Annotated in this window: 58 protein-coding genes, 1 tRNA gene and 1 rRNA gene (2 of these 60 only partly in view); 30 read left to right on the plus strand and 30 right to left on the minus strand. The window is 66.1% G+C overall.

What is annotated here, in order from left to right; genetic code table 11:
- Positions 1-399 (minus strand): 16S ribosomal RNA (locus tag AC2ITM_RS16620) (it extends 1,065 nt beyond the left edge of the window).
- A gap of 724 nt (positions 400-1,123) precedes the next feature.
- Between AC2ITM_RS16620 and AC2ITM_RS16625 the strand changes: the two genes are divergently transcribed.
- A complete protein-coding gene (locus AC2ITM_RS16625; RefSeq protein ID WP_486467727.1) occupies positions 1,124-1,633 on the plus strand; it encodes a GNAT family N-acetyltransferase in 510 nt (169 codons plus the stop codon).
- A 45-nt stretch (positions 1,634-1,678) separates the two neighbouring features.
- Here the strand turns inward: AC2ITM_RS16625 and AC2ITM_RS16630 are convergent.
- Positions 1,679-1,754, minus strand: a tRNA-Lys gene (locus AC2ITM_RS16630).
- A gap of 193 nt (positions 1,755-1,947) precedes the next feature.
- On the opposite strand from AC2ITM_RS16630, the gene dapF reads away from it, so the two are divergent.
- The 3 genes from dapF to AC2ITM_RS16645 all read left to right on the plus strand — a co-directional run bounded on the left by dapF (position 1,948) and on the right by AC2ITM_RS16645 (position 4,859).
- Entirely contained in the window at positions 1,948-2,778 is an 831-nt protein-coding gene (gene dapF / locus AC2ITM_RS16635; protein ID WP_486467728.1) for a diaminopimelate epimerase, read from the plus strand.
- A gap of 2 nt (positions 2,779-2,780) precedes the next feature.
- Entirely contained in the window at positions 2,781-4,034 is a 1,254-nt protein-coding gene (gene mtaB, locus AC2ITM_RS16640; RefSeq protein WP_486467729.1) for a tRNA (N(6)-L-threonylcarbamoyladenosine(37)-C(2))-methylthiotransferase MtaB, read from the plus strand.
- 213 nt (positions 4,035-4,247) lie between these two features.
- Positions 4,248-4,859: a glutathione S-transferase gene (locus AC2ITM_RS16645; protein ID WP_486467730.1), complete on the plus strand. Its 612-nt coding sequence runs from the start codon at positions 4,248-4,250 to the stop codon at positions 4,857-4,859.
- A 19-nt stretch (positions 4,860-4,878) separates the two neighbouring features.
- On the opposite strand, the gene AC2ITM_RS16650 is transcribed toward AC2ITM_RS16645, so the two are convergent.
- Complete coding sequence (locus AC2ITM_RS16650; RefSeq protein WP_486467731.1) at positions 4,879-5,565, minus strand: outer membrane protein; 687 nt, start codon at positions 5,563-5,565, stop codon at positions 4,879-4,881.
- A gap of 252 nt (positions 5,566-5,817) precedes the next feature.
- Here AC2ITM_RS16650 and petA point away from each other — a divergent pair, with 252 nt between their 5' ends.
- The 4 genes from petA (at position 5,818) to AC2ITM_RS16670 (ending at position 10,925) form a co-directional block, all read left to right on the plus strand.
- Positions 5,818-6,399, plus strand: a complete 582-nt coding sequence (petA, locus tag AC2ITM_RS16655) for a ubiquinol-cytochrome c reductase iron-sulfur subunit (protein ID WP_486467732.1) — start codon at positions 5,818-5,820, stop codon at positions 6,397-6,399.
- A 12-nt stretch (positions 6,400-6,411) separates the two neighbouring features.
- Positions 6,412-7,737 carry a cytochrome b gene (petB, locus tag AC2ITM_RS16660; protein WP_486467733.1) on the plus strand — a complete coding sequence of 442 codons (1,326 nt, stop codon included), beginning with the start codon at positions 6,412-6,414 and terminating at the stop codon, positions 7,735-7,737.
- Between the two features lie 17 nt (positions 7,738-7,754).
- Positions 7,755-8,543 carry a cytochrome c1 gene (locus AC2ITM_RS16665; RefSeq protein WP_486467734.1) on the plus strand — a complete coding sequence of 263 codons (789 nt, stop codon included), beginning with the start codon at positions 7,755-7,757 and terminating at the stop codon, positions 8,541-8,543.
- Between the two features lie 132 nt (positions 8,544-8,675).
- Positions 8,676-10,925, plus strand: a complete 2,250-nt coding sequence (locus tag AC2ITM_RS16670) for a response regulator (RefSeq protein ID WP_486467735.1) — start codon at positions 8,676-8,678, stop codon at positions 10,923-10,925.
- A 9-nt stretch (positions 10,926-10,934) separates the two neighbouring features.
- Here AC2ITM_RS16670 and yaaA read toward each other — a convergent pair whose 3' ends face one another.
- The 3 genes from yaaA to AC2ITM_RS16685 all read right to left on the minus strand — a co-directional run bounded on the left by yaaA (position 10,935) and on the right by AC2ITM_RS16685 (position 14,320).
- Positions 10,935-11,699 (minus strand): peroxide stress protein YaaA, encoded by a 765-nt coding sequence (yaaA, locus tag AC2ITM_RS16675; RefSeq protein WP_486467736.1) that lies wholly within the window; start codon positions 11,697-11,699, stop codon positions 10,935-10,937.
- A 62-nt stretch (positions 11,700-11,761) separates the two neighbouring features.
- Positions 11,762-13,804, minus strand: coding sequence for a DNA helicase RecQ (recQ, locus tag AC2ITM_RS16680; RefSeq protein ID WP_486467737.1), 2,043 nt, complete (start codon positions 13,802-13,804; stop codon positions 11,762-11,764).
- A gap of 228 nt (positions 13,805-14,032) precedes the next feature.
- Complete coding sequence (locus AC2ITM_RS16685; RefSeq protein WP_486467738.1) at positions 14,033-14,320, minus strand: YggT family protein; 288 nt, start codon at positions 14,318-14,320, stop codon at positions 14,033-14,035.
- Positions 14,321-14,447: 127 nt separating this feature from the next.
- Here AC2ITM_RS16685 and AC2ITM_RS16690 point away from each other — a divergent pair, with 127 nt between their 5' ends.
- From AC2ITM_RS16690 to arfB, 5 genes are all read left to right on the plus strand, one after another.
- Entirely contained in the window at positions 14,448-14,981 is a 534-nt protein-coding gene (locus tag AC2ITM_RS16690; protein ID WP_486467739.1) for an acyl-CoA thioesterase, read from the plus strand.
- Between the two features lie 5 nt (positions 14,982-14,986).
- On the plus strand, positions 14,987-16,384 hold the full coding sequence (locus AC2ITM_RS16695; protein WP_486469454.1) for an MFS transporter: 1,398 nt from the start codon (positions 14,987-14,989) through the stop codon (positions 16,382-16,384).
- Positions 16,384-17,331, plus strand: a complete 948-nt coding sequence (gene mepA, locus AC2ITM_RS16700; RefSeq protein ID WP_486467740.1) for a penicillin-insensitive murein endopeptidase — start codon at positions 16,384-16,386, stop codon at positions 17,329-17,331. The genes AC2ITM_RS16695 and mepA overlap by 1 nt, the downstream gene beginning before the upstream one ends.
- On the plus strand, positions 17,295-18,158 hold the full coding sequence (locus AC2ITM_RS16705; RefSeq protein ID WP_486467741.1) for an esterase-like activity of phytase family protein: 864 nt from the start codon (positions 17,295-17,297) through the stop codon (positions 18,156-18,158). The genes mepA and AC2ITM_RS16705 overlap by 37 nt, the downstream gene beginning before the upstream one ends.
- A 518-nt stretch (positions 18,159-18,676) precedes the next feature.
- Positions 18,677-19,090: an alternative ribosome rescue aminoacyl-tRNA hydrolase ArfB gene (gene arfB / locus AC2ITM_RS16710; protein WP_486467742.1), complete on the plus strand. Its 414-nt coding sequence runs from the start codon at positions 18,677-18,679 to the stop codon at positions 19,088-19,090.
- Between the two features lie 3 nt (positions 19,091-19,093).
- Here the strand turns inward: arfB and pncB are convergent, their stop codons facing one another.
- Positions 19,094-20,386 (minus strand): nicotinate phosphoribosyltransferase, encoded by a 1,293-nt coding sequence (pncB, locus tag AC2ITM_RS16715; RefSeq protein WP_486467743.1) that lies wholly within the window; start codon positions 20,384-20,386, stop codon positions 19,094-19,096.
- 135 nt (positions 20,387-20,521) lie between these two features.
- Between pncB and AC2ITM_RS16720 the strand changes: the two genes are divergently transcribed.
- Positions 20,522-21,673 (plus strand): sialidase family protein, encoded by a 1,152-nt coding sequence (locus AC2ITM_RS16720; RefSeq protein ID WP_486467744.1) that lies wholly within the window; start codon positions 20,522-20,524, stop codon positions 21,671-21,673.
- On the opposite strand, the gene AC2ITM_RS16725 is transcribed toward AC2ITM_RS16720, so the two are convergent.
- Positions 21,670-22,425 (minus strand): SDR family NAD(P)-dependent oxidoreductase, encoded by a 756-nt coding sequence (locus AC2ITM_RS16725; RefSeq protein ID WP_486467745.1) that lies wholly within the window; start codon positions 22,423-22,425, stop codon positions 21,670-21,672. The two genes, AC2ITM_RS16720 and AC2ITM_RS16725, sit on opposite strands and share 4 nt — an antisense overlap.
- Before the next feature lie 146 nt (positions 22,426-22,571).
- On the opposite strand from AC2ITM_RS16725, the gene AC2ITM_RS16730 reads away from it, so the two are divergent.
- Positions 22,572-23,459: an AraC family transcriptional regulator gene (locus tag AC2ITM_RS16730; RefSeq protein WP_486467746.1), complete on the plus strand. Its 888-nt coding sequence runs from the start codon at positions 22,572-22,574 to the stop codon at positions 23,457-23,459.
- 3 nt (positions 23,460-23,462) lie between these two features.
- On the opposite strand, the gene pncA is transcribed toward AC2ITM_RS16730, so the two are convergent.
- Entirely contained in the window at positions 23,463-24,059 is a 597-nt protein-coding gene (gene pncA, locus AC2ITM_RS16735) for a bifunctional nicotinamidase/pyrazinamidase (RefSeq protein WP_486467747.1), read from the minus strand.
- A 215-nt stretch (positions 24,060-24,274) separates the two neighbouring features.
- Between pncA and AC2ITM_RS16740 the strand changes: the two genes are divergently transcribed.
- Together AC2ITM_RS16740 and trhO are read left to right on the plus strand one after the other, a co-directional pair.
- Positions 24,275-24,829, plus strand: coding sequence for an NADPH-dependent FMN reductase (locus AC2ITM_RS16740; RefSeq protein WP_486467748.1), 555 nt, complete (start codon positions 24,275-24,277; stop codon positions 24,827-24,829).
- Between the two features lie 80 nt (positions 24,830-24,909).
- A complete protein-coding gene (trhO, locus tag AC2ITM_RS16745) occupies positions 24,910-25,821 on the plus strand; it encodes an oxygen-dependent tRNA uridine(34) hydroxylase TrhO (protein ID WP_486467749.1) in 912 nt (303 codons plus the stop codon).
- Positions 25,822-26,021: 200 nt separating this feature from the next.
- Here the strand turns inward: trhO and fliP are convergent, their stop codons facing one another.
- The 4 genes from fliP to fliF are packed head-to-tail and all read right to left on the minus strand — an operon-like array spanning position 26,022 to position 29,273.
- Complete coding sequence (gene fliP, locus AC2ITM_RS16750) at positions 26,022-26,744, minus strand: flagellar type III secretion system pore protein FliP (protein WP_486467750.1); 723 nt, start codon at positions 26,742-26,744, stop codon at positions 26,022-26,024.
- The gene (locus AC2ITM_RS16755; protein ID WP_486467751.1) at positions 26,744-27,028 is read right to left on the minus strand and encodes a FliM/FliN family flagellar motor switch protein; all 285 of its coding nucleotides are present in this window, start codon (positions 27,026-27,028) and stop codon (positions 26,744-26,746) included. Before AC2ITM_RS16755 ends, fliP begins: the two co-directional genes overlap by 1 nt.
- 5 nt (positions 27,029-27,033) lie before the next feature.
- Positions 27,034-27,633, minus strand: coding sequence for a FliH/SctL family protein (locus AC2ITM_RS16760; protein WP_486467752.1), 600 nt, complete (start codon positions 27,631-27,633; stop codon positions 27,034-27,036).
- On the minus strand, positions 27,630-29,273 hold the full coding sequence (fliF, locus tag AC2ITM_RS16765; protein ID WP_486467753.1) for a flagellar basal-body MS-ring/collar protein FliF: 1,644 nt from the start codon (positions 29,271-29,273) through the stop codon (positions 27,630-27,632). The genes AC2ITM_RS16760 and fliF overlap by 4 nt, the downstream gene beginning before the upstream one ends.
- A gap of 121 nt (positions 29,274-29,394) precedes the next feature.
- Here fliF and AC2ITM_RS16770 point away from each other — a divergent pair, with 121 nt between their 5' ends.
- The 9 genes from AC2ITM_RS16770 to AC2ITM_RS16810 all read left to right on the plus strand — a co-directional run bounded on the left by AC2ITM_RS16770 (position 29,395) and on the right by AC2ITM_RS16810 (position 38,639).
- Positions 29,395-29,901, plus strand: coding sequence for a flagellar basal body-associated FliL family protein (locus tag AC2ITM_RS16770; protein ID WP_486467754.1), 507 nt, complete (start codon positions 29,395-29,397; stop codon positions 29,899-29,901).
- Positions 29,902-29,911: 10 nt separating this feature from the next.
- Positions 29,912-30,310, plus strand: coding sequence for a hypothetical protein (locus AC2ITM_RS16775; RefSeq protein WP_486467755.1), 399 nt, complete (start codon positions 29,912-29,914; stop codon positions 30,308-30,310).
- Between the two features lie 9 nt (positions 30,311-30,319).
- A complete protein-coding gene (locus AC2ITM_RS16780; protein WP_486467756.1) occupies positions 30,320-30,961 on the plus strand; it encodes a MotE family protein in 642 nt (213 codons plus the stop codon).
- Positions 30,962-31,004: 43 nt separating this feature from the next.
- Entirely contained in the window at positions 31,005-31,877 is an 873-nt protein-coding gene (gene motA / locus AC2ITM_RS16785; protein ID WP_486467757.1) for a flagellar motor stator protein MotA, read from the plus strand.
- Entirely contained in the window at positions 31,874-34,153 is a 2,280-nt protein-coding gene (locus AC2ITM_RS16790) for a hypothetical protein (RefSeq protein ID WP_486467758.1), read from the plus strand. The genes motA and AC2ITM_RS16790 overlap by 4 nt, the downstream gene beginning before the upstream one ends.
- A 106-nt stretch (positions 34,154-34,259) precedes the next feature.
- A complete protein-coding gene (gene flhA, locus AC2ITM_RS16795) occupies positions 34,260-36,350 on the plus strand; it encodes a flagellar biosynthesis protein FlhA (RefSeq protein WP_486467759.1) in 2,091 nt (696 codons plus the stop codon).
- The gene (locus AC2ITM_RS16800) at positions 36,343-37,110 is read left to right on the plus strand and encodes a flagellar biosynthetic protein FliR (protein ID WP_486467760.1); all 768 of its coding nucleotides are present in this window, start codon (positions 36,343-36,345) and stop codon (positions 37,108-37,110) included. The genes flhA and AC2ITM_RS16800 overlap by 8 nt, the downstream gene beginning before the upstream one ends.
- A gap of 6 nt (positions 37,111-37,116) precedes the next feature.
- Entirely contained in the window at positions 37,117-38,196 is a 1,080-nt protein-coding gene (locus AC2ITM_RS16805) for an EscU/YscU/HrcU family type III secretion system export apparatus switch protein (protein WP_486467761.1), read from the plus strand.
- On the plus strand, positions 38,196-38,639 hold the full coding sequence (locus AC2ITM_RS16810) for a hypothetical protein (protein WP_486467762.1): 444 nt from the start codon (positions 38,196-38,198) through the stop codon (positions 38,637-38,639). The genes AC2ITM_RS16805 and AC2ITM_RS16810 overlap by 1 nt, the downstream gene beginning before the upstream one ends.
- A gap of 54 nt (positions 38,640-38,693) precedes the next feature.
- Here AC2ITM_RS16810 and AC2ITM_RS16815 read toward each other — a convergent pair whose 3' ends face one another.
- Genes AC2ITM_RS16815 through AC2ITM_RS16855 form a run of 9 tightly spaced genes read right to left on the minus strand, consistent with a single transcriptional unit; the run spans position 38,694 to position 43,233 of the window.
- Entirely contained in the window at positions 38,694-39,194 is a 501-nt protein-coding gene (locus AC2ITM_RS16815) for a flagellar basal body-associated FliL family protein (protein WP_486467763.1), read from the minus strand.
- A gap of 9 nt (positions 39,195-39,203) precedes the next feature.
- Entirely contained in the window at positions 39,204-39,917 is a 714-nt protein-coding gene (gene flgH / locus AC2ITM_RS16820; RefSeq protein WP_486467764.1) for a flagellar basal body L-ring protein FlgH, read from the minus strand.
- A gap of 2 nt (positions 39,918-39,919) precedes the next feature.
- Entirely contained in the window at positions 39,920-40,330 is a 411-nt protein-coding gene (flgA, locus tag AC2ITM_RS16825) for a flagellar basal body P-ring formation chaperone FlgA (protein ID WP_486467765.1), read from the minus strand.
- The gene (flgG, locus tag AC2ITM_RS16830; protein WP_486467766.1) at positions 40,330-41,115 is read right to left on the minus strand and encodes a flagellar basal-body rod protein FlgG; all 786 of its coding nucleotides are present in this window, start codon (positions 41,113-41,115) and stop codon (positions 40,330-40,332) included. The genes flgA and flgG overlap by 1 nt, the downstream gene beginning before the upstream one ends.
- Positions 41,116-41,118: 3 nt before the next feature.
- Positions 41,119-41,835 carry a flagellar hook-basal body complex protein gene (locus AC2ITM_RS16835; protein ID WP_486467767.1) on the minus strand — a complete coding sequence of 239 codons (717 nt, stop codon included), beginning with the start codon at positions 41,833-41,835 and terminating at the stop codon, positions 41,119-41,121.
- Positions 41,836-41,838: 3 nt separating this feature from the next.
- Complete coding sequence (locus tag AC2ITM_RS16840) at positions 41,839-42,105, minus strand: flagellar biosynthetic protein FliQ (RefSeq protein WP_486467768.1); 267 nt, start codon at positions 42,103-42,105, stop codon at positions 41,839-41,841.
- Between the two features lie 18 nt (positions 42,106-42,123).
- Positions 42,124-42,417 carry a flagellar hook-basal body complex protein FliE gene (gene fliE, locus AC2ITM_RS16845; RefSeq protein ID WP_486467769.1) on the minus strand — a complete coding sequence of 98 codons (294 nt, stop codon included), beginning with the start codon at positions 42,415-42,417 and terminating at the stop codon, positions 42,124-42,126.
- A 22-nt stretch (positions 42,418-42,439) separates the two neighbouring features.
- On the minus strand, positions 42,440-42,832 hold the full coding sequence (flgC, locus tag AC2ITM_RS16850; protein WP_486467770.1) for a flagellar basal body rod protein FlgC: 393 nt from the start codon (positions 42,830-42,832) through the stop codon (positions 42,440-42,442).
- A gap of 11 nt (positions 42,833-42,843) precedes the next feature.
- A complete protein-coding gene (locus AC2ITM_RS16855) occupies positions 42,844-43,233 on the minus strand; it encodes a FlgB family protein (RefSeq protein WP_486467771.1) in 390 nt (129 codons plus the stop codon).
- 85 nt (positions 43,234-43,318) lie between these two features.
- On the opposite strand from AC2ITM_RS16855, the gene AC2ITM_RS16860 reads away from it, so the two are divergent.
- Positions 43,319-44,731: a FliI/YscN family ATPase gene (locus tag AC2ITM_RS16860; RefSeq protein ID WP_486467772.1), complete on the plus strand. Its 1,413-nt coding sequence runs from the start codon at positions 43,319-43,321 to the stop codon at positions 44,729-44,731.
- A 16-nt stretch (positions 44,732-44,747) separates the two neighbouring features.
- Here the strand turns inward: AC2ITM_RS16860 and AC2ITM_RS16865 are convergent, their stop codons facing one another.
- The 6 genes from AC2ITM_RS16865 to AC2ITM_RS16890 all read right to left on the minus strand — a co-directional run bounded on the left by AC2ITM_RS16865 (position 44,748) and on the right by AC2ITM_RS16890 (position 48,507).
- Positions 44,748-45,566: a DUF1217 domain-containing protein gene (locus AC2ITM_RS16865; protein ID WP_486467773.1), complete on the minus strand. Its 819-nt coding sequence runs from the start codon at positions 45,564-45,566 to the stop codon at positions 44,748-44,750.
- Positions 45,563-45,967, minus strand: a complete 405-nt coding sequence (flbT, locus tag AC2ITM_RS16870; RefSeq protein ID WP_486467774.1) for a flagellar biosynthesis repressor FlbT — start codon at positions 45,965-45,967, stop codon at positions 45,563-45,565. The genes AC2ITM_RS16865 and flbT overlap by 4 nt, the downstream gene beginning before the upstream one ends.
- Complete coding sequence (gene flaF / locus AC2ITM_RS16875; RefSeq protein ID WP_486467775.1) at positions 45,964-46,371, minus strand: flagellar biosynthesis regulator FlaF; 408 nt, start codon at positions 46,369-46,371, stop codon at positions 45,964-45,966. Before flaF ends, flbT begins: the two co-directional genes overlap by 4 nt.
- A gap of 83 nt (positions 46,372-46,454) precedes the next feature.
- Positions 46,455-47,666 carry a flagellin N-terminal helical domain-containing protein gene (locus AC2ITM_RS16880; protein WP_486467776.1) on the minus strand — a complete coding sequence of 404 codons (1,212 nt, stop codon included), beginning with the start codon at positions 47,664-47,666 and terminating at the stop codon, positions 46,455-46,457.
- A 215-nt stretch (positions 47,667-47,881) separates the two neighbouring features.
- Positions 47,882-48,241, minus strand: a complete 360-nt coding sequence (locus AC2ITM_RS16885; protein ID WP_486467777.1) for a flagellar biosynthesis protein FlgN — start codon at positions 48,239-48,241, stop codon at positions 47,882-47,884.
- Positions 48,238-48,507: a rod-binding protein gene (locus AC2ITM_RS16890; protein WP_486467778.1), complete on the minus strand. Its 270-nt coding sequence runs from the start codon at positions 48,505-48,507 to the stop codon at positions 48,238-48,240. Before AC2ITM_RS16890 ends, AC2ITM_RS16885 begins: the two co-directional genes overlap by 4 nt.
- Positions 48,508-50,325: 1,818 nt before the next feature.
- On the opposite strand from AC2ITM_RS16890, the gene AC2ITM_RS16895 reads away from it, so the two are divergent.
- From AC2ITM_RS16895 to AC2ITM_RS16905, 3 genes are read left to right on the plus strand one after another with little or no spacing between them, the layout of a single operon-like run.
- Positions 50,326-50,907 (plus strand): flagellar hook-length control protein FliK, encoded by a 582-nt coding sequence (locus tag AC2ITM_RS16895; RefSeq protein ID WP_486467779.1) that lies wholly within the window; start codon positions 50,326-50,328, stop codon positions 50,905-50,907.
- 15 nt (positions 50,908-50,922) lie between these two features.
- Positions 50,923-51,603, plus strand: coding sequence for a flagellar hook capping FlgD N-terminal domain-containing protein (locus AC2ITM_RS16900; RefSeq protein ID WP_486467780.1), 681 nt, complete (start codon positions 50,923-50,925; stop codon positions 51,601-51,603).
- Between the two features lie 59 nt (positions 51,604-51,662).
- Positions 51,663-52,562: a phosphotransferase family protein gene (locus AC2ITM_RS16905; protein ID WP_486467781.1), complete on the plus strand. Its 900-nt coding sequence runs from the start codon at positions 51,663-51,665 to the stop codon at positions 52,560-52,562.
- Here the strand turns inward: AC2ITM_RS16905 and ubiB are convergent.
- Positions 52,559-54,091: a 2-polyprenylphenol 6-hydroxylase gene (ubiB, locus tag AC2ITM_RS16910; RefSeq protein WP_486467782.1), complete on the minus strand. Its 1,533-nt coding sequence runs from the start codon at positions 54,089-54,091 to the stop codon at positions 52,559-52,561. The two genes, AC2ITM_RS16905 and ubiB, sit on opposite strands and share 4 nt — an antisense overlap.
- A gap of 3 nt (positions 54,092-54,094) precedes the next feature.
- Positions 54,095-54,605, minus strand: partial view of a bifunctional demethylmenaquinone methyltransferase/2-methoxy-6-polyprenyl-1,4-benzoquinol methylase UbiE gene (gene ubiE / locus AC2ITM_RS16915; protein WP_486467783.1) — the 3' portion only. 233 nt of this gene lie beyond the right edge of the window; 511 of the gene's 744 nt are visible here — the last part of the coding sequence; the start codon falls outside the window, past its right edge; it ends in the stop codon at positions 54,095-54,097.

Below are 54,605 nucleotides of genomic sequence, written 5' to 3' on the forward strand. Positions count from 1 at the left end.
TTACGACCCTAAGGCCTTCATCACTCACGCGGCATGGCTAGATCAGGCTTGCGCCCATTGTCTAAGATTCCCCACTGCTGCCTCCCGTAGGAGTCTGGGCCGTGTCTCAGTCCCAGTGTGGCTGATCATCCTCTAAAACCAGCTACTGATCGTCGACTTGGTAGGCCATTACCCCACCAACTATCTAATCAGACGCGGGCCGATCCTTCTCCGATAAATCTTTCCCCCGAAGGGCGTATGCGGTATTACTCTCAGTTTCCCGAGGCTATTCCGCAGAGAAGGGTACGTTCCCACGTGTTACTCACCCGTCCGCCGCTCCCTCCGAAGAGAGCGCTCGACTTGCATGTGTTAGGCCTGCCGCCAGCGTTCGTTCTGAGCCAGGATCAAACTCTCAAGTTGAAACGCGTTACCGCGTATCCTTGACGTCCGAACCTCTGCACATCTTTGACCGGGAGGCTAATCCCGGTCGTCTCTGTTTGTTGTGCTCAAGGTACCAAAGGTACCGAAAGCCGTCCAAACAGTGAAGCTGACACCACATCATCGGCTCAAGGCCTAGTGGCGCGATATACAGACGTCGGTCATCGATAGATCCAAACCGCCCGCATATCTCTTCAGATACTCGCGATGTCAAAGAGCGTAGAGACAAAACAAGACCAGTGCGCCCTTACTTAACGGCGCGCCCGCCCAAATCTGTCTCTGAATTCAACCAACAAACGCCTCAGCGCCGCCGGTGAGGGGTCTTCTACGGATTGACCCACAAACCCGCAAGCGAAAAAATCCAAAGATTGGAAAAAATCACACAATCAAACCTCAAATACCTGAAATTATATAGATATTTGGCGTCCTGCCGGCCCGGTGCCCGCCTCTCTCAGAAACCTGGCAAAATCCCGATTCCCCAAAACCCACAGGCTTATCCACAGACTCGCGTAGAATCGGACCCTTGCGGCGTTGAAAAAACGACTCGCCGCCGAATCCCGGGGGAATTTCATCCCCAGGTGAGGGATTCTCCCTTTGACGGCGGCCCGGATGTGGGCACCCTCGCATAGATCGGAAGACCAGTCGCAGGCCCGCCCTACCCGGCAGCGACGGCCGCACCGGCGCAGGCACCCGACCAGAGCCAGACATGACAGAGGCACACCACATGCAGATCCGCCCTGCCAGCCCCGGGGACACCGCAGCGTTGCTCGGGATGGTCCAGGCCCTGGCTGCGCATCACGGCGACACGCCGCAGCTGACCGCCGACACCCTGATCCGGGATGCCTTCACCCCTCCACCCTGGATCCGCATCCTGGTGGCCGAGAAGACCGGAGCCCTGGTCGGCTATGCCGCGCTCTGCGGGCTGGCACAGCTGCACCTGGGGCTGCGCGGCATGGACCTTCACCATCTCTATATAGAAGAAGGGCACCGACACGCGGGCCTGGGGCGCGCCCTGGTCGCCGCCTGCCTGGCCGAAGCCGGCGCTGCAGCCTGCCAGTACCTGTCCGTCACGACGCATCCACAGAACCAGGCCGCCCAGGCCTTCTATCCGGCCCTTGGCTTTGCCCGACGCGGCGATCACCCACCCCGCTTCGTGATCCGCCTGAGCCCACAAGCCAGGCCGGACGGCGAAACACCGAAAATCGAAAAGACCTGAAACGAGAAAACCCCGCCGTTTGGCGGGGTTCTCATTGAGAGAAAGTGGTGAGCCGTGTAGGATTCGAACCTACGACCCACTGATTAAAAGTCAGTTGCTCTACCAACTGAGCTAACGGCCCACTTTCTTGTCTGCCGTCCGGCGCTGCGTTGCGGTGTGTTGCGTTGCTGCGTCGTCCGTGAGGGGCTCTCTAAGGATATCCGCCGAGGGGGTCAAGCGGAAACGACGAAAAAAGTTTGGGCAAAATGCGGGACCTAGCGTCAACCTCCGGCGGGCTCCTTTTCAACAAGGGGCGGCAGGGATATATGGCCGGAATGCAGACACAGGATCTCTCTCAGGGCCTGCCCTTCATGAAGATGCATGGGCTGGGCAACGACTTCGTGGTCATCGACTCGCGCGGGCGCGAAGCGGTGACGACCCCTGCCCTCGCGCGTGCGGTGGGCGACAGGCATCGCGGCGTGGGCTTTGACCAGCTGGCCGAGATCCGCGATGGCGAGGACAGCGACATCTGCCTCGACTTCTGGAACAGCGACGGCACCCGGGCAGGCGCCTGCGGCAATGCCACCCGCTGTGTCTCGGCCTATGTGATGGGGCAGACCGGCACCGACACCCTCTCGATCCGCACCGCACGCGGGCTGCTGCACGCGCGCCTGGCAGAAGGAGAGGTCTCGGTGAACATGGGGCCGCCGCAACTGGACTGGCAGGAGGTCCCGCTGGCCCGCGACGTCCCCGTGACCGATGTGCCGCTGGCCGGCGCCCCGGTGGCCGTCGGCATGGGCAACCCGCATTGCGTCTTCTTCGTCGATGACGTGATGGCGATCGATCTGCCCGCCACCGGCCCCGGCATCGAGCACGACCCACTGTTCCCCGAACGCACCAACGTCGAATTCGCCGAGGTCCGCAGCCCGGACGAGATCCGCATGCGCGTCTGGGAACGCGGCGCGGGCATCACGCTGGCCTGCGGCTCGGGCGCCTGCGCGACGGCCGTGGCAGCGCATCTTCGCGGCCTGACGGGCAAGCGCGTGCGGATGGAACTGGACGGCGGCTGGCTGGTGCTCGACTGGCGCGAGGACGGCGTCTGGATGACCGGCGCCACCGCACATGTCTTCGACGGCCTTCTGTCCCCCGCCCTGATCGGAGCCTGACCATGGACGCGCCCAAGTTCACCACCCTCGGCTGCCGCCTGAACGCCTACGAGACGGAAGCGATGAAATCGCTGGCCGAAGAGGCAGGCGTTGCCAATGCCCATGTGGTGAACACCTGCGCCGTCACCGCCGAGGCCGTCCGCAAGGCCCGCCAGGAGATCCGCCGCATCCGCCGCGAGGACCCTCAGGCGAAGATCATCGTCACCGGCTGCGCTGCCCAGACCGAACCCGAGACCTTCGCCACCATGGCCGAGGTCGACCTGGTGATCGGCAATTCGGAAAAGATGAAGCCGGAAACCTGGTCGAAACTGGGCCCCGACTTCATCGGCCAGACCGAGCGCGTCCAGGTCGATGACATCATGTCGGTGACCGAAACCGCCGGCCACCTGATCGACGGCTTCGGCACGCGCTCGCGCGCCTATGTCCAGGTGCAGAACGGCTGCGATCACCGCTGCACCTTCTGCATCATCCCCTATGGGCGCGGCAATTCCCGCTCGGTCCCCGCGGGGGTCGTGGTGGACCAGATCAAGCGCCTCGTGCAGCAGGGCTACAACGAGATCGTGCTGACCGGCGTCGACCTGACCTCCTGGGGGGCGGATCTGCCGGCCACACCGCGGTTGGGCGACCTGGTGCTGCGGATCCTGCGCCTGACGGATGTGCCGCGGCTGCGCATCTCCTCGATCGACTCGATCGAGGCGGACGAGGCGCTGATGCAGGCCATCGCCACAGAACCGCGCCTGATGCCGCACCTGCACCTGTCGCTGCAGGCCGGGGACGACCTGATCCTGAAACGGATGAAACGCCGCCACCTGCGCGACGATGCCATCCGCTTCTGCGAAGAGGCCCGCCGCCTGCGCCCCGACATGACCTTCGGCGCCGACATCATCGCGGGCTTCCCCACCGAAACCGAGGCGATGTTCCAGAATTCGCTCAAGCTGGTGACCGACTGCGACCTGACCTGGCTGCACGTCTTCCCATACTCGAAACGCGAAGGCACCCCGGCCGCCAAGATCCCCTCGCAGGTCAACGGCAATGCCATCAAGGACCGCGCCGCGCGCCTGAGGGCAGCGGGCGATGCCCAGGTTCAGCGCCACCTCGCAGCACAAACCGGGATCGCCCACAAGGTGTTGATGGAAAGCCCCCGCATGGGCCGGACCGAACAGTTCGCCGAGGTGCATTTCACCCGCGACCAGCCCGAAGGCCAGATCATCCCCGCGACGATTCTCGGCCACGAAAGTGGACACCTGCTCGCCTGACCTCATTGGGCATCGCCCCTGGAAAGCAGGGGTGCCTCCGGCGGGAGTATTTATGGTCAGATGATGAAGAACCCCGGTTCCCTGTCATCTGACCGGAAATACTCCGGGGGAGTCTCCGAAGGAGACGGGGGCAGAGCCCCCCGCCCCGGCCTCCAATGGACAGTCCCCTGCCCTCCCCCTAGGCTCGGCCGCGAACCTTCCACGGGAGCCCCCATGTCCAGCCATACCGCCTTCGTCTCTCCGGCCTCGCCCTTTGCCCGCAAGGTGCGGGTCACGATCCTTGAAACCGGTCTGGCCGACCGGGTTGCCACGCAGAATGTCTCGACCACCGCGCTGAAATCGGACCCGGTCCTGGTGGCGGCGAATCCCCTGGGCAAGATCCCGGCGCTGCTGCGCGAGGACGGCCCGACGCTCTGCGACAGCCCGGTGATCTGCCGGTATCTCGATGACCTGGCCGGCACCGACCTTTATCCCGAAGCCCGGATCTGGGAGATCCTGACCCTAGAGGCCCTGGCAGACGGCATCATGGATGCCGCCGTCCTGATGGCCTACGAACATCGCCTTCGGCCTGCCGACAAGGTGTTCCACGACTGGGTCGAAGCGCAGTGGGCCAAGGTGCAGCGCACCGTCTCGGTGCTGAACGACCGCTGGACCAGCCACCTGACGGGCCCGCTCGACGGTGGGCAGATCGCCCTGGCCTGCGCCCTGTCGTACCTGGATTTCCGCCATGATGCGCGCAGCTGGCGCACCGGCAATGAAGCACTGGCCGAATGGCACGCGACCTTTGCCGCGCGCCCCTCGATGCAGGCCACCCTGCCGGCCTGATCCCGGTCCGGGCTTCCGTTCAGAAGCGGAAGCCCACGCCGACGTTCAGCGCATTGGTCAGGATCTTCGTTTCCAGCGTACCGCCATCGTCCAGGTCGGCATGGTTGTCGGATGCCGTGAACTGATATTCCCCGAAGACCGACCAGCGATCCCCCAGAGGATAGCTGAGGCCCGCCGTCAGACGCATCGCAGGGCCCGTCAGCTCGTATTTCTCGGTGGCGGTGCCGCCAGTGGGCGTGACCTCGACATGGGGAATGGCGATGCCGACGCCCGCGCTCAGGTAGGGCGTCATGCCGTGCCAGCCATTCTTCCAGCGCCGCGACACGTTCGCCGTGACGATGTTCAGCCCATCGGTGAATTCCAAGTGCGTGAACTCGGGCGACATGTCGCCCTTGGGCGCATAGACCTTGTCATGGGTGTATTCCAGCCCCAGGCCCCAGGTCTCGCCCAGCCATTGGGTGACGCGGGCGCCGTAATAGGGCGGCATGGCAAAGCTCTTGCCCTCCCAGCCGATTTCCTTGGAATAGCTGCCGGTCTGCGGCGTCCAGCCCTTGATCCGGCTTTGCGCGGCGGTCTGTGCGCCACTGAAGAAACTCAACTCCGTCTCAGCGGCGGCAGGCGCCGCAAGCCCTGCGCAAACCGTCAGGACAAGGGCAGAGGCGGCGGCGATCCGGCGACCGCTCACGACAGTATGTTGGCTTTTCATGATTCGAAGGCTCACCTTCCACGACGTCGTAACGTATTCCTGCCCTAGATAGCGCGTCCTGGCCTGCAGGACGAGTCCCCAGGTCAACCTTTGGACAAGCGCGACACTTCCGCACCCCCGTTGCGTGATCACGATTGCGTGCTGGACCGAAATTCGACGGGGCGATAAAAAAGCAACGGTACGGTTGCGCGAACAGGGCGCCCTACAACCCAAACGCGGCTGGCCCGCCGCTCAGGAAATGGAGCTAAATTCGTGTCCCACGCAGAAGATCACGAGGGCACCCGGAGGGATTTCCTCTATTATGCCACAGCAGGGGCGGGTGTCGTTGCCGCGGGAGCGGCCGTCTGGCCGCTCATCAACCAGATGAACCCTTCGGCCGATGTGCAGGCGCTGTCCTCGATCCGGGTCGATGTCTCGGGGGTCGAGCAGGGCACCCAGCTGACGGTGAAGTGGCGCGGCAAGCCCGTCTTCATCCGCCGCCGCACCCAGGACGAGATCGACATGGCCAACGCCGTCGAGGTCTCTTCGCTGCGCGATCCCGTGGCCCGCAATGAAAACCTGGCCGCCGATGCGCCCGCCACCGATGCGAACCGCGCCCTGGTGCCGGAGGGCGCCACCGGTGCCGCCGCCGAGGAATGGCTGGTGATGATGGGCGTATGCACCCATCTGGGTTGCGTGCCGCTGGGGGAATCAGGCGATTTCGGCGGCTGGTTCTGCCCATGCCACGGGTCGCACTACGACACGGCAGGACGGATCCGCAAGGGACCGGCGCCGCAGAACCTGCATATCCCGGTTGCCGCCTTCGACGGCGCGACCGAGATCGTCCTGGGCTGAGGGGAGGAGCGCATGTCCGGCATTCCGCACGACCACTACGAACCGAAGACCAAGGCAGAGAAATGGGTGGAAACCCGGCTGCCCGTCATCAGCCTGATCTACAACACGCTGATGATCCCCACCCCCAAGAACCTGAACTGGATGTGGATCTGGGGGATCATCCTGGCCTTCTGCCTGGGGCTGCAGATCGTCACCGGCATCGTGCTGGTGATGCATTACACGCCCCATGTCAGCCTGGCCTTCGCCAGCGTCGAGCACATCATGCGCGACGTCAACGGCGGCTACATGCTGCGCTATCTGCATGCCAACGGCGCCTCGCTGTTCTTCTTTGCCGTCTACCTGCACATCTTCCGCGGCCTCTACTACGGCAGCTACAAGGCCCCCCGAGAGATCACCTGGATCATCGGCATGATCATCTATCTGCTGATGATGGCCACCGGCTTCATGGGCTACGTTTTGCCCTGGGGGCAGATGTCGTTCTGGGGGGCCACCGTGATCACCGGCCTGTTCGGCGCCATCCCCTTCGTGGGCGAGGCGCTGCAGACCTGGCTGCTGGGCGGGCCTGCGGTGGACAATGCCACGCTGAACCGCTTCTTCAGCCTGCACTACCTGCTGCCCTTCGTCATCGCGGGGCTGGTCATCGTGCATATCTGGGCCTTCCATTCGACCGGCAACAACAACCCCACCGGGGTCGAGGTGCGCCGCGACAGCAAGGCCAATGCCGAGAAGGACACCCTGCCCTTCTGGCCCTACTTCGTGATCAAGGACCTGTTCGCCCTGGCGGTGATCCTGGTGGTGTTCTTCGCCATCGTCGGCTTCATGCCGAACTTCCTGGGCCATCCCGACAACTACACCGAGGCCAACCCCCTGGCGACGCCCGCGCATATCGTGCCGGAATGGTACTTCCTGCCGTTCTACGCGATCCTTCGGGCCTTCACGGCGGATGTCTGGGTGGTGATGTTCTGCGACTGGATCACCGGCGGCATCGTCGATGCCAAGTTCTTTGGCGTGCTGGCGATGTTCGGCGCGATCATCGCGATGGCGCTGGTGCCGTGGCTCGATACCAGCCGGGTGCGTTCGGGGCGGTATCGTCCCAGCTTCAAGTACTGGTTCTGGCTTCTGGCCGTCGATTTCGTCGTGCTGATGTGGGCCGGGGCGATGCCCGCGGAGCCGCCCTATTCGATCATCTCGCTGATCGGGGCGACCTACTGGTTCGCGTATTTCTTCGTGATCCTGCCGCTGCTGGGCCTGCTTGAGACCCCCGACACGCCCCCCGCCACGATCGAGGATGACTTCAACGCCCACTACGGCACCAAGCCCGCGAAGCCGGCCGAGTGAGGAAAGGACAAGGGACCATGATCCGCAAACTGACCCTTCCCGCACTGGCAGCCCTGGGCCTGATGGCCGGGGCCGCACAGGCCGCCGAAGGCGGGCACGTCCACAACGTGCATTTCTCGTTCGACGGGCCGTTCGGCTCGTATGACCAGCAGCAGCTGCAGCGCGGCCTGAAGATCTATACCCAGGTCTGCTCGGCCTGCCACGGGCTGAAATTCGTGCCGATCCGGACGCTGGGCGATCCCGGCGGACCCGAACTGCCCGCCGACCAGGTCCGCGCCTATGCCGCCAACATCGAGGTCTACGACCCCGAGCTGGACGACATGCGCGCCGCCACCCCGAACGACAAGTTCCCGAAAAGCACGCTGCCCAATGCCCCCGACCTCAGCCTGATGGCGAAGGCGCGGGCGGGCTTCCACGGGCCGCTCGGGACCGGCATCAACCAGCTGCTGTTCGGCATCGGGGGGCCGGAATACATCACCGCGATCCTGACCTCCTACACCGGTCAGACCAAGGAACAGGCCGGCGTCACCTATTACGAGAACACCGCCTTCGCCGGCGGCTGGATCGCCATGCCGCCGCCGCTGTCGGGCGATGACGTGGAATTCGACGACGGCCATTCCAGCGAACTCCACCACGAGGCCGAGGATGTCTCGGCCTTCCTGATGTGGGCCGCGGAACCCAAGATGATGGCCCGCAAGCGCGCGGGCTTCGTTGCCGTGACCTTCCTGATCCTGCTGTCGGCGCTGCTGTACCTGACCAACAAGCGGATCTGGAAACCGGTGAAGAAGGCCGCGAAACAGGCCTGACGACCCCAGATCCCCGCAAGGCCCCGGGTTCCGTCCCGGGGCCTTCTGCTTTGGCGCCCCGACAGACCTAACCGCATCTTTACCGATTCCACGCGACAGTCCCGCGACTGACCGTGACGGAGAAAAGACCGGATGAGCCTGGCCAGCAAACTCGCGGAGGAGCGCCGCGCGCGGCTCGCCGCAGAGCGTTTGCTTGAACAGAAGCAGGCGGAACTTCATGCCGCGAACCGCAAGCTCAGCCGTCATGCCCGCGCCCTCTCGCAGCAGATCCACGAGAAACGCGCCGAGGTCGAAACCGCCCTGTCCGAGAACGAGCGCGTGCGCTCTGACCTGTCGATGGCGAACGAACGCATCGCCGTGGCCGAACGGCGGCTGTGGCTGTCAATCGAAACGATCCGCGATGGTTTCGCCTTCTGGGATGCCGAAGGGGTGATGATCGCGGCCAACGACGCCTGGCTTTCGGTTTTCGACGGGCTGCAGGAGGTCGCGCCGGGCATCACCTATATCCGCCTGCTGCAACTGGCCACCGAAGAGGGGATGATCGACACCGGCGCCCTGACGCCCGCCGCCTGGCGGCAGGAGATGCTGGCGCGCTGGCAAAGCCCCCGCCCCGATCCCCGGGTGATCCGGCTGTGGAACGGCCAGTACATCCGCATGATGGACCAGCGCGGCCATGGCGGCGACGTGGTCAGCCTGGCGCTGAACATCACCGGCACGATCCGCTACCAGACCCGCCTGCGCGAGGCGCGATCACGCGCCGAGGCCGCAAACCGCGCCAAATCCACCTTCCTCGCCAACATGAGCCACGAGATCCGCACCCCGATGAACGGCGTGGTCGGCATGGCGGATCTGCTGGCCGACACCGCGCTGTCCGAGGAACAGCGGCTTTACGTCGACACCATCCGATCCTCGGGCGAGGCGCTTCTGGTGATCATCAACGACGTGCTGGACTATTCCAAGATCGAGGCCGAAAAGCTGGTCCTGCATCCCCGCCCCTTCGATCTGGAACGCTGCATCCACGAGGTCATGCTGCTGCTGCAGCCCACCGCCAAGGAAAAGGGCCTGAGCCTGCTGGTCGATTACGACCTGTTCACCCCCACCGGGTTCACCGGCGATCCGGGGCGGATCCGGCAGGTGCTGACCAACCTTGTGGGCAATGCGGTCAAGTTCACCAGCCACGGCCATGTGCTGATCCGGGTGCTGGGCCTGCCGCGCCCCGACAGCGGCGACATCGACGTGACCGTCACGGTCGAGGACACCGGCATCGGCATCGCCCATGACAAGGTGGATCTGGTCTTTGGCGAATTCAGCCAGATCGAATCCGAGGCCAGCCGCCATTTCCAGGGCACCGGGCTGGGCCTTGCGATCTCGCGCAAGCTGGTCGAGCTGATGGGTGGCCGGATCTGGGTCGACAGCGAACTGGGCGAGGGATCGTCCTTCGGCTTCCGCATCGCCATGCCCGTGGCCGAGGGCATCGGCCAGCCGGCCGAACCCGCCCCGGTGCCCGATCCCGGCCGGGTCCTGATCGTCGATGATGACGCGCTGCAGGTCTCGATCCTGGAAAAACAGCTGGAACTGCTGGGGATTTCCACCGCCGCCTGCACCAGTGGCCCGGCTGCGCTCGCGCGGCTGGACGAAGGCTGGGGGCTGGTTCTGACCGATCACAACATGGCCGGGATGGACGGGCTGGAACTGGCCGAGGCGATCCGCGACCGTGGCAACCCGGTGCCGATCATCCTGTTTTCCCCCGCCGTGCATTTTGCCGAGATGGACCCCGCGCGGCGTCACCTGCACGCCATCCTGCAACGCCCGATGCTGCGCCGGGACCTGTTCGACACGCTGCGCACCCTGGGCGGCCCCGCGCCCGCCACGGCCCCTTCCCCCGAAACCGCCGCGCCGCCGACCCGGCTGCCCGACGCCGGCCGACCCGCCCGGGTCCTGGCGGCCGAGGACAACAAGACCAACCGCCTGGTCTTCGGCAAGATGCTCTCGGGCGCGGATATCGAGCTGCGCTTTGCCGAAAACGGCGCCGAGGCAGTGCAGCTGCACCACGATTTCGCGCCCGACCTGATCTTCATGGACATTTCCATGCCCGGCATGGACGGGATGGAGGCCACGCGGCTGATCCGCGCCGCCGAGGCGGGCACCGGCCGACACGTGCCCATCGTGGCGATGACCGCCCATGCCCTGCAAGGCGACGAGGAACGCGCCCTGGCCGCGGGCCTTGACCACTACCTGGCCAAGCCGCTGCGCAAGGCCGACGTGCTGGACAAGCTGGCCGAACTGACGCCCCCCGGTCTGCGCCCGCCCTTCCACGCCCCCCTGCCCGAAGGCAGCTGGACGCCCGAGGACGACGACGACATGCGCGCCCGCCCGGCCTGAGCTGAGGGCTCAGCCCTGGTTCAGGAAGACGAACTGATCCTCCGAGGACCGCTCGGGCTGGAAGACATAGCCACCCAGATCGAAATCCTTCAGCCCCTCGGGATCGGTCAGCCGCCGTGTGATCACATAGCGCGCCATGGTGCCACGCGCCCGCTTGGCATTGAAGGACACCACCTTTTCCTTGCCCTTCACCACGTCCAGGAAGACCGGGGTGATCACCCGCAGCTTTAGCGCCTTCAGGTCGACCGCGCCGAAATATTCCTGGCTGGCGCAATTCACCAGAACCCCGGACCCGATGCTTTCCCCTTGTGCATTCAAGGCCTTGGCGGGCGTGTCCTTCCAGTACTGATAAAGGTTGGTGCCCCGGCGCGTCTTCAGCCGCGTGCCCATTTCCAGCCGGTAGGGCTGGATCCCGTCCAGCGGCCGCAGCACCCCGTAAAGCCCCGACAGGATGCGCAAGTGCTGCTGCGCCCAGGCCATTTCCTCGGGCTCCAGCGAGGGGGCATCAAGGCCCTGGTAGGTGTCGCCCGCAAAGGCCAGCGCCGCCGGCCGCAGCACCTCCGCCCCCGGCGCATCCAAGAATTCGCGGTAGCGGTCGCGGTTCAGCCGGGCCAGATCATCGGACAGATGCATCATCGTCTTGATCTCGTCCAGGGTCCGGGCCCGCATGGTCCGGGCCAGGGAATTGGCCTCGTCCAGGAAATCGGGGGTGGTCAGGGCCTGGTCCCGCTCGGCCCAGTCGAGCCGCTTTGCCGGGGAAACGACGATCAGCATGGTCTGTCCTTCTCTTGCGCGAGGCGGAACATAGGCCGAACGACGCGGCGCGGCCAGCCCCTTCAGCCGTCTTCGCGCAGGGCCTCCAGGAAGGCATCACCAAAGCGTTCGACGCGGCGCGCGTCCATCAGGCGGGACAGCCCATCGGTGTCGCGGGGGCGGGTTTCTGCGATGCGGGCAATCAGCGAGGCCGAGCACGACAGCGGCTTGTCGATCCCCTCGGGACCGCGGGACAGGTCGGCCTGGATCGCCATCAGCCGATCATAGAGGGACCCCGCCTGCCGCCCCGCCAACCGGCGGCGCTGCGGATGGGTGTCCTCGGCCGCCCCGGTGATCACCTCCAGGAACAGCGCGCCGTAGGTATCGAGCTTCTTCGCCCCCACCCCCGAAATCCCCGCCATCTGGTCGAGCGTCCCGGGCTTGCGTTCGGCCATCTCGATCAGGGTCTTGTCGTTGAAGACCATGTAGGCCGGGATGCCGCCATCCTTCGCCAGCGCACTGCGCCGCGCCTTCAGCGCCGACAGCAGCGGCTCGTCCTCCTCGCTGACCAGGGTCTTGGCGGCGGGACGGGCGTTTTTCGCGGCCTTCAGGCTGTCGCGGCGCAACAGGATCGTATCCTCGCCCTTCAGGATCGGCAGCGCGGCCTCGGTCATGAACAGGGCGCCGTGGCGGTCGGGGTTCGGACGCACCAGGTCGCGGCCCATCATCTGCCGGAAGATCGCCTGCCATTCGGCGCGCTTGAATTCGCCGCCCACGCCGAAGGTCGGCAGCCTGTCATGGCCGCGCTCGCGCACCTTGTCGGTTTCGTGCCCGGTCAGGATGTCGATCAGGTGGCCGGCGCCGAACCATTCCTCGGTCCGCAGCATGGCCGACAGCGCCTTGCGCACCGCCAGCGTCGCATCGAAGGTCTCGGGCGGGCGATCACACAGGTCGCAGTTGCCGCATTGGGTGCAGGTCTCGCCGAAATAGCGCAGCAGGGTGGCGCGGCGGCATTCCAGCGCTTCGGCCAGCCCCAGAAGGGAATTGAGCCGCCCGTGATCGGCGGCACGCCGTTCCGGCGGCGCCTGGCCTTCGTCGATCTGGCTGCGGCGCAGGCGGATGTCATCGGGGCCGAACAGGGTCAGGGTCTCGGCCGGGGCGCCATCGCGCCCGGCACGGCCGATTTCCTGGTAATAGGCCTCGATGCTCTTGGGCAGGTCGGCATGGGCGACCCAGCGGATGTCGGGCTTGTCGATGCCCATGCCGAAGGCGACGGTGGCGACGACGATCAGCCCGTCCTCCTGCTGGAAACGCAGCTCGGCCGCGCGGCGGGCGTCGGGGTCCATGCCGCCGTGGTAATGGATCGCCTCCATGCCGGCCTCGCGCAGGCCCTGAGCCAGGCTTTCGGTCCGGGCGCGGGTGCCACAGTAGACGATGCCCGACTGGCCGCGCCGGGCGCTGGCAAAGGTCAGGATCTGCTTGCGCGGGCTGTCCTTGGCGGCAAAGGCCAGGTGGATGTTCGGCCGGTCGAACCCCCTCAGGAAGATCCTCGGCTGCCGGTCAGCGAACAGGCGGCGGACGATCTCCTGCCGGGTTTCCTCGTCCGCAGTGGCGGTGAAGGCCGCCAGCGGCACGTCGAGCGCCTCTCTCAGTTCTCCGATCCGCAGGTAATCGGGACGGAAGTCATGGCCCCACTGGCTGACGCAATGCGCCTCATCGACGGCAATCAGCGAGACATCGAGTCGCCGCAGCATCTCCATCGCCGCGGCCGACCCCAACCGTTCCGGCGCCACATACAGCAGCTTCAGCCGGCCGGCATGGATCGCATCCCAGACGGCCTCGGTCTCGGCCTCGGTATTGCCCGAGGTCAGCGCGCCCGCCTCGACCCCGCTTTCGCGCAACGCCCGCACCTGGTCGCGCATCAGCGCGATCAGCGGAGAAACAACCAGCGTCAGACCATGACGCACCAGCGCAGGCAGTTGATAGCAAAGGGACTTGCCGCCACCGGTGGGCATGATGGCCAGGGTATCCTGCCCCGAGGCCACCGCCTCGACGATCTCCTGCTGGCCCGGCCGGAAGGCATCGAATCCGAATACCTCGCGCAGAAGCGTCTCTGCCCTGTCCATGTCCTGTCCCCTTGCCGAAATCCGGCCGCAATCTTTCACAGACCGCCCAATGGCACAAGGCGCAGCGGGGAGACGCCTGCCCCGGAAAAAATGCGCCTGCCGGCGCAGGCCTCCGGCGGGAGTATTTATGGCCAGATGATAAAGAACCCCGTTCCCCGTCATCTGGCCATAAATACTCCGGGGGAGTCCCCGCAGGGGACGGGGGCAGAGCCCCCCGCCCCGTCCGGGTCAGTAGAACATCCCGATGTTGTTCTGGATGACGATCCGGATCGCCATGATCGCAACCAGCACGATCAGCGGCGCCAGGTCGAGGCCGCCCATCGGCGGCAGGATGCGGCGGATCGGGGAATAGATCGGCTCTAGCACGCGGTTCAGCCCGTACCAGATCTGCGCCACGAACTGCTGACGGGTGTTCAGCACCTGGAAGGAGATCAGCCAGGACATGATCACATGGGCGATCACGAAGAACCAGACGACGTTCAGGACGAGGTTGATGATCATCAACAGGGACTGCATGCGGCGCTTCTCCTTTTCACGGCCGGCATCAGGTAAGCAGTCCGGCCCCTGCGCGCAAGTCGGACGGGACGTTCCGGTTGACGCCGTGGTTAAGGCGCCTCAGCACCAGAGGGGAAGGAGAGTGCCCATGTACCCCTATCTTCGCTTCACCCACGAGATCCGAAAGGCGCGCCGGGCGCCGCCGCTGGCGTTGTCGGACACCCATGTCTCGCTGCACCGGATCTGGCCCGGCGACATCGATCCCTGGGCCGAGCTGAACAATGGCCGCACCCTGACGCTCTATGACCTGGGGCGGCTGCCGCTGGCGATCCGCGCGGGGTTTACCGGGGTGCTGAAGGCGCGGGGCTGGGGGCTGACCGTCGCCGGCAGCGTCGTGCGGTATCGCCGGCGACTGACGCTGTTGCAGCGGGTCGAGATGCGCTCTCGGCTGATGGGGGCAGATGCGCGGTTCCTCTACATGGAGCAGAGCCTCTGGAGCGACCCGGAGACCTGCGCCAACCATGCCGTGCTGCGCACCGCGGTGATCGCCCGGCGCCGGATGGTTCCCGTGGCCGAGGTCCTGGCCGCCATGGGCGATCCCGCGATGCCCGTGCTGCCGGACTGGGCCGGTGCCCTCTTTGCCGCCGAGGACGCCCGCCCCTGGCCCCCCGACAGGATCTGATCCGCCTGTCCGGGTCTCTTGTCCGGGACGCCCCTTCACCGCATAACCGCCCCGACACTTCCGCAACGAAAGGCCGGGGCATGAACAGGCGCATCTGGGGTTGGTTCTTTTTCGACTGGGCCAGCCAGCCTTACAGCACCCTGCTGCTGACCTTCATCTTCGGCCCCTACGTGAAGGAGCTGATGGGATCGGGCTCTGCCGCCCAGAGCGCCTGGGGCCTTGGCATCGGCGCGGCGGGGCTGTGCATCGCGGTGCTGGCGCCGGTGCTGGGGGCGATCTCGGACCAGTCGGGACACCGGATGCGGTGGATCTGGGTGTTCTCGGGGCTTTATGTCGTGGGGTCCTGGATGCTGTGGCAGGCCGCGCCCGGGGATTTCCATCTGGGCAGGACGCTGGTCTTCTTTGCCCTGGGGCTGATCGGCATGGAATTCGCCACGATCTTCACCAATGCCATGCTGCCCGATCTGGGCCCGAAAGAGCAGATCGGCCGGATCTCGGGAAACGGCTGGGCCTTCGGCTATGTCGGCGGGCTGGTGTCTCTGGTGATCATGCTGACGCTGCTGGCCGAGAATCCTGCCACCGGGCGCACGCTGATCGGCATTCCGCCGATCCTGGGCCTGGATCCGGCGCTGCGCGAGGGAACGCGCGCGGTGGGTCCGCTGACCGCGCTCTGGTATGCGGTCTTCATGATCCCCTTCTTCCTGTGGGTGCGTGAACCGCGCGGACGCAGGGCGTCGAAGGGGGCTGTCGGGCGGGCGCTGCGCCAGCTGGCGGGGACGCTGCGGGACCTGCCCAGGACGCCCTCGCTGCTGGCCTATCTGGGGGCCTCGATGCTGTACCGGGACGCGCTGAACGGGCTTTACGTCTTTGGCGGCATCTATGCCGCCGGGGTGCTGGGCTGGACCGTCACCCAGATCGGCATCTTCGGCATCCTGGCGATCGTCACCGGGGCGATCTTTACCGCGCTTGGCGGGCGGGCCGACACGCGCTTTGGTCCAAAGCCCGTGATCGCCGTCTGCGTGCTGCTGCTGCTGGCGGTCAGCCTGCTGACCGTGACCATCGGGCGCGGCCATGTGCTGGGGATCGCGCTGCCCGAGGGCTCGCGCCTGCCGGACCTGATGTTCATGGGCGTGGGCGCGGTGATCGGTGCCGCCGGGGGGGCGCTGCAATCGGCAAGCCGGTCGATGATGGTGCGCCAGGCGCGCCCCGGGCGGATGACCGAAGCCTTTGGCCTCTATGCGTTGTCCGGCAAGGCCACGTCCTTCCTGGCGCCGCTGCTGATCAGCGGCGCAACCTGGATGAGCGGGTCTCAGCAGACCGGCATCCTGCCGCTGGTTTTCCTCTTTCTCGGCGGGCTGGTCATGCTACCCTTGGTGAAGACCGATGGAGATCCCACCCCCTGATGCCCCTGCCCTTCCGCCTGCCCCTGCTTCTTGCCGCCGTCGTCGCACTTGCCAGCTGCCAGGGGTCCTCGGGGGGGACGAACACGGCGCCCCAGGTGACCAAGGCGCGTGCCTTTGCCGAAACCGTGCCCTCGGCCTGGATGACGGAACCCGCCAAGGCGCTGTTCGGGCAGGTGTCGCGGCCCTCGGCGCAGATGAACGAATCGCTGGGGTCCTACGCCAGGGGCTGTCTTGCGGGCGCCGTGCAGCTGCCGGAAAGCGGCCCCACCTGGCAGGCCATGCGGCTGTCGCGCAACCGCACCTGGGGCACGCCGCAACTGGTCGACTACCTTGAGGATTTCTCGCACAAGGCGGCGAAGATCCCGGGCTGGGACGGCATCTATGTCGGCGACATGAGCCAACCGCGCGGCGGCCCGATGAGCTCGGGGCATGCGTCGCACCAGATCGGGCTGGATGCCGACATCTGGATGCTGCCGGCCACCAACATGCACCTGACGCCGCAGCAGCGCGAAACCGTGTCGTCGATCTCGGTCCGCAAGGGGGCTTTCGTCAACGACCGCTGGAACCCGTCCTATACCGCGCTGCTGAAGGCAGCGGCCGAGGATCCCCGGGTGGCGCGGATCTTCCTGTTCCCGGGCGGCAAGGTCGAGATGTGCAAGGAGGCCACCGGTGATCGCAGCTGGCTGCGCAAGATCCGGCCCTGGTACGGCCATGACGACCACTTCCACATCCGCCTGCATTGCCCCGCCGGCATGGCCGGCTGCGAGGAACAGGCCCCGCCGCCCCCCGGTGACGGCTGCGACGAGGCCCAGAGCTGGGTCGACAGCATCCTGCACCCTGCACCGCCCAAGCCCGGCGCCAAGCCCAAGCCGCCCGCGCCGCCCCTGACCCTTGCCGGCATGCCTGCCCAATGCGTTTCCGTCCTGCAATCGCAGCCCTTGCACTAGGGCTGCTGGGCGGCCCGCTGGCCGCCGCTACCCCGCCCGCCGAGGTGCTGGTCGATCTGCCCGCAGCCGAACCGGGCTTTGGCGGCTTCTCGGGGATCGAGGTGTCGGCCGACGGGCGCCAGTTCACCCTGCTCAGCGATCGCGGGCGGATGGTGCATGGCCATTTCCAGCGCCGCGGCGGGGATCTGATGGCCCTGCAATACGATTGGGCCGCCTGGCCCGGCGGGGCGCTGACCCGCCGTCACAAGCTGGATTCCGAAGGGCTGGCGATCAGTGACACCGGGCGCTGGTATCTCTCGACCGAGAATGCCGGGATCTATGCCATGTCGCCGAAGACCTTCGCGCTGACCGCCCTGCCCGCGCCGCCCGATCAGGCGCAGCTTTACCCGAACCGGAAATACGAGGGGCTGGCGGTGGGACCGGACGGCACCCTTTATACCCTGCCCGAACGCCCCTCGGCCGCCGAAGGCAGAGACGCGCCGCTCTGGGCCTTCGACGGGCATCGCTGGCGGTTGGTGCGGCAGATCCCGTTGCGGGACCATTTCATGTTCGCCGGCGCCGATGTCGGCCCCGATGGTGCGCTTTATGTGCTGGAGCGCAGCTGGACGCTGACCTTCCGCAACCGGGTCGAACGGTTCGATCTGGCCCACCCCGGGCGCCCCGGCCGGGTGATCTGGCAGACCGACGCCTATCCGCTGCACAACTTCGAGGGGCTGGCCGTCTGGCAGGCGCCGGACGGGCTGAAACTGACCATGGTATCGGACAACAACTTTACCGGGATGCTGGGGCAATCGCTGCTGGAAGTGACCCTTCCCGTGCCGCACTGACCAAAGCCCATTCCACATTTCAGCACAATCAAGCCCCCTTCGGAGGCCCTGTTGTGGCGTTGCGGAAACACTGCCGCCCCGCCGTGCAAAAGCTGCCGTCTTTGCGGGCATCGAGGCCGAAAAAAATTTCCGAAGCCGAAAGAAGTTCTTTGACTATTAAGAACTTCGTGCCACCCTCAGGGTATCGGTAACATTCAGAAAGGAGGTGCTCTAGTGTCTATTGAGGTATTGGGGAATGGGGTCGGAACAGCCTGGAAGGAGCATCGCTGAGGCAGCCCTCGGCTGGTGAACCAAAGGGTTGGTCATTACCTAACCGGACCACCTCCTGATCTCGAGAGGGGCCGCTCCGTTACCGGGGTGGCCCTTTCCATTTGCCGGAACAGATTTCCTGGTCTGAAAGGTCGTGTTCCGCGCTGCGCGCGGGGCATATTTGGGGAAAGATGAAAGGGCCGGGTGGCGCGAAAGAACTGGCCGCGACGCGGGGCGCGCGCCATATGGGCGGGGAAAGGAAGGCACCCATGCTGCGCATCACCGACAGGATCGCCATCGAGGAATGGGAGCTGCTGGAGCAGTTCATCCGCAGTTCCGGCCCCGGCGGGCAGAACGTCAACAAGGTCTCGACCGCGGTCGAGCTGCGATTCGAGGCGGCGCGCTCTCCCTCGCTGCCGGAGCCGGTGAAGCGGCGGCTGCAGCGGCTGGCCGGGCGGCGCTGGACCAAGGAGGGCGCCGTGGTGATCCAGGTGTCCGACGAGCGCAGCCAGGCGCGCAACCGCGAGATCGCCCGCGAGCGCCTGGCCGAGCTGATCCTGCAGGCCACCATCGTGCCGAAGCGGCGCATCGCCACCAAGGTGTCGCAGAACCAGAAGCGCAAGCGCCTGGACGCCAAGAAGGCGCGCTCTGAGGTCAAGGATGGCCGCGGCTGGGAGCGCTAGGCGTCAGACCACGACCTGGCGGCGTTCTTGATCGCCGACACCGAAGACGCGCTTGTAGCGGGCGATCTCGTCGGCGGGGCCCATGGCCTTTTCGGGATTGTCCGACAGCTTGACCGTGGGATGGCCATTGGCGCTCTGGGCCTTGCAGACCAGCGAGAATGGCGCCAGCGCGTCATCGGCCACCAGGCCGCGGAAATCGTTGGTCAGCAGCGTGCCCCAGCCGAAGCTGACCTTGACGCGGCCGGCGAAGCGGGCGTGCAGCATCTCCATCTCGGCGACATCGAGGCCGTCGGAGAAGATCACCAGTTTCTTCGAGGGATCCTCGCCGCGGGACTTCCACCAGTCGATGGCGATCTCGGCGTTGCGGACCGGATCGCCTGAATCGATGCGGATCCCGGTCCAGCCCGCCAGCCAGTCGGGCGCGTTCTGCAAGAAGCCCTCGGTACCGTAGGTGTCGGGCAGGATCATCCGCAGGTTGCCCGAGTGTTCGTCGTGCCAGTCGGCCAGCACGTCATAGGGCGCGCGCGCCAGCGCCGCGTCATCGGGGGCGAGGGCGGAATAGACCATCGGCAGTTCGTGGGCATTGGTTCCCACCGCCTCCAGGTCGCGTTTCATGGCGATCAGACAGTTCGAAGTGCCGGTGAACTTGGGGCCCAGGCCTTCGACCATGGCCTGCACGCACCAGTCCTGCCACAGGTAGGAATGCCGGCGCCGGGTGCCAAAATCGGCGATCTTCAGGCTGTCGATACGGCGCAGGCGCTCGATCTTCTCCCACAGCTTGGTCATGGCGCGGGCATAGAGGACCTGAAGCTCGAACTTCTTCATGTCGTTCAGCACGGCCCGGCTGCGCAGCTCCATCAGGATGGCGAGCGTCGGGATTTCCCACAGCATGACCTCGTGCCAGGGGCCTTCGAAGGTCAGCTCGTACTGGTCGCCGCGACGTTCCAGGAAATAGGGCGGCAGGCGCAGATTCTCGAACCACTCCATGAAGTCGGGGCGGAACATCTGGCGCTTGCCATAGAAGGTGTTGCCCCGCATCCAGGTGCTTTCACCGCGCGACAGCGACAGCGAGCGCACGTGGTCCAGCTGCTCGCGCAGCTCGCCCTCGTCGATCAGCTTGGCCAGCGGGATGTGGGTTGCCCGGTTGACCAGGTGAAAGGTCACCTGGGTGTCGGGCTTGTTGCGGAAGATCGACTGGCACATCAGCAGCTTGTAGAAATCCGTGTCGATCAGCGACCGGACGATCGGATCGATCTTCCACTTGTGATTGTAGACCCGTGTCGCGATGTCCACCATGACGCTCCAGCTCCCTTATTGCCGTGCGATAAAGCCCGGCGGAAAAGGGGATTGCAAGGGTTGCGGGTGCAGGGCACTGGACGGATCGCGCGCCGGATGCCACCCTGACGTGAAGTCATGAACGGGGAGGCACGCATGACGGAAGTGACCCTGATGATCGGCACCACCAAGGGCGCCTTCCTGCTGGAGGGCGGCCCATCGCGCAGCGGCTGGCAGGTGCGCGGGCCGTTCTGCGGCGGCTGGCCGATCAACCACATGGCCGCCGATCCCGAAACCGGCCGGATCTGGGCGGGCGGCGGCAACGACTGGTTCGGCGCCGGTGTCTGGCACAGCGACGACACTGGCGCCAGCTGGACCCTTGCCAAGCTGACCCGTGGCCAGATGGACAGCTGGGCCGAGGCCGATCCCGATTTCGCCGCGATGACCGGCTGGATCCGCACCCCCGCCCCCTTCGCCCAGGACTTCAGCCAGGTCTGGTCGCTGTGTTCCACGCCCGGGGTGCTTTATGCCGGGACCAAGCCCGCGCAACTGCTGATCAGCCGCGACGGCGGCGAAAGCTGGTCGCAGAACGAGGCCTTGGCCCAGGACCCTTCGCGGGCGGGGTGGAACCCGGGGGCTGCGGGGCTGGTGCTGCACACGATCGTCCCCGACCCCGCCACCCCCGAGAAACTGTGGCTGGGGATCTCGGCCGCCGGCGTCTTCGCGACCGAGGACGGCGGCGCCAGCTGGACGCGCCGCAACCGGCTGGCCAATGCCGCCGCCTGCGCCGGGCATGATCACCCGGCCGCCCCCAGGGATGGGGAGACCGGCCATTGCGTCCACAACATGATGCGTGCCCCGGGGGCCGAAGACATCCTCTATCAGCAGAACCACCATGGCGTCTGGCGCTCCCCTGATGGCGGGCGCAGCTGGGACGACATCACCGCCGGGCTGCCCTCGACCTTCGGGTTTCCGATCCGGGTGCATCCGCGCGATCCGGGGACGCTCTGGACACTGCCGCTGAACGGCGACATGGCGGGGCGATACCCGCCCGATGCCGCCGCCGCCGTCTGGCGGTCGCGCGACGGCGGCGACAGCTGGCAGGCGCTGCGCAACGGGCTGCCGCAGCAGGCGTGTTTCTTTACCGTGCTGCGCCAGGCCATGGCCGGTGACAGCCATGACCCGGCGGGGGTCTATTTCGGCACCAACTCGGGCTCGGTCTTTGCCACCACGGACGAGGGCGACAGCTGGACCGAGATCGCCCGCCACCTGCCGACGGTCCTGTCGGTCGAGGTCTTCGAACGCTAGATGTTCTGACCGCCCGAGGCCTCGATCCGCTGGCCGGTGATCCAGTTGCCCTGCGACAGCAGCAGGCTGGCCACGGCCGCGCCGATGTCATCGGGCAGACCGGCGCGGCCCATCGCCGTCGCCTGCGCCACCATCTGGTTGACCGCCTGGTTGTCGCGCACGGTGCCACCGCCGAAATCGGTCTCGATGGCGCCGGGCGCGATGGAATTCACCGAAATCCCGCGCGGCCCCAGTTCCTTGGCAAGGTATTTCACCAGCGTGTCGACCGCCCCCTTCATCGCGCCATAGGCCGAATATCCGGGGGTGGCAAAGCGCGCCAGCCCCGAGGACAGGAACAGCAGCCGCCCGCCATCGGCGATCTGCGGCAGCAGCACCTGGGTCAGCAGGTAGGGCGCGCGGACATGGACCTGGTAAAGGCCGTCCAGCTGCGCGGGGGTGGTGTCCTTGAACAGCGCCCAGACACCGTGACCGGCATTGTTGACCAGCCCCGTCAGCGCGGCATGGCCCAGGGCCCGGGTGGCCCCGGCGACCGTTTCGGCAAAGGCCGGATAGGCGTCGGCATCGCCCAGGTCCAGCTGCAGGGCCTGCGCCTTGCGGCCAAGCGCCTCGATCTGGGCGACGATCCCGGCGGCCTCGTCGGCGCCGGAACGATAGGTCAGCAGGATGTCGGCGCCGCCCCGCGCCAGGTGCAGCGCCATGCTGGCGCCCAGGCCACGGCTGCCGCCGGTGATCAGGAAAAGCGGAGTGCTCATGATCGGGATCCTTTCCGTTTCGATGCCCCCGATATGGCGCAGGAGCGCGCGCCCGGCCTGCCGCATCCTGCGCAAGACTTGCCCGATCCTGCGGCAGGCCCCGGATCGCCCTTGCCAGCAGGCCCGCCCTGAGGCCTGATCGGGACATGAGCCTGAACCACCCCCTGACCGATGCCGCCCTGCGCTATGCCCTGCGCGAAGGCCTTGGCTACACGCCCCGCCCGCTGCCGGTGGATCGACTGTCGCTGTTCTATTCCCCCGCCCCGACGGCCCTGTCGCATACCCTTTACGACCCGGTCTTCTGCCTGGTCCTGAGCGGCGAGAAACGTGCCGATTTCAACGGCACCTCCGTGGCCTTTGCCGAAGGCCAGGGCCTTGTGGTGTCGCTGGATCTGCCCGCGACCAGCTGGATCACCAGGGCCGAACCCGGCGCGCCCTACCTGGCGCTGGCGGTGCGGCTGGACCCGTCGCTGCTGCGCGAACTGGCGCATCTGCTGCCGCCCTCGGGCCCCGAGCAGCCCGCCCAGGCGCTGTCCAGCGCCCCGGCCTCGGGGGCGCTGATCGATGTCTGTGCGCGGCTGTTCACCCTGGTCGAGACCCCCGAGGCCCGCGCCGTGCTGGCGCCGCTGTGGCTGAGGGAACTGCATTACCTGCTGCTGACCAGCCCGCAGGGCGCCATGCTGCGCCGCATCGCCCAGTCCGGCAGCCATGCCGCCCGCATCGCCGAGATCGCCGCCCATCTGCGCACCCATCTGGACGCCCCGATGCGGATCGAGGCCCTGGCCCGGCGCGCCGGCATGAGCGCGACCGTCTTCCACCAGCGCTTCCGCGAGATCACCGGCGCCACCCCGGTGCAATTCCTGAAGCGGCTGCGCCTGCTGGAAGCGCAGCGCGCCCTGCGCGCGGGCGAGGCCAACGTGACCCAGGCCGCCCTGCGGGTGGGCTACGAAAGCCCATCCCAGTTCAGCCGCGACTACCGCGCCATGTTCGGCTGCGCCCCCCGCGACGACCGCATGGGGCTGGCGGCCGAATAGCCGCTACGCGATCGTGACGCCCGCCGCCGCCATGCCATCAAGCGCCTGGGCCAGAGAGCCTCCGAAATCGATGCCGCGGCAAAGATCGGTGCGCACGGTCACGTCAAACCCCAGCTTTGCCGCATCGACAGCGCTGAAATTGACGCAGAAATCCGTCGCAAGGCCCACCAGCGTCACCTGCGTCAGCCCGCGGGTCTTCAGATAGCCCTCCAGCCCGGTGGGCGTGGTGTGGTCGTTCTCGAAGAAAGCGGAATAGCTGTCGATCGCCGGGTTGCAGCCCTTGCGGATGATCAGATCGGCCCGGTCCACGGCCAGATCAGCATGGAAATTCGCCCCGTGCGAGCCCTGGATGCAGTGATCCGGCCACAGCACCTGCGGCCCGTAGGGCATCTGGGTCATCGACATCGGCGCCGCGCCCTCATGCGCCGAGGCGAACGAGGAATGCCCCGCCGGATGCCAGTCCTGGGTCAGCACCACTGCGTCGAATTCGGTCATCAGGGCATTGACGCCGGGCACGATCAGATCGCCCTCGGCCACCGCCAGGGCGCCTCCGGGGCAAAAGTCCTTCTGGATGTCGATGACGATCAGCGCCTGGGCCATGTGAGTCTCCGTTGTCGTTGCGGTGACGGTGGCAAGCCCCTTTCGCCCCGTCAATGCGCGCCCCGGGGCAGGCTGCCGGATATATTGGCAAGTGATTGCCAAACCGGCGAATTCCGACCACCCGACTGTGCATCCATGCGATAAGCAGGGTGCGCCTTTGAAGCTACAGCCTGCGCTGCAACGCAGCTAGGCTTGCGGCAAAAGGAGACCTGATCATGACCAAGAAGATCGTTGCCATCAGCGGCTCGCTCCGCAAGGACGCCGTCTGCACCCAAATCGCCAACACCCTGCAGGACCTGGTTCCCGCCGACACCACCGTTGACGTCGTCACCCTGAACGACGTGCCGATGCTGGACGAGGACCTGAAGGCCAACGGCTCGCCCGCCGTCATCACCGAGATCGCCGCCAAGGTCGCTGCTGCCGACGCGCTGGTGCTGATCACCCCGGAATACAACCGCTCGACCTCGGCCGCGCTGAAGAACATCATTGACTGGCTGTCGAAGGAAGAGGGCGCACCGCTCTCTGGCCTGCCGGTCGAGATCATCAGCCATTCGCCGGGCGCCACCGGCGGCCTGATGGCCAACCACTCGCTGCGTTCGATCCTGGCCGTGCCGGGTGCGAAAGTGGCTTCGGGCTTTGAAGTCGCCATCGGCGGCTCGTTCGGCAAGGTCGCCGAAGGCAAGCTGGCAGACGCAGGCACCCGCGAATTCGTCGCCGGCAAACTGCAGGGCCTGCTGGCCGCGCTGGCCGCCGAGAAGGCCGCCGCCTGATCCTTCGCGGTGCTTCCTTAGCACCTTTTGTCGCGGCGCGTCCCCTTGCCGGGGGCGCGCCGCGCGCGTATCTGGGCGCCATGTACACGGTCGCCGCACTCTATCATTTCACCCGTTTCGAAGATCCCGCCGCCATCCGGGGGCCGCTGCTTGCGCTCTGCGAGGCAGAGGGCATCTGCGGCTCGCTGCTGCTGGCGCAGGAGGGGATCAACGGCACCATCGCCGGCCCCGCCGCGGGGATCGACAAGGTGCTGGCGCATGTGCGCGCCCTGCCCGGCTGTGCCGATCTGGACTGGAAGCTGTCGAGCGCTGCTGATCGTCCCTTCGCCCGCATGAAGGTGCGGCTGAAGAAAGAGATCGTCACCATGGGCCAGCCCGATGTCGATCCGCTGGCGCGTGTGGGCCATTACGTCGAACCCGCCGACTGGAACGATCTGATCCGCTCGCCCGACGTAGCGGTGATCGACACCCGGAACGATTACGAGGTCGCCATCGGTACCTTCGAGGGCGCCGTGGATCCGCAGACCGAGAGCTTCCGCGATTTCCCCGCCTGGTGGGACGAGAACAAGGACCGCTTCCACAACAAGCGGATCGCGATGTTCTGCACCGGCGGCATCCGCTGCGAGAAGTCGACGAATTTCCTTCTGGGTCAGGGTGTTGAAGAGGTCTACCACCTGAAGGGCGGGATCCTGAAATACCTCGAGGAGGTGCCTGCATCCGACAGCACCTGGCAGGGCGAATGCTTTGTCTTCGACCGCCGGGTATCCGTTGGTCATGGGCTGGTCGAGGGCCCGCACGAGCTGTGCCATGCCTGCCGCCGTCCGATCCTGCCCGAGGACCGCAAGCGCCCGGAATACGAGGAAGGCGTGTCCTGCCATCTGTGCATCGAGGAAACCTCGGAGGCCGACAAGGCCCGCTTCCGCGAGCGCCAGAAGCAGATCGCCCTGGCGAAAGCCCGGGGAGAACACCACCTGCCCGGGTTCGAAGACTGAAGCGCCCCTGACGGCATTTCGCCCGAAATGCGCCTGACAGGGGACGCCTGCAACGCGCCTGACGGCGAAATGCCTGACGCCCGCCGGATGGCGGGCTGCCTGAAGCGCGCCTGACAGCCGGAGCCCTGAAGCGCGCCTGACGGCGCGACGCCTGCGGCGGGCGGGGCGCCTAGCGGCGCCCATTCATCTTTGGACAACCCTCAGAAGTAGCTGCGCACGAGGGAACTGGCCAGAAGGCTCCAACCGTCGGCAATGACGAAGAAGCTGAGCTTGAAGGGCAGCGAGACGATCGCCGGCGGGACCATCATCATCCCCATCGACATCAGCACCGCCGCCACCACCAGGTCGATGATCAGGAAGGGCAGGAACAGCAGGAAGCCCACCTGGAAGGCCCGGGCGATCTCGGACAGCATGAAGGACGGGATCAGCACCGAAAGTGGCGCATCCGGGCCGCGCGGCATCTGCGCACCGTCGGGGCGCAGCGCCGCGAGGGCCTCGAACGTATGCGGATCCATGCGATGGGACATGAAGCCCCGAAAGGGGCCCGCTACCAGTGGAAAGGCTTGTTCCGGCGTGATCTTTTCGTCGAGCAACGGCACGATCCCAGTGCTCCAGGCCTGCTGGAAGGTCGGCTCCATCACGAACCAGGTCAGAAACAGCGCCAGCGAGATGATCAGCATGTTGGGTGGCGCCTGCTGAAGGCCCAGGGCCTGGCGCAGGATCGACAACACCGTCACCAGGAAGGGGAAGCAGGTCACCATGATCAGCGCCCCCGGCGCCAGGCTGAGCACCGTGATCAGCACGATCATCTGGATGCCGCGCGCGGTGAGCGAGCCGCCTCCTCCGAGGTCGATGTTGATCCCCTGCGCCTGCGCCACGGCCGGCAGAACCAGGAACAGCGCCACCAGCAGCGGCAATCGCATCAGAGCTCGCCCGAGAAATCGCCGACCTCGGTCAGGCGGACGGCCAGCTGGCCGGCCTGGTCGCCGTCCAGTTCTTCCAGCTCGCCCCGGGCGATCAGCCGGTCGCCCACGTAAAGCTCCACCGGGTCCTCGACCCGGCGATCCAGCGGCAGCACACTGTCGCGCGTCAGCTTCAGCAGGTCCCGGATCAGCGGCCGCGCCTTGCCGACCGAGATCGTGATCTCGATCGGGACGACGGTGAAAGGGTTGCCGCCGCCCGGTCCGTCGGAGGTCTTGTCATCCATTCTGTTCACCCATTCTGATAACGTCTTGCCTGCTCGGTGAAGAAGCCCGAGACAGCGCCCCGGATGCCTTCGGTCACCGCGTCCAGGTCGATCTCGGTCTCTTCCTCGGCAAAGCGCAGGAACACCTGCCCGTCCGAGAGCGTGTCATCGCCGGTCAGTTCCAGCGGGAAGCCGAAGTCCTGCGCCACCAGGTCCTCAAGCAGCGGCAGATTGGCGGTCGCCGCGACCAGTTCCACCTTCTGGGTGGCCCGCGCGGTCATCAGCGCGTCCAGCTGTTCGCGGATGCGCAGCGCCAGGGTCTCGCGCGCGATGGCCGGCACGACCTTGTCGATGACCTCGGCCAGCATCGGGCGCACGGCGTTCAGCACGTTGGAATGCGCCTCGGTATAGGTGAAGGCCAGGTCCTGCAGGTTGCGCGCGAATTCCGCGCCGATATGGGCCTGTTCCTCTCGTGCGGCCTTGGCGGCATCGTCCCAGCCCGCTTGGTACCCCTTCTCGAAGGCTTCGAGGCGCAACGTCTCGAGCTCCTCCTCGCTGAGGCCGGGGGTCGGGCGGGGCCGTTGCACTACGCTGAAATCCTCCAGGATATGGGCCATGCCCTTCATGCGGTTTCTCCGTTTTCCTCAAGCCAGCTGCGCAGGATCTCCATGGTTTCGTCCTTGCGCTCCTCGATCAGGGACTGCAGCCGGGCGACCGGATCGTCGCTGTCGCCCGAGAAGCCGCCCGACCCGCCCATGCCGTCGAAATCCGCGATCATCGGGAAACCGCCGCCCATGGGCTCGGCGCTGTCCCCGCCACCGAACCCCGAGGCCATCGGCAGCTCCGGCAGGGCGAAATCGCTGTCGTCGTCGGCGATCTCTCCGGTCAGGGGGCCGCTGTCGGGACCGGACAGCATCGGCACCTGCGCGGCACCGCCGCTGAGCACCGGCTTGATCACGAACAGCCCCAGCACCAGTGCCACCAAGGCCAGAACCGCCATCTGGATCAGCGACATGACGTCCAGATTCAGCCCGGAGGCAAAGCCACCGGGGCTGGCGGTGCCAAGCGCGGTCACCGGCTCGAAGGCCATCGACTTGATGGTGATGACATCGCCGCGCTGTTCATCAAAACCCACGGCAGAGGAGACCAGCTCCTTCAGATTGGCCAGTTCGTCGTCGGGCCGGGGCGCAAAGCTGGTCGTGCCGTCCGCTGCGGTGGTGCCGATTCCATTGACCAGCACCGCGACCGTCAGCCGCTTCACCGCGCCGGGGATCCGCGTCACCTCGCGATTGACCTCCGAGACCTCGTAATTCACCCGCTCACGGGTGTCGTTGCCGCTGGAATTCGAGGATCCGCCGCCGCTGCCCGCCCCATTGGGCAGGTTCGAGGCCACCGTCACATTGCCCGCATCGCTGTTCTGCGCCGTCTTCGAGCTTTCCTCGGTATCGGTGCTGATGGCGACGCGACCATCCGGATCGAAGCGCCGCTCGCGGATCGATTCGCTTTCGGTGACGGGCTGGACCGAGACCTCGACCACCGCATTGCCGGCGCCGACGCGGGCCTCCAGCAGCCGCTGGACCTTCTGCTTCAGCTCCTGTGCGCGATCATTGGCAGCGCTGTCGGCAGAGGGGTCATCGGCGGCGATCAGCAGCTCTCCCTTGTCGGCGATCACCGCCACGTCATCGGGATTCAGCCCTGCCACGGCCGAGGCCACGAGATAGCGCAACGCCTTGGCCTGGCTGGCGGAAATATCGCCCGACGTCGTCAGCGCGACCGAGGCGGTGGGCCGGATGTCACGCTGAAACGGGTTGGCGCCCTGATGCGCGATATGCACCCGCGCCGAGGCGATCTGCGGCGACGAGGCGATCGTGCGGGCCAGCTCGCCCTCCTTGGCGCGCCAGTAGGCGGCATCGAACATCTGCGAGGTCGTGCCGAATCCGGACAGGGAATCGAGCAGCTCGTACCCCTGGCTGGAGTTCCGCGGCAGGCCTTCGCTGGCCAGTGTCATCCGCAACGCATCCCGGTCGCGGCCGTCGACATAAATGGCGCCGCCGCGCACCTCGTAGGTAACACCGCGCTGGTCGAGGGCGCGCACGATCTCTCCGGCCTGACCGTTTTCCAGGCCCGAATACAGCAGGCTCATGGTCGGCTGCGAGGCCATCCGCGCCAGCAACAGCACGGCGGCAAACATCGCGATCGTCGCCAGGATCACCGTGATCCGGCGCCTCGGCTCCATGGTGTTCCACAGGGTGAGAATCTGTTGCAAACCGCGTCTCCGTTCCCCCCGGCCTTCTGCCGGTTCCCCCCCTTAATGGGCCGAACGCGCTTAACAATCGGTTAGTCCAAACCACCCTATAACGACCCTGCGGACAGATTCTGGAAGGGTCATGACGGACGTCACAACGGAACCGGAAGAGGCCCCGAAAAAGGCCTCGAAGCTGCCCCTGATCCTGGGGCTTGTCATCGCCCTTGCCGGGGGCGGCGGCGCCTTCTTCGCGATCTACAGCGGCATGATCCTGGGCGGCGGACACGCCACCGAGGACGCTGCCGCCGGTCATGAAGACGGCACCCCGGCCGAGGACTTCAAGGCCCCCGACATGGCCTACATACCGCTGACTCCGATGGTGATCTCGATGGGGCGGGTGGCCGACAACCGCCACCTGCGCTTCACCGCCTCGCTGGAGGTGACGCCGGCGAAGCAGCCCGAGGTCGAGAAGATCCTGACGCGAGTCACCGACATCCTCAACAGCTACCTACGGGCGCTGCGGATCGAGGACCTGGATGACCCGGCCGCCCTGGTGCGGCTGCGCGCGCAGATGCTCAGACGCGTGCAGGTACTGACCGGCCAAGAAGCCGTGCACGACCTGCTGATCACAGAATTCGTTTTGAACTGAGGTACTTGCCATGGAAATGATCTCGGACATCCTGCTGATTGCGGGCGCCCTTGGTGCCGTCTTCTACTGCTACGTTCTGGCCCGTCGGCTGGCGCGGTTCAATGACCTCGAATCGGGGGTCGGCGGGGCGGTCGCAGTGCTTTCGGCGCAGGTCGATGACCTGACCAAGACGTTGAAGGCCGCCCGCGAGGCTGCCGGCGAAAGCAGCGCCTCGCTGACTCAACTGACCGACCGGGCCGAAGGCGTCGCCAAGCGGCTGGAGCTTCTGGTCGCCTCGATGCATGACCTGCCCGACCCCGGGCGCCCGGCCCAGCCCCCCGTTGCGACAGGCCCAAAGCCAGTGCCCGAAGCCGAGGCCGACGTGGCACCGATCCGGCCGGTCTTCGCGCGCCGCGTCAGCAGCCAGTGAGGGTGGACGATGGCCAGATCCAAGGCAAAGCCCGCCCCCAAGGGAGCCAAGCCCGCAAAGCCCGCGCGCAAAGCCAAGCGTCGCCCTCGCGGCACGCTGGCAATGATCGCCATGCTGCTGTTGGCCTCGGCAGCCCTCAGGATCGCGATCCATGCGGATGACGTGATGGCGCTGGAACCCGGCCTGCTGCACGACAAGGCCGCTCCGCCCGACACCGCCGAGACCGCGGGTTGCACCCCCTCTCCCGATGTCGAGGCCATGCTGACGGCCTTCAAGGAACGTGAAACCCGCCTGGACCAGCGTGAGGCGCAGATCCGCGACCGGATGAATGCATTGTCGATCGCCGACGAAGAGATCCAGAAAAAGCTCTCGCAGTTGGAGACCGCCGAGGCCCGCCTGCGAGAGACCCTGGCCCTGTCCGACAGCGCCGCGGAAAAGGACATCGCCCGGCTGACGGCAGTCTACGAGGCGATGAAACCCAAGGATGCCGCCGCCCTTTTCGAGGAAATGGCGCCGGAATTCGCAGCAGGTTTCATGGGGCGCATGCAGCCCGCTGCGGCTGCGGCCATCATGACCGGTCTGTCGTCCGAACGCGCCTACACGATCAGCGTGATCCTGGCAGGGCGAAATTCATCGGTTCCAAAGGAATGACCCCTAGCGTTTCGGCAGGGATACTGGATTCGGGGCAGAACGCATGATCGGTTTCATCGGCATCGGCGTGATTTTCGTCATGGTCTTCGGCGGTTACGTGATGGCCGGCGGCAAGATGTCCATCATCCTAAAGTCGCTGCCGTTCGAAATGATGATGATCGGCGGCGCGGCCGTTGGCGCATTCCTGCTGTCCAACGACATGGGCGCGGTCAAGCATACGGCCAAGGACGTCGGCAAGGTCTTCAAGGGGCCGAAATGGAAGCCCGACGATTACCGCGATCTGCTGTGCCTGCTGTTCGAACTGATCCGCCTGGCGCGCCAGAACCCCGTCGCGATCGAAGAACATATCGAAGCGCCCGCCGACAGCACGATCTTCTCGAAATACCCGCGGGTTCTCGCAGATGGCGAGGCAATCGAACTGATCTGCGACACGATGCGTTCGGCCTCGATGAACTACGACGATCCGCATCAGGTGGAAGAGGTACTTGAAAAACGGATGGAAGCGAACCTGCATCACGCCATGCATTCCAGCCACGCCCTGCAATCCATGGCCGACGCCCTGCCCGCCCTGGGCATCGTCGCGGCCGTCCTGGGGGTGATCAAGACCATGGCCGCCATCGATCAGCCACCCGAAGTCCTGGGCGGCATGATCGGCGGCGCGCTGGTGGGGACCTTCCTGGGCGTCTTCCTGGCCTATGGCATCGTCGGACCCTTCGCCGGGCGCCTGAAAACCGTGACCGAGGAGGACAGCCATTTCCACCAGCTGATCCGAGAGGTCCTGGTCGCAAACCTGCACAATCACGCCACCAACATCTGCATCGAGGTCGGCCGCCAGAATACCCCGGCCCATTACCGGCCCAGCTTCTCGGAACTGGAAGAGGCGCTGAAGGCCGTGAAAAGCAGCGGGGCCGCATGAGGATGCGTCGGACAGCCCTGGCCCTAGCGGCTGTGCTCATCCTGCTGCCGGGGCTTGCCCTGGCTCAGGCCGCCGTGGTCCGTGGCGGAGAGCATGCCGATTTTACCCGACTGACAGTAGACTTGCCGCGCGGCACCGACTGGACGCTGTCACAGGCCCCCGGCGAGGCGGTCGTCAGCCTGTCCGGGGCCGCCACATCGATCGACGCGCGTCAGGTCTTTGATCGCATCCCCCGGGATCGCTTGCGCGCGCTGTCGGTCGGACCGGGGGCAACGATGACCCTGGCGCTGGACTGCCTCTGCCCCATCGAAGCCGAGCTGTTCCGGGGTCGCCTGCTGATCCTCGACCTGAAGAACGGACCACCGCTGCCGACCTCGGACGCGGCGGCCGCCATGGCAGAACGTCCGCCGGTCGACCCTGGCGCCAACCTCGCCGCGGCCATTCCCATGCTGACCACGCCCTTGCCGATGGTCGTCCCGGAATCCCCCTCTATTCCCGCGCCTCTGCGGGAATTCGCGGAGGCGACGGTCAATGCCCTGCCCGACATGCCACCTGCCCTGTCAGAGGCCGAACTGCGACTGGCCCGCCAATTGGAGGAAAGCCTGCTGCAAGCGATCGGCGGCGCCGCAACCGAGGGGCTTTTGCAGGTCGATCCGAAGGGGGCCGCCGCCCTGACCCCGGACGCGCGCAGCCTGGCGGAAGACAGCGATGGCAAACATGCCGATCCGGGCATTGCCGCAAGCGAAGCGACGCTGGAAGACAGCGCCCCCGGCCCGAAGAACCGCTTCATCCTGTCCGGCGACGATTGCGCCCTTGCCATGCCCCCGATGCAGCCCCCCGAGGAAGACCAGGATTTCTCGATCCGTCTGGGCACGCTCCGCGGTCAGCTGGTCGGGGAATTTGATCGCCCAGACCCCAAGGCCCATCTCGAACTGGCCCATTTCTACCTGCTGAACGGCTTCGGAGCCGAGGCTCTGAGCGTGCTTGAGGCACTAGGCCTTGAAACCCCGGAAACCCGCGAGATGTCTTCGGTCGCACGGATCCTTGAGCATGGCCATGACCCCGAAGGCGGTCCATTCGTCCGCCGCACCGCCTGCGACACCGACGCCGCGCTCTGGGGCGTGCTGGCGCAAAAGCCACTGCCTCCCGGGCAGGATATCGACACGATTGCGGTGAAACGCGCCATGATGACATTGCCCGACCCGCTGAAAAGCTACCTGGGTCCAATCCTGGCAGATCGTTTCGTCACTATCCAGGAGGCTGACACCGCGAAGGACCTGCTACGGGTCATCGAACGCGAGAGCGAAACCACGACCCCCCGCCAGGAAATGGTCGCCGCCCGTATCGAAACCCAGGAAACCGGATCACCGGATCGCAAGATCTACCGAGACCTGATTGCCGAGAACGATGATGTCTCTCCCGAGGCGCTGCTGCATTTCACCGAGGCCACGCTGGCCGGTGGCAAGCCGGTCGATGCGGAAACCATCGGGCTGCTGGAAAGCTATCGCACCCAGTACCGCGACACGCCGATCGAGACCGACCTGACCCGAACCGAGATCGCCGCGCAATCCTCAGCCGGGAACTTCCCCGCAGCCTACGCACTGTTTGACAAGGGCAGGGCGCAGCTGACCCCAGAGGTGGCCGTGCAGGTCTCGAACGGGCTGGCGCGCAACCTTGCCAGCAATGCCTCGGACGCGACCTTCGCCCGGCTCTATTTCCAGAATACGCCGCTGATCCGGGAGGCCATTGCTCCGGATACCGCCAACATGATCGCCGGTCGCCTGATCAAACTGGGCTTCCTGGACGAGGCCGGTGATTATCTGGCAAACGGTGCAGATGAGGCCACCGGCCGCGACCGTCGCCTGCTGCGGGCCCAGCTGGCCATGGCGCGCAACATGCCGCTTCAGGCCGAAACCGAACTGGCCGGACTGGAGGGCCCGGACGTTGATCGCCTAAAGGCCGATCTGCGCCTGAAAACAGCGGATTATCCGGCGGCCGAGGCACTTTATTCCGCCACCGGCGACACCGCCGCCGCAGACAATGCCGCGTTTCTGGCCCGCGACTGGACGAAACTTCAGGGCAGCCAGAACGATCCCGCCGCCGCACAGCTGGCCGATGTCGTCACCGCGCAAGAGGCCGCCCCTGTCGATATTCCCGCCCTCGGGGCGCCCTCTCTGGCGGCCAGCCGCGATGCCCTGTCGCAAAGCGCCCAGACCCGCGAGGCACTTCGTCAGCTACTGTCGACCCTGCAGGTGGATACGGCGCTGGATCAGTAGGTCGCTTCTTTGCCACATCTCAACCATTTGTCGCCAAGCATGACCCCACCGCCCCGGCGGTAACCGGCCCGCAGAACGCGGCCCGGCGCAAGACACGGGACCCACCATGACCGAGGCAGAAGTCCGCCCCCTGTTCCAGCCCACAATCCTGCTGGCCCTGGCCCTGATGGCAATCATCGTCATGATGATCCTGCCCGTCCCTGCCTTCGTGCTGGATGTCGGGCTGGCCGCCAGCTTTGCCTTGGCGATCCTGATCTTCACCGTCACCCTCTTTGTCGAGAAGCCGTTGGATTTCTCGGCCTTTCCGACGGTGCTTCTGGCGTCGCTGATGCTGCGGCTGTCGCTGAACGTCTCCTCGACCAAGCTGATCATCGGCAACGGCCATACCGGCACCGCCGCCGCCGGAGACGTGATCCAGGGCTTCGCCGATTTCGTGATGAGCGGTTCCGTCTTCCTGGGCCTGGTGGTCTTTGGCGTGCTGCTGATCGTCAACTTCATGGTGATCACCAAGGGCGCCGCCCGCATGGCCGAGGTTGGCGCCCGCTTTGCCCTGGACGGCATGCCCGGCAAGCAGCTGGCCATCGACAGCGACATGTCCGCCGGCGCCATCGACCACAACCAGGCCCGTGAACGGCGCGAGCGCGAGCAGCAGGAAACCACCTTTTTCGGCTCGCTTGACGGGGCATCGAAATTCGTCAAGGGCGATGCCGTTGCCGGCCTGCTGATCACCCTGCTGAACCTGATCGTCGGGCTGCTGATGGGCGTCGTCGTGCACGGCATGCCGATGAAGGACGCCTTTGAAACCTACGCCATTCTGACCGTCGGAGACGGGCTGGTGACGCAGATTCCGGCAGTGATCATCTCGATTGCCTCGGCACTGCTGCTGGCACGGGGCGGTTCGACCGGGGCGATGGACCTGGCCTTGGTGGGCCAGCTGGGGCGCCACCCGGCGGCTTTGGCGACCGTGGCGGTGCTGATGGGGCTGTTCGGCCTGGTGCCCGGCCTGCCCTTCATCCCCTTCACCCTCGGCGGCGGCGTGCTGGGATCCGCCGCCTGGGTTGTTTACAACCGCCAGAAACGCGCCGCCGAGGCACAGACGAATCCGCGTCAGGAAATTCCGCTGCCGCGCCAGAAATCCATCGGCGACACGCTGGATCTGGATGATATCCATGTCGAATTCGCCCCGGACCTGGTGAACATGGCCCTCGATCCCGGCACTGGTCTTGATGCCCGGATCGAGAACATGCGCCTGCACGTCGCCGAAGGCTTCGGCCTGATCCTGCCCGAGATCCGACTGACCGACGATCCGGGCTTGCCCAAGGGGGCCTACGTCATCCGCATCCAGGGGGTCGAACAGGCCCGCGCCGTGCTGCGTCCCGACCGCGTGCTGGTGCTGACCCAGGGCAACGAGGCCGGCCTGCCCCAGGGCGAAAACGTCCGCGAACCGGTCTACGGCGCCCCCGCCCGCTGGATCCCCGAGGCCGCACAGGACCACGCCGCCCTGTCGGGGCTGACCATCGTCACCCCGACCGAGGTCCTGGCCACCCATCTTCTGGAAACCATCAAGCGCAACTTCCCCCGCCTGCTGACGCTGAAATCCCTGCGCCGCGTGCTGGAGGAAATGACCAACCTTTCGGACGAACGCCGCGCCCAGGCCAACCGCAAGCTGCTGGACGAGCTGATCCCCGAGAAGGTGCCCCTCGACCTGCTGCACCAGGTGCTGCGGCTACTGGTCGGCGAACAGGTCTCGATCCGCAACATGCCCCTGATCCTGGAGGCGCTGTCGGAACTGCGCGGCCAGCTGCAGCAGCCCGAGGCGATCTGCGAACATGTCCGGCACCGCCTGGGCTTTCAGCTGGTGGCCGAGCTGCGCCGCGAGGACGGCACCGTGCCGCTGATCCAGCTGGCCCCCGGCTGGGAGGACATCTTTCAGACCTACCAGATCGAGCGCGACCGCGGCGCCTACGACATCGCCCTGCCGCCCGACATGTTCAACAGGCTGGTGGGCAATACCGCGCAGGCCCTTTCGGATGCCTCCGACCGCGGGATCTACGCGGCGCTTGTCACATCGACCCAGCGGCGGCGTTTCCTGCGCACAGCACTTAGCGCGCGCGGAATCACCAACCCCGTGCTTTCGTTCGAGGAAATCGGCATCGATGCCCGCCCCGCGCTGATCGCCATGGTGCCCGATGACTGAGGCCCTGGCCCAGCTGATGGCGCAAAGCCAGGCCGAGCTGTGGCGCGGCGCGCTGATCTTCCTGCGGGTGGCGGCCTTCACCTCCCTGCTGCCGGGCTTTGGCGAGCAGGCAGTCCCGGTCCGGGTCAAGCTGGTGATCGCGCTCTGCCTGACGGCCGTGGTCGCCAGCGCCCAGCCTGTCTTTCCCGATCCCGGCGCCCCCGACTGGCTGCGCTTCCTGCGGTTTCTGGGCACCGAGACGGTCACCGGCCTGTCGCTGGGGCTGGGTTTGCGGAGCTTCATGCTGGGGTTGCAGACGGCGGCCTCGATGATGGCGCAGTCGACCTCGCTCAGCCAGATCCTGGGCAATGCCGGGACCGAGCCGATGCCCGCCATCGGCCATATCCTGATGATGGGCGCACTGGCGCTGGCGATGATCATGGGGCTGCATGTCCATGCGGTGATGTACCTGCTGATCTCGTACCAGGTGATCCCGGCGGGCAGCTGGCCGGTCGGGGCGGACCTGTCGCAATGGGGCCTGAAGCTGATCGCGCAAAGCTTCCGCCTGGCCTTCACCCTGGCCACGCCCTTCCTGATCATCTCGTTGATCTACAACCTGGCGCTTGGCGTCATCAACCGGGCCATGCCGCAGCTGATGGTGGCCTTCGTGGGCGCGCCGCTGATCACCTTTGGGGGGCTGGCGCTGCTCTGGGCGCTGTCACCGCAGATCCTGTCGCTCTGGACGGCCGAGATCTTTGGCTTTCTGGTCAAACCCTTCTGAGGCACCATGGCGGACAGCGACGATTCAGGCGAGAAACCGCACGACCCGACACCGCGCAAGCTGCAGAAGGCGCGTGAAAAGGGCGAGGTACCGAAATCCAGCGATCTGTCGACCGCCGCCGCCTATGGCGGGTTGTGCCTGGCGGGCATGGCCGTGGGCGGGCCGGTGCTGGCGGGTCTGGGCGGCGTGCTGCAGGGGCTGATCGACCAGTCGGACACGCTGGCCCCGCAGATCCTGAGCAGCCCGGCCATGGCCGGCGGGCTGATGACCGAGGTCGCCCTGCGCACCGCGCCGCTGTTCCTGGTACCGGCGGTGGCGGCGCTGGCCACGGTCTTTGCCCAGCAGGCCTTCGTCGTCTCGGCCGAAAAGATCCGGCCCAAGGCCTCGCGCCTGTCGCCAATATCAAATGCCAAGCAGAAGTTCGGCCGCGGCGGGCTGTTCGAATTCGCCAAGAGCTTTGCCAAGCTGCTGATCTATTCCTTCATGCTTTATCGCTTCATTTCCAGCCATTTCGAGGAAATGACGATGACGCTGCAGCTTGATCCCGGACAGGGCGCGGCGCTGCTGGGGCGGCTGTGCATCGAATTCCTGTTCCTGGTCTTCCTGGTCGCGCTGTGCATCGGGGGCCTCGATTTCCTGTGGCAGCGGGCCGAGCACCTGCGCAAGAACCGCATGACCGACAAGGAAATCCGCGACGAGATGAAGGATTCCGAGGGCGATCCGCACATGAAACAGCAGCGCCGGGCGCGCGGCGAACAGATCGCGCGATCCCAGATGATGGCCGAGGTCCCGAAGGCCGACGTGGTGATCGTCAACCCGACCCATTACGCGGTGGCACTGAAATGGGAACGCCGCAGGGGAACGGCTCCGGTCTGCGTCGCCAAGGGCGTGGACGAAGTCGCCCGGGTGATCCGCCGCATCGCCCAGGAGAACGGCGTGCCGATCCATTCCGATCCCCCCACCGCCCGCCGCCTGCATGCCGAGGTTGATATCGGCGCCGCCATCGCGCCCGCCGATTACCGCGCGGTCGCCGCCGCCATCCGTTTCGCCGACCAGATGCGCCGCAAGGCCAAGGCGCGGATCTGATGGCGCGGCTGACACCCCCCGCCCAACTGGCGCCGCTGGCCCGCGCCACCGCCCTGGCCTATGAGGCAGAGCTGATGCGCCTGAACCGCCTTCTGGCCCACGAAGCCCGCCTGCGCACCGCAATCGAAGACCTGGACACGCGGATGCGCGAAAGCTTCCTTCGGCGTATTGCCGAGCCGGGACAGGACCTTGGCCGTGCCAGCCTGCAGGAACGCGCCTGGCGCGACTGGGCCCTGACCAAGCGTGGACAGGTCCAGTCGGAACTGGCGCTGGTGCTGGCCGACAAGGCCGACCAGATCGCCCGGCTGACCCGCAGCCTGGGCCGCCGGGACATCGCCGCCCATCTGCACGACACCGCGCGGGCGCGGCAGCAGGCGGAACGCCACCAGAAGCAACTGCAAGACCTTCAGGCCCTGGCGATCCTGCGCCAGGTCCTGCGCTGAACGGCAAAACGCCGCCCCGGAAAGGGGCGGCGCGGCAGGCCGGAGTATCCTGGATCAGGTTTCCTGACGCGCGATATCCGTGATCAGCACATTGCTGACGATCGGTCCCAGGATCTTGCGCGCCACGTTGTAAAGGTTGCGCCGCAGCAGTTCGAGATTGTTGGAATTGGTGAAGGCGCCGTCGAACCCACCGACATTGGCGTGATCGAACATCACCTGCAGGAAGGCATCGCGCAGCTTCGGCTCTTTCGCATAGACCGCCGCCGAGGATCCCAGATCCGCCTCGATGCTGAGCGACATGACCACCATCGCCCCCACCTTGCTATCCACCACCACCGGGACGATGAACTGGTTGTTCATCTTCACATAGTCCTTCTCGGGCGGCTTCTCTTCGTCCGCGGGCGGCTCTTCATGGGCCTGGGCGACGGCAGTGGTGCCATCGCCGCAGGGCTCGATCGAGGCCATCTCGTCATGTTTCGGGCGCAGCATCAGGCCGGCTCCGGCGCCGCCGCCGATGCCGAGGATGATCAGGAGGATGGGCAGGAGCTTCTTCATCGGCGGTCCTCAGAAGGGGAGAATCTTTTCAAGGATTTGCTGGCCGTAACGCGGCTGCTGCACCTCCGAGATCTGCCCGCGCCCGCCGTAGCTGATGCGCGCCGAAGCGATCTTGTCATAGGTGATCTCGTTCTGGCGCGAGATGTCCTCGGGGCGGACATAGCCGGTGACCAGCAGTTCGCGCAGTTCGAAATTGACGCGCACCTCCTGGCTGCCAGAGATCGCCAGCACGCCGTTCGGCAATACGTCAACGATGGTCGCGGCAATACGCAGGGTCAGCTTTTCCTTCCGGCTGACCGACCCGTCACCGTTGGAGCTGGAGGAGCTGTCAATCGAAACTGCGGAATCCATCGAGGCGCCGTTATAGAGCACCTCGTTGTTCAGTCGCTGAGGAATCCCAAAAAGACCAGGGACACCAAGGCTTTCCGATCCACCACGGCTGCGCGCCGTGGAATTCGAGATCTGCGCACTGTCGTCGATCTGGATCACCACGGTCATGATGTCACCGCGTTTGATCGCCCGGCGATCCCCCAGCAAAGACCGCTGCCCGGCCCGCCAGAGCGAGGATTCCTGCCGCCCCGGGGCACTGATCGGCAGACCCGGCGTATACATCGCCCCCCGTTCGGGGGAGTTCATGTCCGACGTAAAGGCCGGCACGCGGCCAACCTCGTCCAGCGGCGAACACGCCGCCACAAACCCGAGGGCCAGCAGGGGAAAACGCATGATCATTGCACTCTTACCGATCCATCGGGCTGCACGACGCCGCTGACCGTCAGTCGAGAGGAAAGGTTCATGACGCGGACGGTCTCGCCCGCGCCGGCACGCTCCAGCGCGCGGCCTTCGGCGGTGATGTTCAGCCCGCCGCGATCATAGATCAGGTTGACGGTGCCGTTGCGCTCGACCAGCGCGGGGGGGCCCAGATCGCCCGGCCGCACCGGCCGGCCGGCATAAAGCGCGATCCGCGCCTCCAGCCCGACCAGTCCCGAAAGCGAGTCGTAAGCTCCGGGCAGGCTGCCCTCCTGCAGGATCAGGTCGCCGGGGGCGATGACGCTTTGCGGGCGCAGATTGCGCGCTGCGATCACCGTCTCGGCCCCGGCAGGCCCCGCCATCATCAGCAGAAGCAGCAGCATCCGCATCAGCGCACCTGCGCAGTCGCAGCCAGCATCTGATCCGCCGCCGAGATCACCTTGGAGTTCAGCTCGTATCCACGCTGCGCCTCGATCAGCTCGGTGATCTCGCGCACCGGATCGACCGAGCTGTCTTCCAGGTAGCCCTGCCGCAGCGTGCCCAGCCCATCAAGGCCCGGCGTGGTCAGCGCCGCCGCCCCCGAGGCCTCGGTTTCGGCGAAGAGGTTCGAACCGATCGCCTCCAGGCCCTTGGCATTGGTGAAACCGGCGATGTTGAACTGGCCCAGCAGCTGCGCGGCAGTGGCATTGGTGAAATAGGCATAGACCTCGCCAGCGGCATTGATCGAGATCGAGCGCGCATCGGCAGGGATCGTGATGTCGGGCGAGACGGGATAGCCATCAGAGGTGACGATCAGCCCGTCGGCGGTGCGTTTCAGCGCGCCGTCGCGGGTATAGGCGGTCTGGCCCGAGGGCAGCGTGACCTCCAGGTAGCCGCGTCCCTCGATTGCCAGGTCCAGGTCGCCCCCGGTCTGGCTGAGCGGCCCCTGCTGCACCTGGATGCTGACGGCCGTGGGACGCACCCCCAGCCCCAGCTGGATGCCGGTGGGCAGCATGGTGCCGTCGGTGGCGTTGATCGTGCCCGCGCGGGCATATTGCTGATAATGCAGATCGGCAAATTCAGCGCGCCGGGCGTTGTAGCCGGTGGTCGACATGTTCGCGAGGTTGTTCGAGATCGTCTCGACCCGCATCTGTTGGGCAGCCATCCCGGTGGCCGCGATCTTGAGGGCTCTCATGGCTTAGGTCCTGCTGAGAATGGTCTGAAGAGAGGTGCGGATGCGTTCATCTTCCTTGTCGAGGAACGACTGGCCCAGTTCGTAGGCGCGCTGGACCTGGACCATGCGGGCGATCTGCCCGATGGGATCGACGTTCGATGCCTCAAGGAAACCCTGCATCACCCGGGGCGCCTCGACCGGTTCGGTGCCGCCGGTGGCGTTGAACATCACGCCGCCCTCGCGCTCCATCGCGCCCGGGTCCAGCGGCCGCACCACGCCGATCTGGCCGATGGCCTGGCCGTTCGCCGAAAGCGATCCGTCAGCGCCGACACTGACATCGGCATCGGGCGGGATGAAGACCGGCGTACCGCCGCTGTCGAGCACCGGGTAGCCGTCATTGGTCACCAGATCCCCGGCATTCGAGGTCGCAAAGCTGCCGGCGCGGGTCAGCCGGTCGCCGTTCGGGGTCTGGACGACGAAATAGCCCTCGCCCTCGATGGCGAAATCCAGCGTGCCGCCGGTCATCTCCATCGTGCCCTGAGCATAGTTGATCCACTGCAGGTTCGCCTCGGCCATCGACAGCGAGGGGCCGTCATCGACCGGCGCGATGTATTCCGAGAAGATCACATCCTCTTGCCGAAAGCCGGTGGTATTGGCATTGGCGATGTTGTTGGCGATCACGGTCATCTCGCGCATGAGGCCCGAGAGGCGTGTCAGTGTGGTGTAGCCCGCATTGTCCATGGGTCACCCTCCGATGATGAGCGGAATGACCTGGTCGTGAAAGAAGGCGACCAGGGTCTGTGACATGAAGCTCATGGAAAGCCAGAAGATCACGACGATCGCCGCCAGCTTGGGGACGAAGGTCAGGGTCATTTCCTGGATCGATGTCAGGGCCTGGAACAGGCCCACGATGACGCCGACCACCAGGGCCACCGCGAGGATCGGCGAAGCCGAGATCGTGGCGACCCAGAGGCCCTGGCGCAGGGTGTCGAAGAAGATTGCCTCGTCCATCCTGGCCAGAACCCCCGGTCAGACCGGCATCCTCAGGATTTCCTGATAGGCTTCGACAACCTTGTCGCGCACCGTCACTGCCGCTTCGACGGCAAGCTCGGTCTGCGCAAGGGCCTGAACGAGGGACTGGGTATCGGCTTCTCCGACCATGGACGCCATTGCCGTCCGCTCCCCTTCCCGGAAGGTCTCGGCAAAGTCCTTCGTGACCTCGCCAAGGGTTTCGCCGATTCCCTGTCCGCTGCCCGCCACGGGTTCCGTAACGGGGCGTGCGGCCGCATATTTCTGGGCGGCATTCAAAGCACGAATGTCCATTCTGGACCTCCTTCTGGACTGATTAACGGCGCAAGAGGTCGAGCAGTCCGGCCGACATCTGCCGGGCCTGTTCGAAGATCTTGAGGTTCGCCTCATAGCTGCGCTGCGCTTCGCGCGAGTCGGCGATTTCGACCACCAGATCGACATTCGATCCATCGTAGTGGCCAGTTTCATCGGCCAGCGGGTGCTGCGGATCATAGATCCGCGGCAGGTCCGACCGGTCGAGTTGCACCCGACTGGTCCGGACCCCGCCAACCGCGTCTCCGGCATCCGCAACCTCTTCGAAGGCAACGGTTTTCCGCCGGTATCCGGGTGTATCGACATTGGCGATGTTCTCGGCCGTGTGACGCAGGCGCTGTGCCTGGGCGCGCAGCCCGGTCGAGGAAATCGCGAGTGTTTCGGAGAGATCCCCCATGAGGTGCCCCCTTACCTGCGCGCGATGGCGCTGCGCATGATCGTCATCGAGCTGCGATAGATCGCCAGCGCGCGGTCATGCTCTTGTTTCGATTGGATGGATTTCATGGCCTCCTGCTCGAGCGAGACGGAGTTGCCATTCGGAGAGGTCCAGGGATTGTCCTCGTCCTGGGATACCAGCGTGGCGCGGGGATCAAAGCCCTGCACATGGCTGTCGCGGGTGGTCCGCATTCCGGTCTGAGGGCCGGGACCCGACAGGGCCTCGGTGAACGAGATCGTATCCTTTGCCTTGTAACCGGGGGTATCGGCGTTCGCGACATTCTCGGCGATGACCGATTCCCGGAAGCTGGCGTGACGTGCCATGGCTGCCGAAAGGCGGAAGATCTGCAAGGATTCGAACACCGGGGCTTCTCCCTCGATTGGCTTCAATCAAGGCTTAACTCCGATTCCTTTAGAAACCGTTGGCAGGCAATGAAGGAGCCGAGCGGTGTCACAGAACGTGCTGCAAGGGGTCCGGGCCGAGCTTGGGGCGCTCGACGCCGTCCGCCATGTCGGACGCATCGATGCGGTCGAAGCCGAGGTGCTTCGGGTCACGGGATTGGGGCGCTATGCCCGGCTGGGGGATATCCTGCGGGTCACCCGCAGCGATGGCTCGGTGTTGAACGGAGAGGTCATCCGCCTGGATCGGCAGGCCGTCACGATGCTGCCGGATGCCAGCCCCGAGGGCGTATCGCTGGGCGATCGGGTGGTGTTGCAGGGGCCGATGCGGATCGCCCCGGACCTGAGCTGGGTTGGGCGTGTCATCGACCCCCATGGCCAGCCCCTGGACGGGCATCCAATTCTGCCAGGAAGTCGTTGGAAAGGCTTGCGGAATGACCCCCCGCCACCGGCAGACAGGCACCCTTTGGGCACCCGCCTGGAAACCGGGATGAGCGTTTTGAACACGCTTTTGCCCATTGTCGAGGGTCAGCGGATCGGGCTTTTCGCAGGCTCGGGCGTGGGCAAATCCAGCCTGATGGCGCATCTGGCGCGCAACATGCAGGCCGATGTCGCGGTCATCGCACTGGTCGGGGAAAGGGGCCGCGAACTGCGCGAATTCGTCGACCACACCTTGGGTGCAGAGGGGATGAAACGCGCCGTGGTCATTGCCGCGACCTCTGATCGCTCGGCGCTTGTCCGGCGACGTTGTGCCTGGGCCGCGATGACCATCGCCGAGCATTTCCGCGAGGCCGGCAAGCACGTGCTGTTTCTGGCCGATTCGATCACCCGCTTTGCCGAAGCCCATCGCGAGGTCGCCATTGCCGCTGGCGAACTGCCGGCCCTGCGCGGCTACCCGCCCTCAACCGCCGCGCAGATCATGCAGTTGTGCGAACGCGCCGGCCCCGGAGCAGGTGCTGACGGCACGATGACGGCGATCCTTAGCGTGCTGGTCGCTGGATCGGATATGGAAGAACCCGTGGCCGACATCCTGCGAGGCGTCCTGGATGGTCACATCGTGCTGGACCGGCAGATCGCCGAACGCGGCCGCTACCCGGCCATCGATCTGCTGCGATCAGTCTCTCGCAGCTTGCCGGGTGCCGCGACGGATCAGGAAAACCAGGATATTTCAGAGGCCCGCCAGTTGCTGAGCGCCTATGCAAGGTCGGAAATGATGATCCAGGCCGGGCTTTACGTTCAAGGCAGCGATCCCATTCTGGATCAGGCCATTCGCGCCTGGTCCGAGTTGGACGCCTTCCTGGCTGAAAAGGAAACCTCCGGCATCGATGCCTCGTTCAATCGTCTCAGGCTGATCCTGCGGCGGTCGGTCTCCTCCCGTTCGGCATCCACCGGACGCGGAGGTCAGGGACGGGACCTGCGCGCACAACCGCGTGGCTCCGAAATTTCGGGGCCACGCGGTTGAAAGGACCGATCAGACATCAACCGTTGCGCAAGCTATAGGCAAAGGTCACGGCACTGGAAAGCAGGGTCTGGGCCACGCTGCCGGCAGAGCTGGATTGGTATTCATTCAGCTGGCTGCGCAGCAGGAACTTTCGGATAAACCCCTCTCGGGTCTCATCATCCGCCAAAACGGATGGATCTTCGCTGCCGAGGATCTTGTCTGACTTTTCCTTGAAGACCTCCAATTGCTTGTCCAGATCCAGCTGTGCAAAGCTTGACGGCAGACCAAAGGCAGTCTCGAACACTTCGCGCAGCGCCGTCGTCCCCATGATCTTGAACCACTTGGAGTTGACGGATCCACTGTCATCGGCAATCTCGGCCAGGGCGCGATCGGCATTCAGCGCGAGACGCATCGTGTCGTCTTGCTCGCCCACCGCGACCTCGAACTCCTGCTGGCGATATTTCTCGACAATCCCGGTACCAAAGTCCGAAATCTTGGTACTCGGAGGTGTCAGGTCAAAGCCGAAGGCCCGTGCAAAGTCCTTGTAGCGCTGGTCCGTCAGCTTGTTCGCCAGAGCATCCTCTTTCAGCGTACCGCCTTCAAGGATCTTCTGGATGAAGAACTTGTTGTTGATATCGTCCTGCAGACCAAAGGCCCCCAGGGCGACACGCAGCAGGCGCCGATCAGAAACCAGATCTTCGGCGGTTTCCACCTTGCCGATGTTCTCTTCGAAATAGGCGGTATCGCGGGTGATCAGGGGCGACTTGTCAAAAGTCGCCCGCTGGTTTTCGTAGGTCCGGTCCAGAAAGACCCAACCGACGAGGCCCGTGGCGGGAAGGACCGGCGTGAAGGTCATGACAGCCGCGCCGCCAGAAGACGGTCCTCCCGTGGCAGCAGGCCACGCAGGGACTTGAGGCACTGATAATACTGGTTCTGCAGAACGGCATCCGTAGCCTGGGCCAGCAGATTGCGGCTGTCGGGATCGGTCAGGATCTGGCTCAATTCCTCGATCCGGCGCAGCAGCTGGTGACGTGTTTCATCCGGATCGGCATCGCCTGTCAGAACCAGCTGGGCCGCATAGCAGACACGCCGTACCGGCGTATTGGCCTCCTCTGGATGGATCGCGTCGCGCAGGCGCAGGATGTTGACGTTCGGCGTCACAATCGACAGGCGGGACCGACGGTCCCCGTTTTCGATCACGGCGCCGTTGATCAGCACACGTTCCTTGGGGGATAGTTTCAGGATCAGCCCGCTCATTTTCCGGGCCCTCCGGCGCGCAGACCGCGCATCACGGCAGTGTTCACCTCGATGAGGGCCCGAGCACTGGCCTTACCAGACAGAACCTTGCGGCTGTGCACCTGCGTGAATTCCGCAAGGTAAAAGATCTGGGCCCGCAGGGCCTCGGGAAGTGTATTCGCACTGTCGGCCACGTCAGCAGCCAGCAATGTCCAAAGTCGGCGGTTCTCGTAGATGGCGCGGGCCAGTTCGGCAAAACTGTCCGTGTCTGGCTTGCCGGCCCCGTTCCGGGCGGCCCCCTTCCGGGCGGCGGCGACGAGCCTGTGCGTGATACGCGCGAACACCTCGTACTCGGTCCCCCGCGGCGTGCGGATGGGGTTCGAGGCCTGCCCGTAAGCGCGCAATGCTTGAGCATGAGCAGTCACTTGGAATCCTTCCAGTCAAAGGTGAGATTTCACGAAACCTCGTCAGGGGCGCGCTTCGCGCGCCCCTGGTCGTTCGTCCCCCCTTAGCGGAAGAGCGAGAGCAGCGTCTGCGGCGCCTGGTTGGCGATCGACATGGCCTGAACGGCCAGCTGCTGTTGCACCTGAAGGGCCTGCAGGCGAGCCGAGGCTTCTTCCATGTTGGCATCGACCAGCGTGCCGATGCCCGACTTCAGGGAGTCCATCAGCGAGCTGATGAAATCAGACTGGGTGTTGATGCGACCTTCAACCGAACCGAAAGCTGCGGCCGAGTCGATGGACATCTGGGTCAGCCCCTCGATGGCAGTCAGCGAGGCCTCGGCGCCATTGGCCGTGGTCACGTCGATGCTGTCGAGCAGTTCCAGGCCACCACCGGCGGTCCCGTCAGTGGTCACGGTGATGTCCGTCGCCGCAGTCGTCAGAGCAGCGGTCGAGTTGTTCGTCACCGTCAGGGTCGAGCCACTGGCCGAGAAGCTGTAGTCGGATTCACCTGCATCGGCGAGCGCGAAGTTCAGGCGCATTGCCAGCTGCGAAGCCGAGTCTTCCGAGGTTTCGCCATCACGCTGCACATAGGTCGCGCTGATGGTGCCCGAACCGATCGTCGCCGAGAAGACGAAGGACGAACCGTAGCCCGTGTCCGAGCCCGACAGGTCGTAGTCCACGGTGCCACCGCTGGCCGCAGCCGAAGCCGCCGACGCCGTCACGGCCGTACCTGCGGTCGAACCGGCCGTCGCGGCATCCTGGCCAAGGTCCTGTTTGCCGACGGCAATCTGGCTGACCGCCACGCCCGAGCCCGAACGGTCGAGCGAAGACAGGATGTTGACGGTGCCCGAGTCCGTGGTGCTGTCGGTGTTGGACAGCAGGTTCAGGCCGTTGAACTGTGCCGCACCGACAACCGCCGCGATCTGATCCTTCAGGGCGTTGATGTCGGTCTGGATCTTATCACGGTCGACGTTCTCTTCCTGCGCCGCGACGATCTTGCCCTTCACCTGGGTCAGAAGGTCGGTCACGGTTTCGGAGGCGGAGCGGGCGACGGCGACGGTCGATTCCCCCAGAGCGAGGCTTTCGGAGATCCCCTTGAAGCCCTGGACGTCGGACTCCATCACCTTCGAGATGGCCCAGGTGGCCGAGTTGTCCTTGGCGCTGGCAACTTTCTTGCCGGTCGAGATTTCGCCCTGGATGCCGGTCATCGACTTGTTGACGGACTTCAGGGTCTGCAGCGCCACCATGGCGCTGTTGTTCGTGAGAATGCTGGACATGCGTTGTTCCTTTGGTCAATGGGCGCTTTGCGCCCGAGCTGGCATCCCGTCCCTGCGGGACGGTGGAGATGTCGTTCTGACCAGTGCGGGGTCCTGGCTTTTTCCTGACACCGCGCCATCCGATCGGATGCAGGGGAACATTGACGCAGACTTGCTAACGGAATCCTAAATGCCGGGCGGGCATTGCCCGGCATTTAAGGCAAATGCGGGACACCTCAGGCCCGCTTCTCCAGCGTGTTATCGCGCGGACGCACCAACGCGGACTTGCGGCCCTGGTCGTCGTAGGTTTCCAGCGTCCGGCGAATCCGGCGCAGCGTGGCAAAGCGGTTCGCCACCGACCGGATTCCCTTAAGGGCGCCGTCCAGCAGCACCTGGTTGCGCTGTACCTTACCGCGCAGCGGCTGCAGCTCGGCCGCGCCAAGGCCGGTCATTTCGTTCAACGTGTCGATCAGGACCTCCTTCTGCGCCAGGATCTCTGGCAGCACATCGAGGCGCCCGGTCACCAGCGCCTCCTTCTCCCGTTCAAGGAGCGCGTCGAGCGCCCCGATCAGCTCGTGTTGCGGATCGTTGGTCATCTTGGTTTCTCCAGAATGGATTGATAAATCTGCTCGGCCAGCCCGAGGCCCCCGGCCTGGACGATAGCCTTGGCCTGTTCCTGCCGCAGAAACGAGGCGAACTGGTCCTCTCCGACGCCACCGCCGAAGGCATCAGGGACCTCTCCCAGCCCGGCAGCCTCCAGCATCTCGGCCAGAAAGCTTGCCTCCAGGCCCTGGGCAGCGGCCCAGGCCTTGGGGTCGCGCGGGGGCCGGGCGGCATGCGGCAAGGAAACGGGATCCGTCATCGGGATGCTCCAATTTGAACCAGTTTTCTGAGGATGCCGGAGCAGCGGTAAAGAAGCTGTAACCGTGTGACGTCAATGTCTCCTGACGCGGAAGAACTCCCGGAGGCGATGATGACATTCCCGGACATGTCCCTTTTCACGGCACGGACCGTGGTGCCCAAAACGCTGCCTGCAGGGCAAACGGAAGAGGCCGCCCGCCCTGCCGGCGAGCCGGATTTCGACGATATCTTCGCCGAAGCCCCCCCCCTGCGTAGCTCCCCGGACCAGCCCGGCAGAGAGGCGCCGCAGAGCACCACCGAGGTCACGCTACCGAAACCCGGGCCCTCCGAAGCGATCGACGAAAAGGAGGAATTCATCGAAGACATTCTGTCAGAAGACCCCGAACCAACGGAGGCGCTCGCCGAAGCAGATGACGTGCCGGTTCCGCCGCAGCACTCCACGCCCCGGCGTCGCGAAACGCCTGCCGCACCGGGACAATCCATATTCCTGATGACCCTGCCGGTGGCGCCCCAGCCCCCCCTTCAGGTCGCATCCCCATCGACCTCCGAGGGCCCGCTGCCCCTTCCGACCAGGTCCGGCACCCTCATGGCGGCATCCCGCCCGACCGGACCGTCACCGACGCCCCTCGTGGCCGCCGCCCCCTTGGCAGAGCCGACGGAGGCGTCCGTCGCCTTGCCGGACAGCCCCCAGGCTTCCGGGGTCTCCGAAGCGTCTCACAGGCCAGTGGCAACAGGCGAAGCGGCTGACGAAAGGCCGGAAATGCCCCGCCTCGCGATCCCGCCGACGGCAGAGATCCCTTCGGCGAGCCCTCGTCCCGTGCCCGCCCCTGAGGCGCCGACCCTGCCCGAAACGCCCCGAGCCGAGGCCGTCCCGCTGCAGCCTGCCATCGCCGCCAGGCCCATCCCCGCGCGCCCTGACAGCGCACCGGGCCCGCTGCCGCGCGCAGCAGCGCCGCTGCCTGAGCGCGCGTCCCGATCGCGCCCCGCCACGGAGGCACCAGCGCTGTCCCGTCCCGAGCCTTCGCCCCCTTCACCGCACCAGGCGGCCCCCCTGCCCGCGGTCAACTTGCCCGGCGGCACCACCAAAACGCCGCTCCCGCAAAGGAACGAGGTGATCACGGAAGGTCCCCGGGATACGGCCACCGCCGCATGGCATCCATCCGCGTCGCGGCAGCCGGTTTCACAGGTGACGGACGCCACGCAACGTACGGCGCAGGAACAGAAAACCACGCTGACGACCGAGACGCCCCGGCCTGCTTCCCCGCCCCCGCAGACACCGCAGATGCCGGGCCCGCTGCCTCAGGCGACCACACCGGCTGCGCCCGTCCTGCCGATCCGCGATACCCCGCGTGCCGAAGGTCAGCCCGCAGCCGAGCAGAGCATTCCGCCGCAGGCGGACACCCCCACGCCACGCGCCGCCCCCCTGACTGCTGCCATCACCCAGCCCCGGCCTCAGCCTCCCGAGGGTCCCGCCCGGCCCGAAATCGCGGCCCGCAGCGAAGTCCGGCCCTCGCCCAACCCGGAGGACAGATCTCGGCCCGACGCCCCCCCTGCGGCCCCCCCGCAGATCGCCGCCGCGTCCGCCCCAATGCCTGTGTTGCCCTCGCGCCCCGCGCCCGATGCCCCACCCCAGGTCCCACCCCAGGTCCGATCGGAGGCAGGAGACCTGCCCACCTCGCTTCCCGCCCGCGACACGCCTCGGCCGGGTGCCGCCATGCCGACGACACTGCCCCAGCCAACCGAAGCGCCGCGCAGCGACAGGCCCATCCGCGCCGGGCAGCCAGCAGAAGCGCCGCGCACCACCGCACCAACCCAGACCGTGAGCGCCGCAGCGGCCGCGCCCCGGAAAGCCACCACGCCCCCCAGAACCACGCCCGATCCGCTGCGGACCGAGGCCACCAGCCCTGCCGAGGTCCCCCGGACCGAGTTCTCAGCCACGACGCTGCCACCACAGCTGGCCAATCAGACATCGCGCACCCTGCCGGCCGCGCCCGTCATTCATCAGGTGGTTACCGCTTCGATCCGCCATGGCGAGGGTGAAACCGAGCTGATGCTGGACCCCGAGGAACTGGGGCGCGTCTCGCTGCGGCTGCGCACCGAGGACGGCGCGGTGATGCTGCATCTGACCGCAGACCGCCCCGAGACCTCGGAGCTGATGCGCCGCCACGTGGCCCAACTGGAACAAAGCTATCGCAGCCTTGGCTATGCCCGGGTCGAGGTCTCGATCAACGGCCAGCAGGCCGGACGCCAGCAGGGCAGCTGGCGAGAGGGGGGCAATCGTGACCGCCCCGATCCCGACCGGGCCGAGGGCATCCTGGCCCCCGCCACCCTTGCCCCCGTGCAGATGACACACCCCCTCCGGCCGCAGACCGGCCGGGACAAGATCGACATCAGGCTTTGACCCCGGAGAACCGACATGGCCGATATCCAGAGCACCACCGCCGCAACGACCGCGACCTCCAGCACGTTGCAGGCTTCGTCCGTGAACACCAGCGCCACGCCGGTGATCAGCTCGGACTTCGAGACCTTCCTGAAAATGCTGTCGACCCAGCTGCAGAACCAGGATCCGCTGAACCCGGTGGATTCGTCGGATTACGCCGTGCAACTGGCGACGTTCTCCTCGGTCGAGCAGCAGGTGCTGACCAACAACCTGCTGGAATCGCTGGTCGGGCAGATGGCCTCGGCCGGGATGTCGGATCTGGCGAACTGGGTCGGCATGGAGGCGCGCTCGACCTCTCCGGCCTATTTCGACGGCACCCCGATCACCGTGGCCCCGTCGGTGGATACCGGCGCCGATGCCGCCGTGCTGGTGGTGCGCAACGCTGCGGGTACCGTCGTCTCGCGGCAAGAGATCTCGGCCGGGGCGGATACCGTCAGCTGGGCCGGCACCAGCACCGGCGGCGCCACCCTGCCGCAGGGCAGCTACACCTTCCAGGTCGAGAGCTATTCCGACGGAGCGCTGCTTTCGACCAGCGATGCCGAAAGCTACACCCCGGTGACCGAGGCGCGGCTGGTCGGCGGCCAGACCATGCTGATCACCCGGGCCGGTGACCTGGTGGCGGCCGAGGCGATCTCGGGGCTGCGCAAGCCAGACTGACGCTTGCCTGCGCCGACGCCCGTGCCTAGGTAGGCCTCAGGCGGTGACAGGCGGGGCAAATGGACGGCAGTGCAGCACAGACGGGGGCCCTGCGGCTGGCGGAAGCGATCCGCGCGGCACACCCCGGGCTGCGGCTGGCGCCGGACTGGCAGCCCTTGTCGGGCGGGCGCAGCAACCTGGCCTGGCGGGCCGACAGCGCCCAGGGACCGCAGGTGATCAAACTCTATCGTCCCGAGGCCGCCTCGGCGCTGTTTCCCAACGATGCTGCGGCCGAGGCGCAGGTGCTGCAGGCGCTGGAAGGCCAGGGGCTGGCACCGCGGCTGGTGGCGCATCTGCACACCGCGCATGGCGATTGCGTGATCTATGACCACCTGCCCGGGCCCAGCTGGGCCGAGGCCCCGGCATCCCCGAAGCCAGACTTACTGGCCGGGTTGATGCACGACCTGCATCGCCGAGAATCTCCGGTGGCACTGCGTCAGATCCCGGCTGATCCCACAATTCTTAGGCGGGAGATCGCAGAACACACACAACATATGCCTCAGATCCAGGAAAGGATGGCGCGTCTGCCCTGCGTCCCGGTGCCGCCCATCCGCCCGGTGCTGCTGCATGGCGATCCGGTGCCCGGCAACGTGATCCTGACCCCCGGGGGGCTGCGGCTGATCGACTGGCAGTGCCCGGGCCGGGGCGATCCCTGTCACGACCTGGCCCTGATGCTGTCTCCGGCGATGCAGATGCTCTATCGCGGTGCCCCGCTGCCGGCCCCCTTTGCCGCCCGGGTCCGCAGCCTGTATTGGGGCAGTGACCAGGCCGGGGCGCAGCGCCATGCGGCGCTGAGCCCGCTTCTGCACCTGCGCATCGCCGCCTATTGCCTGGGGCGCGCGGCGCGCGGCTCGGATCGGGACTCCACCGCAGCCGCGCTGGAACTGGCGGCCTTTGATGCCGCCCTGGCCCGGATCTAAAGGCTGCCGGACAGCGCCGCCACCAGCAGCGCCCCCAGCACGGCACCGCCCGCCCCCCACAGCAGACGCATCGTCCAGCGGTCGGATTTCGGCGCGGCGGCATCATCGACCTGCTGGATCAGCGCCTTTTCGACCAGCGCCGGCAGGCGGGGGCCGAAGCGCGCCATGACCTTGGCCGTCACCACCAGATCGCGGGCCAGCGCCCGGGGGCCGATGCTTTTGGCGATGTATTCCTGCACCACGGGCTGGGCGACTTCCCAGATGTTGATCTGCGGATGCAGCGAGCGCGACACCCCTTCGACCACCACCATGGTGCGCTGCAGCAAGATCAGTTCGGTCCGGGTCTGCATTCCGAAACGTTCCGTGACTTCAAAGAGATAGCTTAACAGCCGCCCCATCGAGATGCGGGTCGCATCCATGCCGAAGATCGGTTCGCCCACGGCGCGCAGGGCGCGGGCGAATTCATCGACATCGCGGTCGGCGGGCACGTAGCCGGCTTCGAAATGGCATTCGGCGACGCGCTTGTAGTCGCGGCGGATGAAGCCATAGAGGATCTCGGCATAGACCCGGCGGGTGTATTCGTCGATATGCCCCATGATGCCAAAGTCATAGGCCAGAAGCTCGCCCTCGGCCGAGACCTTGAGGTTGCCCTGGTGCATGTCGCCATGGAAGAAGCCGTCGCGCAGCGCGTGTTTCAGGAACAGCGTCAGCACCCGTTCCCCCAGCTCGGTCCGGTTGATCCCGGCGGCGTCGAGCGCGGCATTGTCGCCCAGCGGGATGCCCTCGGCCCAACCCATGGTCATCACCCGGCGCGACGACAGGCCCCAGTGCACGCGCGGCAGCCGGAAGCCCGCATCCCCCTTGGTATTGGCCGCGAATTCCGAAGCGGAGGCGGCCTCGAGCCGCAGGTCGAGCTCGGATTTCACCACGCCGTCGAAATGCTTGATCACCTCCGAGGGGCGCAGGCGGCGGGACGACGGCGAGAGGATCTCGATCAGGCTGGCGGCCAGGTAGAAGGCGTCGACATCGCGGCGGAAGGCGCGTTCGATGCCGGGGCGCAGGATCTTGACCGCGACCTCCTCGCCGGTGTCGCGGACCCGGGCGCGGTGCACCTGGGCGATCGAGGCGGCGGCGACGGGGGCCGAGAATTCGTCATAAAGCGCGTCGAGCTTGTCGCCCAGTTCGCTTTCGATGACGCGGCGGGCTTCCTCGGGGCCGAAGGGGGGCAGCTTGTCCTGCAGGACGCGCAGCTGCTGGGCCATGTCGGGGCCCACCACGTCGGGGCGGGTCGACAGGATCTGGCCAAACTTGATGTAGGCGGGGCCGAGCGCCGACAGGGCGCGCGGCACCGGGGCCATCTCGGGGTCGCCATCGAAGCCCAGGAACTGGAACGGCCAGCCGATGACCCGCGCGGCCAGCCGCAGCAGCGGCGGCGCGTCATAGGCATCGAGGATCGCGCCCATGGCGCCGGTGCGTTCGAAGGTGGCGCCGGTGCGTACCAGACGCCAGATGTTGTGCGGTCCGCGCATGGATCAGATCTTCCAGCCGGAATGCAGCGCCGCGATGCCCAGGGTCAGGTTGCGGTACTTGGCGTTCTCGAAGCCCGCGGTGCGCACCATGTCGAGGAAGGTTTCCTGGTCGGGGAACTTGCGGATCGATTCCACCAGATACTGGTAGCTGTCGCGGTCGCCGGCGATCATCTGGCCCATGACGGGGATGCAGTTGAAGCTGTAGCGGTCATAGGCCCATTGCAGCGCCGGCGTCGGGATCTGGCTGAATTCCAGCACCATCAGCCGGCCGCCGGGTTTCAGGACGCGGTAGGCCTCGTTCAGGGCTTCCTGGGGGCGGGTGACGTTCCGGATCCCGAAGGAGATCGTGTAGGTGTCGAAGGTGTTGTCGCGGAACGGAAGTTTCATCGCGTCGCCGGTCACCCAGTCGAGGCTGTCGGCCATCGAGGCGGCCTCGGCGCGCTTGCGGCCCTCGACCAGCATGGGTTCGGTCAGATCGAGGACGGTCGCGTGGCCATGGCCCGCGCGCTTGAGG

The organism is Pseudooceanicola sp. NS-SX9 (assembly GCF_057380705.1).

Coding starts and splice junctions, on each gene's coding strand:
- recQ (WP_486467737.1), bottom strand. CDS start 13,804: ATGGACAGGGCAGAGACGCTTCTGCGCGAGGTATTCGGATTCGATGCC.
- petB (WP_486467733.1), top strand. CDS start 6,412: ATGTCCGGCATTCCGCACGACCACTACGAACCGAAGACCAAGGCAGAG.
- motA (WP_486467757.1), top strand. CDS start 31,005: ATGATCGGTTTCATCGGCATCGGCGTGATTTTCGTCATGGTCTTCGGC.
- trhO (WP_486467749.1), top strand. CDS start 24,910: ATGTACACGGTCGCCGCACTCTATCATTTCACCCGTTTCGAAGATCCC.
- fliE (WP_486467769.1), bottom strand. CDS start 42,417: ATGGACATTCGTGCTTTGAATGCCGCCCAGAAATATGCGGCCGCACGC.
- flgC (WP_486467770.1), bottom strand. CDS start 42,832: ATGGGGGATCTCTCCGAAACACTCGCGATTTCCTCGACCGGGCTGCGC.
- yaaA (WP_486467736.1), bottom strand. CDS start 11,699: ATGCTGATCGTCGTTTCCCCGGCAAAGCGGCTCGACTGGGCCGAGCGG.
- AC2ITM_RS16780 (WP_486467756.1), top strand. CDS start 30,320: ATGGCCAGATCCAAGGCAAAGCCCGCCCCCAAGGGAGCCAAGCCCGCA.
- AC2ITM_RS16800 (WP_486467760.1), top strand. CDS start 36,343: ATGACTGAGGCCCTGGCCCAGCTGATGGCGCAAAGCCAGGCCGAGCTG.
- AC2ITM_RS16905 (WP_486467781.1), top strand. CDS start 51,663: ATGGACGGCAGTGCAGCACAGACGGGGGCCCTGCGGCTGGCGGAAGCG.
- flgG (WP_486467766.1), bottom strand. CDS start 41,115: ATGAGAGCCCTCAAGATCGCGGCCACCGGGATGGCTGCCCAACAGATG.
- dapF (WP_486467728.1), top strand. CDS start 1,948: ATGCAGACACAGGATCTCTCTCAGGGCCTGCCCTTCATGAAGATGCAT.
- AC2ITM_RS16900 (WP_486467780.1), top strand. CDS start 50,923: ATGGCCGATATCCAGAGCACCACCGCCGCAACGACCGCGACCTCCAGC.
- AC2ITM_RS16770 (WP_486467754.1), top strand. CDS start 29,395: ATGACGGACGTCACAACGGAACCGGAAGAGGCCCCGAAAAAGGCCTCG.
- AC2ITM_RS16665 (WP_486467734.1), top strand. CDS start 7,755: ATGATCCGCAAACTGACCCTTCCCGCACTGGCAGCCCTGGGCCTGATG.
- AC2ITM_RS16760 (WP_486467752.1), bottom strand. CDS start 27,633: ATGAAGGGCATGGCCCATATCCTGGAGGATTTCAGCGTAGTGCAACGG.
- pncA (WP_486467747.1), bottom strand. CDS start 24,059: ATGGCCCAGGCGCTGATCGTCATCGACATCCAGAAGGACTTTTGCCCC.
- AC2ITM_RS16835 (WP_486467767.1), bottom strand. CDS start 41,835: ATGGACAATGCGGGCTACACCACACTGACACGCCTCTCGGGCCTCATG.
- AC2ITM_RS16885 (WP_486467777.1), bottom strand. CDS start 48,241: ATGACCAACGATCCGCAACACGAGCTGATCGGGGCGCTCGACGCGCTC.
- arfB (WP_486467742.1), top strand. CDS start 18,677: ATGCTGCGCATCACCGACAGGATCGCCATCGAGGAATGGGAGCTGCTG.
- AC2ITM_RS16805 (WP_486467761.1), top strand. CDS start 37,117: ATGGCGGACAGCGACGATTCAGGCGAGAAACCGCACGACCCGACACCG.
- AC2ITM_RS16720 (WP_486467744.1), top strand. CDS start 20,522: ATGACGGAAGTGACCCTGATGATCGGCACCACCAAGGGCGCCTTCCTG.
- pncB (WP_486467743.1), bottom strand. CDS start 20,386: ATGGTGGACATCGCGACACGGGTCTACAATCACAAGTGGAAGATCGAT.
- AC2ITM_RS16725 (WP_486467745.1), bottom strand. CDS start 22,425: ATGAGCACTCCGCTTTTCCTGATCACCGGCGGCAGCCGTGGCCTGGGC.
- AC2ITM_RS16865 (WP_486467773.1), bottom strand. CDS start 45,566: ATGACCTTCACGCCGGTCCTTCCCGCCACGGGCCTCGTCGGTTGGGTC.
- flgH (WP_486467764.1), bottom strand. CDS start 39,917: ATGCGTTTTCCCCTGCTGGCCCTCGGGTTTGTGGCGGCGTGTTCGCCG.
- AC2ITM_RS16840 (WP_486467768.1), bottom strand. CDS start 42,105: ATGGACGAGGCAATCTTCTTCGACACCCTGCGCCAGGGCCTCTGGGTC.
- AC2ITM_RS16645 (WP_486467730.1), top strand. CDS start 4,248: ATGTCCAGCCATACCGCCTTCGTCTCTCCGGCCTCGCCCTTTGCCCGC.
- AC2ITM_RS16815 (WP_486467763.1), bottom strand. CDS start 39,194: ATGAAGAAGCTCCTGCCCATCCTCCTGATCATCCTCGGCATCGGCGGC.
- AC2ITM_RS16775 (WP_486467755.1), top strand. CDS start 29,912: ATGGAAATGATCTCGGACATCCTGCTGATTGCGGGCGCCCTTGGTGCC.
- flgA (WP_486467765.1), bottom strand. CDS start 40,330: ATGCGGATGCTGCTGCTTCTGCTGATGATGGCGGGGCCTGCCGGGGCC.
- AC2ITM_RS16880 (WP_486467776.1), bottom strand. CDS start 47,666: ATGTCCAGCATTCTCACGAACAACAGCGCCATGGTGGCGCTGCAGACC.
- AC2ITM_RS16625 (WP_486467727.1), top strand. CDS start 1,124: ATGACAGAGGCACACCACATGCAGATCCGCCCTGCCAGCCCCGGGGAC.
- AC2ITM_RS16705 (WP_486467741.1), top strand. CDS start 17,295: ATGCGTTTCCGTCCTGCAATCGCAGCCCTTGCACTAGGGCTGCTGGGC.
- AC2ITM_RS16755 (WP_486467751.1), bottom strand. CDS start 27,028: ATGGATGACAAGACCTCCGACGGACCGGGCGGCGGCAACCCTTTCACC.
- AC2ITM_RS16690 (WP_486467739.1), top strand. CDS start 14,448: ATGTACCCCTATCTTCGCTTCACCCACGAGATCCGAAAGGCGCGCCGG.
- AC2ITM_RS16670 (WP_486467735.1), top strand. CDS start 8,676: ATGAGCCTGGCCAGCAAACTCGCGGAGGAGCGCCGCGCGCGGCTCGCC.
- AC2ITM_RS16730 (WP_486467746.1), top strand. CDS start 22,572: ATGAGCCTGAACCACCCCCTGACCGATGCCGCCCTGCGCTATGCCCTG.
- AC2ITM_RS16685 (WP_486467738.1), bottom strand. CDS start 14,320: ATGCAGTCCCTGTTGATGATCATCAACCTCGTCCTGAACGTCGTCTGG.
- AC2ITM_RS16740 (WP_486467748.1), top strand. CDS start 24,275: ATGACCAAGAAGATCGTTGCCATCAGCGGCTCGCTCCGCAAGGACGCC.
- flhA (WP_486467759.1), top strand. CDS start 34,260: ATGACCGAGGCAGAAGTCCGCCCCCTGTTCCAGCCCACAATCCTGCTG.
- AC2ITM_RS16650 (WP_486467731.1), bottom strand. CDS start 5,565: ATGAAAAGCCAACATACTGTCGTGAGCGGTCGCCGGATCGCCGCCGCC.
- AC2ITM_RS16810 (WP_486467762.1), top strand. CDS start 38,196: ATGGCGCGGCTGACACCCCCCGCCCAACTGGCGCCGCTGGCCCGCGCC.
- ubiB (WP_486467782.1), bottom strand. CDS start 54,091: ATGCGCGGACCGCACAACATCTGGCGTCTGGTACGCACCGGCGCCACC.
- flbT (WP_486467774.1), bottom strand. CDS start 45,967: ATGAGCGGGCTGATCCTGAAACTATCCCCCAAGGAACGTGTGCTGATC.
- mepA (WP_486467740.1), top strand. CDS start 16,384: ATGCCCCTGCCCTTCCGCCTGCCCCTGCTTCTTGCCGCCGTCGTCGCA.
- AC2ITM_RS16790 (WP_486467758.1), top strand. CDS start 31,874: ATGAGGATGCGTCGGACAGCCCTGGCCCTAGCGGCTGTGCTCATCCTG.
- mtaB (WP_486467729.1), top strand. CDS start 2,781: ATGGACGCGCCCAAGTTCACCACCCTCGGCTGCCGCCTGAACGCCTAC.
- fliP (WP_486467750.1), bottom strand. CDS start 26,744: ATGCGATTGCCGCTGCTGGTGGCGCTGTTCCTGGTTCTGCCGGCCGTG.
- AC2ITM_RS16890 (WP_486467778.1), bottom strand. CDS start 48,507: ATGACGGATCCCGTTTCCTTGCCGCATGCCGCCCGGCCCCCGCGCGAC.